Annotated in this window: 55 protein-coding genes, 1 tRNA gene, 1 pseudogene and 1 riboswitch (2 of these 58 cut by a window edge); of the genes and pseudogenes, 25 read left to right on the top strand and 32 right to left on the bottom strand. The window is 70.4% G+C overall.

Annotated features, from left to right (window positions below):
* The 5 genes from ACLQ2T_RS00555 to dnaK form a co-directional block, all read right to left on the bottom strand.
* On the bottom strand, positions 1-168 hold the 5' portion of the coding sequence (locus ACLQ2T_RS00555; protein WP_425764002.1) for a hypothetical protein. 102 nt of this gene lie to the left of the window's left edge; the window shows 168 of its 270 coding nt (coding positions 1-168); it begins with the start codon at positions 166-168; its stop codon lies off the left edge, out of view.
* A 169-nt stretch (positions 169-337) separates the two neighbouring features.
* Positions 338-775: a heat shock protein transcriptional repressor HspR gene (locus ACLQ2T_RS00550; RefSeq protein WP_425764001.1), complete on the bottom strand. Its 438-nt coding sequence runs from the start codon at positions 773-775 to the stop codon at positions 338-340.
* A 29-nt stretch (positions 776-804) separates the two neighbouring features.
* Positions 805-1,986, bottom strand: coding sequence for a molecular chaperone DnaJ (gene dnaJ, locus ACLQ2T_RS00545; protein WP_425764000.1), 1,182 nt, complete (start codon positions 1,984-1,986; stop codon positions 805-807).
* Between the two features lie 79 nt (positions 1,987-2,065).
* Positions 2,066-2,830 carry a nucleotide exchange factor GrpE gene (gene grpE / locus ACLQ2T_RS00540; protein ID WP_425763999.1) on the bottom strand — a complete coding sequence of 255 codons (765 nt, stop codon included), beginning with the start codon at positions 2,828-2,830 and terminating at the stop codon, positions 2,066-2,068.
* A gap of 46 nt (positions 2,831-2,876) precedes the next feature.
* A complete protein-coding gene (dnaK, locus tag ACLQ2T_RS00535) occupies positions 2,877-4,772 on the bottom strand; it encodes a molecular chaperone DnaK (RefSeq protein ID WP_425763998.1) in 1,896 nt (631 codons plus the stop codon).
* A 218-nt stretch (positions 4,773-4,990) separates the two neighbouring features.
* Here dnaK and ACLQ2T_RS00530 point away from each other — a divergent pair, with 218 nt between their 5' ends.
* The 3 genes from ACLQ2T_RS00530 to ACLQ2T_RS00520 are packed head-to-tail and all read left to right on the top strand — an operon-like array spanning position 4,991 to position 9,805.
* On the top strand, positions 4,991-6,817 hold the full coding sequence (locus ACLQ2T_RS00530) for an ABC transporter (RefSeq protein ID WP_425763997.1): 1,827 nt from the start codon (positions 4,991-4,993) through the stop codon (positions 6,815-6,817).
* 4 nt (positions 6,818-6,821) lie between these two features.
* Positions 6,822-8,525 carry a GTPase gene (locus ACLQ2T_RS00525; RefSeq protein ID WP_425763996.1) on the top strand — a complete coding sequence of 568 codons (1,704 nt, stop codon included), beginning with the start codon at positions 6,822-6,824 and terminating at the stop codon, positions 8,523-8,525.
* A gap of 59 nt (positions 8,526-8,584) precedes the next feature.
* Positions 8,585-9,805 (top strand): hypothetical protein, encoded by a 1,221-nt coding sequence (locus ACLQ2T_RS00520; protein ID WP_425763995.1) that lies wholly within the window; start codon positions 8,585-8,587, stop codon positions 9,803-9,805.
* 11 nt (positions 9,806-9,816) lie between these two features.
* Here the strand turns inward: ACLQ2T_RS00520 and ACLQ2T_RS00515 are convergent, their stop codons facing one another.
* Complete coding sequence (locus tag ACLQ2T_RS00515) at positions 9,817-10,446, bottom strand: phosphatase PAP2 family protein (RefSeq protein ID WP_425763994.1); 630 nt, start codon at positions 10,444-10,446, stop codon at positions 9,817-9,819.
* 81 nt (positions 10,447-10,527) lie between these two features.
* A complete protein-coding gene (locus ACLQ2T_RS00510; protein WP_425763993.1) occupies positions 10,528-11,301 on the bottom strand; it encodes a hypothetical protein in 774 nt (257 codons plus the stop codon).
* Positions 11,302-11,815: 514 nt separating this feature from the next.
* Here ACLQ2T_RS00510 and pdhA point away from each other — a divergent pair.
* The 5 genes from pdhA to ACLQ2T_RS00485 all read left to right on the top strand — a co-directional run bounded on the left by pdhA (position 11,816) and on the right by ACLQ2T_RS00485 (position 18,927).
* Positions 11,816-12,991 carry a pyruvate dehydrogenase (acetyl-transferring) E1 component subunit alpha gene (gene pdhA, locus ACLQ2T_RS00505; protein WP_425763992.1) on the top strand — a complete coding sequence of 392 codons (1,176 nt, stop codon included), beginning with the start codon at positions 11,816-11,818 and terminating at the stop codon, positions 12,989-12,991.
* Positions 12,991-13,980 carry an alpha-ketoacid dehydrogenase subunit beta gene (locus ACLQ2T_RS00500; protein WP_425763991.1) on the top strand — a complete coding sequence of 330 codons (990 nt, stop codon included), beginning with the start codon at positions 12,991-12,993 and terminating at the stop codon, positions 13,978-13,980. Before pdhA ends, ACLQ2T_RS00500 begins: the two co-directional genes overlap by 1 nt.
* A 5-nt stretch (positions 13,981-13,985) precedes the next feature.
* Positions 13,986-15,431, top strand: a complete 1,446-nt coding sequence (locus ACLQ2T_RS00495; protein ID WP_425764400.1) for a dihydrolipoamide acetyltransferase family protein — start codon at positions 13,986-13,988, stop codon at positions 15,429-15,431.
* 247 nt (positions 15,432-15,678) lie between these two features.
* Entirely contained in the window at positions 15,679-15,816 is a 138-nt protein-coding gene (locus ACLQ2T_RS00490; protein ID WP_425763990.1) for a hypothetical protein, read from the top strand.
* A 336-nt stretch (positions 15,817-16,152) separates the two neighbouring features.
* Complete coding sequence (locus ACLQ2T_RS00485; protein ID WP_425763989.1) at positions 16,153-18,927, top strand: LppU/SCO3897 family protein; 2,775 nt, start codon at positions 16,153-16,155, stop codon at positions 18,925-18,927.
* A gap of 207 nt (positions 18,928-19,134) precedes the next feature.
* Here ACLQ2T_RS00485 and ACLQ2T_RS00480 read toward each other — a convergent pair whose 3' ends face one another.
* Both ACLQ2T_RS00480 and ACLQ2T_RS00475 read right to left on the bottom strand, forming a co-directional pair.
* Positions 19,135-19,332, bottom strand: a complete 198-nt coding sequence (locus tag ACLQ2T_RS00480; protein WP_425763988.1) for a DUF397 domain-containing protein — start codon at positions 19,330-19,332, stop codon at positions 19,135-19,137.
* 8 nt (positions 19,333-19,340) lie between these two features.
* Complete coding sequence (locus ACLQ2T_RS00475) at positions 19,341-20,168, bottom strand: helix-turn-helix domain-containing protein (RefSeq protein ID WP_425763987.1); 828 nt, start codon at positions 20,166-20,168, stop codon at positions 19,341-19,343.
* Positions 20,169-20,809: 641 nt separating this feature from the next.
* Here ACLQ2T_RS00475 and ACLQ2T_RS00470 point away from each other — a divergent pair.
* Positions 20,810-21,166, top strand: coding sequence for a hypothetical protein (locus ACLQ2T_RS00470; RefSeq protein WP_425763986.1), 357 nt, complete (start codon positions 20,810-20,812; stop codon positions 21,164-21,166).
* Positions 21,163-23,007, top strand: a complete 1,845-nt coding sequence (locus ACLQ2T_RS00465; protein ID WP_425763985.1) for an NHL domain-containing thioredoxin family protein — start codon at positions 21,163-21,165, stop codon at positions 23,005-23,007. The genes ACLQ2T_RS00470 and ACLQ2T_RS00465 overlap by 4 nt, the downstream gene beginning before the upstream one ends.
* 52 nt (positions 23,008-23,059) lie before the next feature.
* On the opposite strand, the gene ACLQ2T_RS00460 is transcribed toward ACLQ2T_RS00465, so the two are convergent.
* Genes ACLQ2T_RS00460 through ACLQ2T_RS00450 form a run of 3 tightly spaced genes read right to left on the bottom strand, consistent with a single transcriptional unit; the run spans position 23,060 to position 25,294 of the window.
* Positions 23,060-23,809, bottom strand: a complete 750-nt coding sequence (locus ACLQ2T_RS00460; RefSeq protein ID WP_425763984.1) for a LamB/YcsF family protein — start codon at positions 23,807-23,809, stop codon at positions 23,060-23,062.
* Positions 23,793-24,647: a biotin-dependent carboxyltransferase family protein gene (locus ACLQ2T_RS00455; RefSeq protein ID WP_425763983.1), complete on the bottom strand. Its 855-nt coding sequence runs from the start codon at positions 24,645-24,647 to the stop codon at positions 23,793-23,795. The genes ACLQ2T_RS00460 and ACLQ2T_RS00455 overlap by 17 nt, the downstream gene beginning before the upstream one ends.
* Entirely contained in the window at positions 24,644-25,294 is a 651-nt protein-coding gene (locus ACLQ2T_RS00450) for a 5-oxoprolinase subunit B family protein (RefSeq protein ID WP_425763982.1), read from the bottom strand. The genes ACLQ2T_RS00455 and ACLQ2T_RS00450 overlap by 4 nt, the downstream gene beginning before the upstream one ends.
* A gap of 109 nt (positions 25,295-25,403) precedes the next feature.
* Here ACLQ2T_RS00450 and trhA point away from each other — a divergent pair, with 109 nt between their 5' ends.
* Complete coding sequence (trhA, locus tag ACLQ2T_RS00445) at positions 25,404-26,081, top strand: PAQR family membrane homeostasis protein TrhA (protein WP_425763981.1); 678 nt, start codon at positions 25,404-25,406, stop codon at positions 26,079-26,081.
* Between the two features lie 57 nt (positions 26,082-26,138).
* Here the strand turns inward: trhA and ACLQ2T_RS00440 are convergent, their stop codons facing one another.
* Positions 26,139-26,423, bottom strand: a complete 285-nt coding sequence (locus ACLQ2T_RS00440; RefSeq protein ID WP_013730797.1) for a DUF6458 family protein — start codon at positions 26,421-26,423, stop codon at positions 26,139-26,141.
* 115 nt (positions 26,424-26,538) lie between these two features.
* On the opposite strand from ACLQ2T_RS00440, the gene ACLQ2T_RS00435 reads away from it, so the two are divergent.
* The gene (locus tag ACLQ2T_RS00435) at positions 26,539-27,078 is read left to right on the top strand and encodes a SixA phosphatase family protein (RefSeq protein WP_425763980.1); all 540 of its coding nucleotides are present in this window, start codon (positions 26,539-26,541) and stop codon (positions 27,076-27,078) included.
* 63 nt (positions 27,079-27,141) lie between these two features.
* On the opposite strand, the gene ACLQ2T_RS00430 is transcribed toward ACLQ2T_RS00435, so the two are convergent.
* From ACLQ2T_RS00430 to ACLQ2T_RS00415, 4 genes are all read right to left on the bottom strand, one after another.
* The gene (locus ACLQ2T_RS00430) at positions 27,142-27,411 is read right to left on the bottom strand and encodes a DUF6458 family protein (RefSeq protein ID WP_013730795.1); all 270 of its coding nucleotides are present in this window, start codon (positions 27,409-27,411) and stop codon (positions 27,142-27,144) included.
* Positions 27,412-27,666: 255 nt separating this feature from the next.
* Entirely contained in the window at positions 27,667-29,523 is a 1,857-nt protein-coding gene (locus ACLQ2T_RS00425; RefSeq protein WP_425763979.1) for an acyl-CoA dehydrogenase, read from the bottom strand.
* Positions 29,524-29,638: 115 nt separating this feature from the next.
* Complete coding sequence (locus ACLQ2T_RS00420; protein WP_425763978.1) at positions 29,639-30,766, bottom strand: PP2C family protein-serine/threonine phosphatase; 1,128 nt, start codon at positions 30,764-30,766, stop codon at positions 29,639-29,641.
* Between the two features lie 100 nt (positions 30,767-30,866).
* Positions 30,867-31,493 carry a septal ring lytic transglycosylase RlpA family protein gene (locus ACLQ2T_RS00415; protein ID WP_425763977.1) on the bottom strand — a complete coding sequence of 209 codons (627 nt, stop codon included), beginning with the start codon at positions 31,491-31,493 and terminating at the stop codon, positions 30,867-30,869.
* Between the two features lie 180 nt (positions 31,494-31,673).
* Here ACLQ2T_RS00415 and ACLQ2T_RS00410 point away from each other — a divergent pair, with 180 nt between their 5' ends.
* Positions 31,674-32,216, top strand: coding sequence for a phosphoribosyltransferase (locus ACLQ2T_RS00410; RefSeq protein WP_425763976.1), 543 nt, complete (start codon positions 31,674-31,676; stop codon positions 32,214-32,216).
* An 11-nt stretch (positions 32,217-32,227) separates the two neighbouring features.
* On the opposite strand, the gene ACLQ2T_RS00405 is transcribed toward ACLQ2T_RS00410, so the two are convergent.
* Positions 32,228-32,743, bottom strand: a complete 516-nt coding sequence (locus ACLQ2T_RS00405; RefSeq protein WP_425763975.1) for an alpha/beta hydrolase — start codon at positions 32,741-32,743, stop codon at positions 32,228-32,230.
* A 109-nt stretch (positions 32,744-32,852) separates the two neighbouring features.
* Between ACLQ2T_RS00405 and ACLQ2T_RS00400 the strand changes: the two genes are divergently transcribed.
* The 3 genes from ACLQ2T_RS00400 (at position 32,853) to ACLQ2T_RS00390 (ending at position 35,254) form a co-directional block, all read left to right on the top strand.
* Positions 32,853-33,284 carry an ASCH domain-containing protein gene (locus ACLQ2T_RS00400; RefSeq protein WP_425763974.1) on the top strand — a complete coding sequence of 144 codons (432 nt, stop codon included), beginning with the start codon at positions 32,853-32,855 and terminating at the stop codon, positions 33,282-33,284.
* 93 nt (positions 33,285-33,377) lie between these two features.
* Positions 33,378-33,881 carry a SigE family RNA polymerase sigma factor gene (locus tag ACLQ2T_RS00395; protein ID WP_425763973.1) on the top strand — a complete coding sequence of 168 codons (504 nt, stop codon included), beginning with the start codon at positions 33,378-33,380 and terminating at the stop codon, positions 33,879-33,881.
* Entirely contained in the window at positions 33,878-35,254 is a 1,377-nt protein-coding gene (locus ACLQ2T_RS00390) for a TolB family protein (protein WP_425763972.1), read from the top strand. Before ACLQ2T_RS00395 ends, ACLQ2T_RS00390 begins: the two co-directional genes overlap by 4 nt.
* On the opposite strand, the gene ACLQ2T_RS00385 is transcribed toward ACLQ2T_RS00390, so the two are convergent.
* From ACLQ2T_RS00385 to ACLQ2T_RS00375, 3 genes and pseudogenes are all read right to left on the bottom strand, one after another.
* Positions 35,234-36,118 carry an LLM class flavin-dependent oxidoreductase gene (locus ACLQ2T_RS00385; RefSeq protein ID WP_425763971.1) on the bottom strand — a complete coding sequence of 295 codons (885 nt, stop codon included), beginning with the start codon at positions 36,116-36,118 and terminating at the stop codon, positions 35,234-35,236. The two genes, ACLQ2T_RS00390 and ACLQ2T_RS00385, sit on opposite strands and share 21 nt — an antisense overlap.
* Positions 36,119-36,570: 452 nt before the next feature.
* Positions 36,571-36,981, bottom strand: a pseudogene (locus tag ACLQ2T_RS00380) (hypothetical protein).
* Between the two features lie 107 nt (positions 36,982-37,088).
* A complete protein-coding gene (locus ACLQ2T_RS00375; protein WP_425763970.1) occupies positions 37,089-38,300 on the bottom strand; it encodes a helix-turn-helix domain-containing protein in 1,212 nt (403 codons plus the stop codon).
* 245 nt (positions 38,301-38,545) lie between these two features.
* On the opposite strand from ACLQ2T_RS00375, the gene ACLQ2T_RS00370 reads away from it, so the two are divergent.
* From ACLQ2T_RS00370 to ACLQ2T_RS00360, 3 genes are all read left to right on the top strand, one after another.
* A complete protein-coding gene (locus ACLQ2T_RS00370; RefSeq protein WP_425764399.1) occupies positions 38,546-39,304 on the top strand; it encodes a helix-turn-helix domain-containing protein in 759 nt (252 codons plus the stop codon).
* Positions 39,305-39,440: 136 nt separating this feature from the next.
* Positions 39,441-39,584, top strand: coding sequence for a hypothetical protein (locus ACLQ2T_RS00365; protein WP_425763969.1), 144 nt, complete (start codon positions 39,441-39,443; stop codon positions 39,582-39,584).
* 24 nt (positions 39,585-39,608) lie between these two features.
* Positions 39,609-39,896: a helix-turn-helix domain-containing protein gene (locus tag ACLQ2T_RS00360; protein WP_425763968.1), complete on the top strand. Its 288-nt coding sequence runs from the start codon at positions 39,609-39,611 to the stop codon at positions 39,894-39,896.
* Positions 39,897-40,257: 361 nt separating this feature from the next.
* Here ACLQ2T_RS00360 and ACLQ2T_RS00355 read toward each other — a convergent pair whose 3' ends face one another.
* Both ACLQ2T_RS00355 and ACLQ2T_RS00350 read right to left on the bottom strand, forming a co-directional pair.
* A complete protein-coding gene (locus tag ACLQ2T_RS00355; RefSeq protein WP_425764398.1) occupies positions 40,258-40,626 on the bottom strand; it encodes a hypothetical protein in 369 nt (122 codons plus the stop codon).
* A gap of 32 nt (positions 40,627-40,658) precedes the next feature.
* The gene (locus tag ACLQ2T_RS00350; RefSeq protein ID WP_425763967.1) at positions 40,659-40,973 is read right to left on the bottom strand and encodes a hypothetical protein; all 315 of its coding nucleotides are present in this window, start codon (positions 40,971-40,973) and stop codon (positions 40,659-40,661) included.
* A gap of 32 nt (positions 40,974-41,005) precedes the next feature.
* Between ACLQ2T_RS00350 and ACLQ2T_RS00345 the strand changes: the two genes are divergently transcribed.
* Together ACLQ2T_RS00345 and ACLQ2T_RS00340 are read left to right on the top strand one after the other, a co-directional pair.
* Positions 41,006-41,527, top strand: coding sequence for a hypothetical protein (locus tag ACLQ2T_RS00345; RefSeq protein WP_425763966.1), 522 nt, complete (start codon positions 41,006-41,008; stop codon positions 41,525-41,527).
* 216 nt (positions 41,528-41,743) lie between these two features.
* On the top strand, positions 41,744-42,115 hold the full coding sequence (locus ACLQ2T_RS00340; RefSeq protein WP_425763965.1) for a VOC family protein: 372 nt from the start codon (positions 41,744-41,746) through the stop codon (positions 42,113-42,115).
* Between the two features lie 75 nt (positions 42,116-42,190).
* Here ACLQ2T_RS00340 and ACLQ2T_RS00335 read toward each other — a convergent pair whose 3' ends face one another.
* Positions 42,191-42,778 carry a hypothetical protein gene (locus ACLQ2T_RS00335; RefSeq protein WP_425763964.1) on the bottom strand — a complete coding sequence of 196 codons (588 nt, stop codon included), beginning with the start codon at positions 42,776-42,778 and terminating at the stop codon, positions 42,191-42,193.
* A 272-nt stretch (positions 42,779-43,050) separates the two neighbouring features.
* On the opposite strand from ACLQ2T_RS00335, the gene ACLQ2T_RS00330 reads away from it, so the two are divergent.
* Complete coding sequence (locus tag ACLQ2T_RS00330; protein WP_425763963.1) at positions 43,051-45,120, top strand: multicopper oxidase family protein; 2,070 nt, start codon at positions 43,051-43,053, stop codon at positions 45,118-45,120.
* Between the two features lie 72 nt (positions 45,121-45,192).
* On the opposite strand, the gene ACLQ2T_RS00325 is transcribed toward ACLQ2T_RS00330, so the two are convergent.
* Together ACLQ2T_RS00325 and ACLQ2T_RS00320 are read right to left on the bottom strand one after the other, a co-directional pair.
* Positions 45,193-45,534, bottom strand: coding sequence for a winged helix-turn-helix domain-containing protein (locus ACLQ2T_RS00325; RefSeq protein ID WP_425763962.1), 342 nt, complete (start codon positions 45,532-45,534; stop codon positions 45,193-45,195).
* Positions 45,531-45,953, bottom strand: coding sequence for a hypothetical protein (locus ACLQ2T_RS00320; RefSeq protein ID WP_425763961.1), 423 nt, complete (start codon positions 45,951-45,953; stop codon positions 45,531-45,533). The genes ACLQ2T_RS00325 and ACLQ2T_RS00320 overlap by 4 nt, the downstream gene beginning before the upstream one ends.
* Here ACLQ2T_RS00320 and ACLQ2T_RS00315 point away from each other — a divergent pair.
* A complete protein-coding gene (locus ACLQ2T_RS00315; RefSeq protein WP_425763960.1) occupies positions 45,952-46,902 on the top strand; it encodes a hypothetical protein in 951 nt (316 codons plus the stop codon). The genes ACLQ2T_RS00320 and ACLQ2T_RS00315 overlap by 2 nt on opposite strands.
* A 190-nt stretch (positions 46,903-47,092) precedes the next feature.
* Here the strand turns inward: ACLQ2T_RS00315 and ACLQ2T_RS00310 are convergent.
* Positions 47,093-47,166 (bottom strand) — tRNA-Gly (locus ACLQ2T_RS00310).
* 215 nt (positions 47,167-47,381) lie between these two features.
* Here ACLQ2T_RS00310 and ACLQ2T_RS00305 point away from each other — a divergent pair.
* The gene (locus ACLQ2T_RS00305) at positions 47,382-48,398 is read left to right on the top strand and encodes a zinc metalloprotease (RefSeq protein WP_425763959.1); all 1,017 of its coding nucleotides are present in this window, start codon (positions 47,382-47,384) and stop codon (positions 48,396-48,398) included.
* Positions 48,399-48,465: 67 nt separating this feature from the next.
* Here the strand turns inward: ACLQ2T_RS00305 and ACLQ2T_RS00300 are convergent, their stop codons facing one another.
* The gene (locus ACLQ2T_RS00300; protein ID WP_425763958.1) at positions 48,466-49,011 is read right to left on the bottom strand and encodes a pyridoxamine 5'-phosphate oxidase family protein; all 546 of its coding nucleotides are present in this window, start codon (positions 49,009-49,011) and stop codon (positions 48,466-48,468) included.
* A 75-nt stretch (positions 49,012-49,086) separates the two neighbouring features.
* Here ACLQ2T_RS00300 and dcd point away from each other — a divergent pair, with 75 nt between their 5' ends.
* A complete protein-coding gene (dcd, locus tag ACLQ2T_RS00295) occupies positions 49,087-49,665 on the top strand; it encodes a dCTP deaminase (RefSeq protein WP_013730777.1) in 579 nt (192 codons plus the stop codon).
* Positions 49,666-49,667: 2 nt separating this feature from the next.
* Here the strand turns inward: dcd and ACLQ2T_RS00290 are convergent, their stop codons facing one another.
* From ACLQ2T_RS00290 to ACLQ2T_RS00275, 4 genes are all read right to left on the bottom strand, one after another.
* Positions 49,668-50,657 (bottom strand): NlpC/P60 family protein, encoded by a 990-nt coding sequence (locus ACLQ2T_RS00290; protein ID WP_425763957.1) that lies wholly within the window; start codon positions 50,655-50,657, stop codon positions 49,668-49,670.
* A gap of 67 nt (positions 50,658-50,724) precedes the next feature.
* A riboswitch (cyclic di-AMP (ydaO/yuaA leader) is annotated at positions 50,725-50,858 on the bottom strand.
* A gap of 174 nt (positions 50,859-51,032) precedes the next feature.
* The gene (locus ACLQ2T_RS00285) at positions 51,033-52,031 is read right to left on the bottom strand and encodes an NlpC/P60 family protein (protein ID WP_425763956.1); all 999 of its coding nucleotides are present in this window, start codon (positions 52,029-52,031) and stop codon (positions 51,033-51,035) included.
* Positions 52,032-52,300: 269 nt separating this feature from the next.
* Positions 52,301-54,496 carry a (Fe-S)-binding protein gene (locus tag ACLQ2T_RS00280; protein WP_425763955.1) on the bottom strand — a complete coding sequence of 732 codons (2,196 nt, stop codon included), beginning with the start codon at positions 54,494-54,496 and terminating at the stop codon, positions 52,301-52,303.
* Positions 54,497-54,777: 281 nt separating this feature from the next.
* Positions 54,778-54,940, bottom strand: the 3' portion of a protein-coding gene (locus ACLQ2T_RS00275) for a cell division protein CrgA (RefSeq protein ID WP_425763954.1). 101 nt of this gene lie beyond the right edge of the window; only the last 163 of its 264 coding nucleotides appear in the window; its start codon lies off the right edge, out of view — the gene reads right to left on this strand; its stop codon occupies positions 54,778-54,780.

The following is a 54,940-nucleotide window of genomic DNA, read 5'->3' as shown; positions in this document are numbered from 1 at the left end:
ACCGTCGCCGCGGTTGGCGGGCCGGGCAGGGCCACCGAAGCGGCCGGAGGTGACCTGATCGGAGAAGCGCCCCTTGAGGATCCGGTCGAATCGCTCCCGGACCCGCTCGGTCAGATCGTCGAACCGGTGCTCCGCCTCTTCGGCCACCTTTCTCGCCGCTTCCGTCATGGCTCCTCCCGCCAGCCAGGAGACCGGATCGAAATGGTCAGGCCCCTTGTCGTGGAGGCTAACGAAGGCAGCCCGTCCCCCGCTCGGATTCGGGGAAACGGGCTTCGCCTTCCGGCCATCGATCCGGTGTCCGCTGCGGCGGAGCTGAGCAGCCGCGCAGACCGCCTGGTCAGCGGTCGGGGCTGCGGCGCGGGCGCCAGACCACCAGGGCGGTGGAGGTCCGGTTGGTCGGCACCAGGTCACGGCCGGGGAAGCGGGCCAACGACTCCAGTTCGGCCATCCGCCGGTACACCGCCTCCAGCTCCGCCTCCAACTGGGCCACCCGCTGCTGGGCCTGCTCCAACAGCTGTTCCAGGCCGATGATCCGCTTGATCCCGGCCAGGTTGACCCCGTCGTCCTGACTGAGCCGCTGCACCTCGCGCAACAGCACCACGTCCCGGACGCTGTACCGGCGCCCGCCACCGGCCGCCCGGCCGGCCTGCACCAGGCCCAGCCGGTCGTACTGACGCAGGGTCTGGGGATGCATCCCCGCCATCCGCGCCGCAGCCGAGATCATCAGCACCTTGGCCTCGTAGGCGGGGTCATCCGAACCGCCGAACCCGTCCATCCCGCTCACCTCCGCACCGCTTCACCGAGTCAACTGAACCGACGCACCCGTGCGTCGAGATGTTCCCTGGCCGCCGGCGGGGTCTGCGCGGCGAAGGCCTCCAGGGCCGCCCGCGCCTCGTCGGACACCCGGGCCGGCACCACCACCTCCAGGGTGACGAGCAAGTCCCCGGCCTGCCCGTCGCGGCGAGTCACCCCCTTGCCCCGAGCCCGCAGGACCCGCCCGCTGGGGGTGCCCGGCGGCACCCGCAGGGTCACCGCACCGTCGAGGGTCGGCACCCGCAGATCAGTGCCGAGCACCGCCTCGGTGAAGGTGATCGGCACGGTCAGGGTGAGGTCGTCGCCGGTGCGCCCGAACAGATCGTCGGGCCGTACCTTGACCTGCACGAACAGGTCGCCTGCCGGGCCGCCACGGGCACCCGGTTCACCCCGGCCGGCCAGCCGGATCCGCTGGCCGTCGGCCACCCCCGCCGGGAAGCGGACGTTGAGGGTACGGGTCTTGGTCACCCCACCGGTGCCCTGGCACTCCGGGCACTTCTCGTCGACGACCGTGCCGACCCCCTGGCAGTTGCGGCAGGGCTCGGAGAAGCTGAAGGCGCCCTGGTTGCGGGTGGTCACCCCGGCCCCGTGACAGACCGGACAGGCCCGCGGCTGGGTGCCCGGCTTGGCACCGTTGCCGTGGCAGGTGTCGCAGACCCCGGGGGCCCGCAGGGTCAAGGGCAGGGTCACTCCCCGGACGGCGTCATTGAAGTCGAGGGCCACCTCGGTCTCGACGTCCCGTCCTCGTGCCGGACCGGGCGCACCGCCCCCGGCGCCACCCTGGCCGCCCGAGAAGATCGAACTGAACAGGTCGGAGATGTTGCCCCCGGCGAACCGACCGCCGCCGGGAGAGGCCCCGCCGAACAGGTCGGAGACGTCGAAGGGCGTCCCACCGGGCTGACCGCCCTGGCGGGCGCCCCGACGGAACGCACCCGACCCGAACAGCGAACGCATCTCGTCGTACTCGCGGCGCTTGGTGTCCTCGCCCAGCACGGCGTACGCCTCGGAGACCGCCTTGAAGCGTTCCTCGGCCTTGGGGTCGCCGGGGTTGTGATCCGGATGGGACTCACGGGCCAGCTTCCGGTACGCCTTCTTGATCTCGTCAGCGGAGGCGGTCTTCGCCACGCCCAGGACCGCGTAGTAGTCCTTCTCGATCCAGTCCTTGGAACTCAACGTCCACCTCCTCCCCACTGCCGGGCCGTCCCGCCCGCCCTGACTCGGCGGACGGGACGGCCCGATGCACCGTCGCGCACTATTCCGGATCGGCCACCGCGACCATCGCCGGCCGCAGCAGTCGTTCGCCCATCTGGTAGCCCCGCCGCATCACCTGCACGCAGGTCGGTTCGGTGACCTCGGGCGAGGTCTGGTGGGCCACCGCCTCGTGCCGGGTCGGGTCGAACGGATCGCCCTGCTCCCCGAAGGGGGTCAGACCGAACTTGCCCAACGCGGTGATCAGTTGCTCGGCCACCGACCCGAACGGGCCGACCAGGTCGCCATGCTCCCGGGCCCGGTCCAGGTCGTCCAGGATCGGCAGCAGGGCGGCGAGCACGGAGCCGGTCGCCTGCTCGGTGACCAGCCCACGGTCCCGTTCCACCCGCTTGCGGTAGTTGGCGTACTCGGCGGTGACCCGCTGAAGGTCCCGGGTGCGCTCCTCGAGGTCGGAGCGGAGCGCCGCAAGGTCACCGGCCGCCCCCTCCGCTGCCTCCTCGGCCGTGGGCTCCCCGACCGGACTGGCCGGGGAGTCCACCACCGGCGGGCCCTCGGTGGCGGGCTCGCTCAACGCGGAGGCCTCGACCTTCATGGTGTCGACCACCACCTCGGCGTCCTCGACCAGACCTTCCGCCGAGACGTCCGATTCGGCGTCGGCAGCCGCACCGGCCGCCTCGGCGGACTTGTTGATCTTGCGGTTGTTGCGGATGACGACCCGCGGCGCGTCACCGGTGGCCGGCTCCGACGCCGAGCCACCCGGCGCCGACCCGGTGTCACCCGGGTCAGCGGCTCGTGGCTTCTCCGTCATACGACTACCTCATCCCTCTGCCCGTGAGTCTGCGCAGTCCGGACCCTCACTTCTTGTCCTCGTCGACGATCTCCGCGTCGACCACGTCGTCCGCACCGGGCCGGGCACCGGCCTGGGCTCCACCGGTCGCACCGGCACCGGTCGCACCGGCACCGGCCGCACCGGCGGCACCAGCGGCACCGGGGTCACCCGGCTGGGCCTGCTCGCCCTGCTGGGCGTAGAGCAGCGAGCCCGCCTCCTGCGAGACCTGCGCCAGCCGCTCGTGGGCCGACTTGATCTTCTCGATGTCGCTGCCACCCAGGGCACCACGCAGCTCACCGAGGGCCTCGTTGAGCTTCTCGCGGTTCTCGGCGGGGAGCTTGTCGCCGTTCTCGGCGAGGAACTTCTCGGTCTGCCACTGGAGGGCCTCGGCCACGTTGCGGGCCTCCGCCTCGTCGCGGCGGCGCTTGTCCTCCTCGGCGTGCTCCTCGGCGTCCCGGCGCATCCGCTCGATGTCATCCTTCGGCAGCGAGGAGCCGCCGGTGATGGTCATCTTCTGCTCCTTGCCGGTGCCCAGGTCCTTCGCGTGGACGTTGACGATGCCGTTGGCGTCGATGTCGAAGGTGACCTCGATCTGCGGCACCCCACGCGGGGCCGGCGGAAGACCGGTCAGCTCGAAGGTGCCGAGCTTCTTGTTGTACGCCGCGATGTCGCGCTCACCCTGGAAGACCTGGATCAGCACGGAGGGCTGGTTGTCGTCGGCGGTGGTGAACACCTCGGACCGCTTGGTCGGGATGGTGGTGTTGCGCTCGATCAGCTTGGTGAAGATGCCGCCCTTGGTCTCGATGCCCAGGCTCAGCGGGGTCACGTCGAGCAGCAGGACGTCCTTGACCTCACCCTTGAGCACACCGGCCTGGAGGGCGGCGCCGACGGCGACGACCTCGTCCGGGTTGACGCCCTTGTTGGGGTCCCGACCGGTCATCTGCTTGACCAGGTCGGTCACGGCCGGCATCCGGGTCGAGCCGCCGACCAGGATCACGTGGTCGACGTCGGAGACCTTGATCCCGGCGTCCTTGACGGCCTGCTCGAACGGGCCCTTGCAGCGGTCCAGCAGGTCCTGCGTCATGCGCTGGAACTCGGCCCGGCTGAGGGTCACGTCCAGGTGCAGCGGGCCGGCCGCACCGGCGGTGATGTACGGCAGGTTGATGTTGGTGGTGGTGGCGGCGGACAGCTCGATCTTGGCCTTCTCGGCCGCCTCCTTGAGCCGCTGCATCGCCATCTTGTCCTGCGACAGGTCGATGCCGTGCTCACCACGGAAGGTCTTGACCAGGTGATCCATGATCCGCTGGTCCCAGTCGTCACCGCCGAGCAGGTTGTCACCGCTTGTCGACTTGACCTCGATGACCCCCTCGGCCAGCTCCAGCAGGGACACGTCGAAGGTGCCACCACCGAGGTCGAAGACCAGGACGGTCTGCTCCTTGGAGCCCTTGTCCAGCCCGTACGCCAGGGCCGCCGCGGTCGGCTCGTTGACGATCCGCAGCACGTTGAAGCCGGCGATCTCACCGGCCTCCTTGGTGGCCTGACGCTGGCCGTCGTTGAAGTACGCCGGGACGGTGATCACCGCGTCGGTGATCTGCTCGCCCAGGTAGGCCTCGGCGTCCCGCTTGAGCTTCATCAGGGTGCGGGCCGAGATCTCCTGCGGGGTGTACTTCTTGCCGTCGATGTCGACGGACCAGTTGGTGCCGATCTCCCGCTTGACCGAACGGAGGGTCCGGTCCGGGTTCGTCACCGCCTGACGCTTGGCTACCTCGCCGACGAGCACCTCGCCGTTGCGGGCGAACGCGACGATCGACGGGGTCGTCCGCGAGCCCTCAGCGTTGGCGATGACGGTGGGCTCACCGCCCTCCAGAACGCTGACGCAGGAGTTCGTCGTGCCGAGGTCGATACCGACCGCACGTGCCATCTTCGCTTCCTCGCTTCGTAACGTTGAGCAGGTGACGGGGTTCCCGTCACCCCGCCCGGCAGGCGCCGCCCGCTGCGACCCCACCTCAAGTTGAGTGAACTTGACTCAATAGTGCCACGCCCACTGTAATCGTCAAGTCAGGGTTGAGCCCACCAGGCGCAACCCGCCTGGTGGGCGATCGGTTGTCTTACCTTGTGTCGGTCGGGCACGCTTTAGCGGTGACGACGAACGGCGATCCCGGCTCACCTCCCGGCGCGCCCGCCGTCGCAGCCCGCACCGGCCCGACCGACGCCGGGGAGGACCGGCCCGCCGGGGACGACCGCCTGCCCGACGCCCTGTCCGGCCTGCGCGCCGCGATCGGGGCCGCCCGTTTTCCCCTGGTCCTGCCCTCGGCCGAGCCCGCCGAGCGGACCGGGGCCGCGCTGGCCGCCCAACTGGACGACTATCTGCTGCCCCGGCTGGCCCGCCTGGACGCGCCGCTGCTCGTGGTGGTCGGTGGATCCACCGGTGCCGGCAAGTCGACACTGGTCAACAGCCTGGTGCAGGCCCGGGTCAGCGCCGCCGGGGTGTTGCGTCCCACCACCCGCTCACCCGTGCTGGTCTGCAATCCGGCCGACTCGCCCTGGTTCCGCCGGGGGGAACTGCTGCCCGGGCTGACCCGTACCAACCAGCCCAGTGACGACCCGGGCACCCTGCACCTGGTCACCGCCCCGGCGCTCGCTCCCGGGCTGGCCTTCCTGGACGCCCCCGACATCGACTCCGTGGTCGACGCCAACCGGGCCCTGGCCGGTCAACTGCTGGCCGCCGCCGACCTCTGGCTCTTCGTGACCACGGCCGCCCGGTACGCCGACGCCGTGCCCTGGGAACTGCTGCGCGGCGCCCGGGCCCGGGGCGCGGTGATCGCCATGGTGCTCGACCGGGTACCGGCCGAGGCCACCGAGGAGGTGGCCGCCCACCTGGCCGAGATGCTCGCCGAACAGGGTCTGGGCTCGGCCCCGCTGTTCGTGCTGCCGGAGACCTGGGTCGACGGGCAGGGTCTGCTGCCCGCCCGGGCCACCGCACCCCTGTCCGACTGGTTCGCCCGGCTGGCCGCCGACGCCGACGCCCGTTCGGCGGTGATCCGGCAGACCCTGGGCGGCGCCCTGGCCGCCCTGCAACCGGCCGTGGAGGGCCTGGCGGTCGCCGCGGACGAGCAGGTGGCCGCCGCGGAGGCCCTGGATGATCGGGTACGCGCCGCGTACCGGGCCGCGAACCGGACGGTCGAGCAGGGGTTGCGCGACGGCCGACTGCTGCGCGGCGAGGTGCTGGCCCGCTGGCAGGAGTTCGTCGGCACCGGTGACTTCTTCCGCACCCTGGAGGCGCGCATCGGCCGGCTGCGGGACCGGCTGGTAGCCGCCTTCAGCCGACGTCCGGCCCCCGCCACCGAGTTGCGCGAGGCGATCGAGTCCCAACTGGTCACCCTGCTGCGGGCGGTGGCCGCCGAGGCGGCCGAGCAGGCGTACACCGGCTGGCGGGCCCATCCGGCCGGGGCCGCGCTGCTCACCCCGGACCTCGCCCACCCCGGCGCCGACCTGCCCGAACGCGCCGAGCGACTGGTCCGGGACTGGCAGCGGGGGGTGCTGGAGCTGGTCCGCGACGAGGGTGGTGACCGGCGGTTCGTGGCTCGTACGGCGGCCTACGCGGTGAACGCCACCGGGCTGGTTGTCATGATCGCCGTCTTCGCCTCGACCGCCTTCATCCCTACCGGGCTGGAGATCGCCACCGGAGCGGGTACCACGGTCGCCGGGCAGGCCGTACTACAAGCGATCTTCGGCGACCAGGCGGTGCGCACCCTGGCCGACAAGGCCCGGGAGGACCTGCTGAATCGGGTGCGGATCCTGCTGGAGGCGGAGGCCGCCCGCTACCTGACCCGGACCGAGCAGGTCCGGCCGCTGGCGCAGACCGCGACGGCGTTGCGCCAGGCCGCCGAGCAGGTGGAGGCGGCCCGGGTGAGCAGCGGATTCGCCGCCCGGAGTGAGCCGGCCGACCGGGGACGGTCGGCGTGAGGGCATGGACCAGCCGGGAGCGGCCGTGATGGGAATGGGCGGACGCCTGCGTGAGGCGTTGCGGGCGGACGGCCGGGTGGACGCCGACCAGTTGGTCGCCCGGCTGGAGGCGATCCGCCGGTTCCTCGGCATCGTCGACGGCCAACTGCCGGACACTCCGCTGGTGCCGGCACGCACCCTCGTCGAGCGGGCCGGTACCCGACTGTCCCTCTCCCGCGACCACACCGTCGTGGCCCTCGCCGGGGCGACCGGCAGCGGCAAGTCCAGCCTGTTCAACGCGATGGCCGGGATGGATCTCTCTACTGTCGGGGTGCGCCGACCGACCACCGGGGTGGCCCACGCCTGCGTGTGGGGTCCCCTGGACGGCGGCACCCGACTGCTGGACTGGCTCGGCGTACTGCCCCGGCACCGGTTCGTCCGGGAGAGCGCGCTGGACGGCGACGACGAGTCCACCCTGCACGGGCTGATCCTGCTCGACCTGCCGGACTTCGACTCCGTGCAGCACTCCCACCGGTTGGAGGTGGACCGGCTGCTCGGCCTGGTGGACCTGGTGGTCTGGGTGGTCGATCCGCAGAAGTACGCCGACCGGGTGGTGCACGACAGCTACCTGCGCGAGTTCCGCCGGCACCGCGAGGTGACCGTGGTCGTGCTCAACCAGGTCGACCGACTCCCCCCGGCCGAGGTACCCCGGGTGCTGGCCGACCTGCGCCGACTGCTCGACGCCGACGGGCTCGACGGGGTGCCGCTGCTGCCCACCACCATCACCGACCCGGCCGGGATCCAGGGGCTGCGCGAGGCGTTGGAACGCAGTGTCGCCCAGCGGCAGGCCGCCCTGCGCCGGCTCTCCGGTGACCTGGACGCCGTGGTCGCCGCCCTGGACGAGATGGTCGGTGCCCCGCAGACGGCGCTGAGCACGAACGATCCCTCGGTGGCCGCACTGGACCGGGCCCTGGTCGCCGCCGCGGGGGTACCGACCGTCGTGGCGGCGGTCGAGCAGGCGTACCGGCATCGGGCCGCCTCGACCACCGGCTGGCCGCTGGTACGGGCCTGGCGGCGGCTGCGCCCCGATCCGCTGCGTCGGCTGCACCTTCCCGACAGATCCGATTCGGCGCCCGAGGCGGCGAGTCTGGTAGCCGCGACCTCGGTGCCGGAGCCCAGCACCGCTGACCGGTCCGCGTTGGGGCTGGCGGTCCGCACGGTGGCCGAGCGGGCCGGTGCCGGCCTACCCAGTGGCTGGCCGAACGCGGTCACCGCGGCGGCCCGGTCCCGATTGGGCGACCTGCCGGACGCCCTGGACCGCGCGATCTCCGGCACCGACCTGGGGATGGACCGTCCCCGGCTCTGGTGGCGACTGGTCGGCGCGGTGCAGTGGCTGGTGACCCTGGCCGCCGTGGCCGGGCTCGGCTGGCTGGCCCTCGGCTACGCGCTGCGGGCCCTGGGGTTGCCGGAACTGCGTCATCCGATGGTCGGTGAGGTGCCCGTGCCGACCCTGCTGCTGCTCGGCGGGTTGCTGGCCGGGTTGCTGGTGGCGGCCCTGACCCGCCCGGTGACCCGGTGGGCCGCCGGACGGGCCCGTCGACGCGCCGAGGCCCGGTTGACCAGCGCGGTGGCCGAGGTGGGCGAGGAGTACGTGCTGGCACCGGTCCGGGAGGTGATCGCCGCGCACGCCGACGCCCGGACCGTCCTGGAGGTGGCCCGACACCGGTGACCGCTCCGAGAGGGTTGCGCTGACCCCTGGTCGGGCGCTCGGCGGCGTAGTGTCGGGACATGGCCACGCCACAGACCCCGTACGAAGCCGTGCTGCACGCCGCCCGCGACGTGACCAAGCTCGACACCGCCCTCGACGCGGAGATGCTCGGTGCGGCGCTGCTGGGCAGCGTGTACGAGGTCGCGGAGACCGACCGGGAGACGGCCGTACGCGAGTTCGTGGCCGGCTTCCTGGCGGCGACCTCCCGACGGCGGGCCCTGGCCGCGACGACCGTACGCGCGGTGTTCGCCGCCCTGGTGCCGGACGCCAGGGGCGCGGACCGGGTTCGCCCCGGTGCCGCCGCCCCAGCCTGGTCGGGGCACCTCGGTCGGGTGCACCTAACCGGCACCTGGGCGTATGGCGACGTCTACGGCGACCAGACCTCCTATCTGGCCACCTTCGCCTACGACGACACCCTGGGCGGGCCGGAGCACGCGCTGATCGCGCTGGTGGACCACAACATCGGCATCGCCAAGGACGTCTTCATCGGCGGGCCCGCGAGCCGGATCCTGGCTCAGGTGCGGCAGTTGTGTGCCGAGGACGAACTGACCTGGTTCCGGGATGAGGACCCGAGCCGGATGCGCGACGAGGTGACCCGGCATCTGGCCGTCACCGACCAACTGGGGCAGTTGCCCGGGACCAGTTCCCTGGCCACCGATCGCGCCCTGGTCGGGGCCCGGCTGGCCATCCTCCCGGCCGGGCAGGGCGCTGCGCCGGTGCCCTCCGCCGATCCACTGCCGGCCGCCGTACGCACCGATGAGATCCGGCGGTTCCTGGCCTCCCCGGAGGCCGTCCGGGCGGGGTTCGACGACCTGGACGGCGCCGAGTTGGCCTCCCTGCACTTCTGCCTGGGCCTGCTGCTGGACCATGCGGCCACCTTCGCCGACGCCGACCCCCTGCGCTGGAGCCCGACCGTGGCCGGGTTCTTCCTGCTCGACTGGGTACACCGCCGGGCGGTACTGGACATGGACGACGCCGCGATGCTGCCCCGGGTGCTGCGGGCCTGGGCCGGGTACGCGGCCCGCAAGCGTGGCCTGCCGGAGACGGCCGCCGTCGGTACGGACACCGCCATCGCGGAGATGGTGCCGGAGTTCGTCCGGCTCTACGCCACCGGTGAGCGGCGCAGCCCGGCGACCGCCGCGGTGGCGCAGTTGATGGCCGACGGGGTGGACCCGGACGACCCGGCGGCCCTGGACGCCTGGATCGACGCCAACCGGCACCGCCTGGCCGACGACGGCTGATCCGCCTCGGGTCAGCGCAGCAGGGCGTAGACCACCGCCGCTACCAGGGCACCGAGCAGGCCACCGGTGAGCACCTGGGCAGGGGTGTGGTCGCCCAACCGGACCCGGGACCAGCCGACCAGTCCGAGCAGCGGGGTGGCGAGCAGTAGCCAGGTACCGAAGGTGACCACCAGCACCACGAGGGTGCCGGCCGCCACCGCCGAGTGGATCGACATCTTCCACCAGTGGCTTACCGTCACCGCCACCAGCAGGCCCACCAGTCCGGCGGCGACCAGTGCCAGTACGGGTCTCGGTGCGCCGAGCACGGCTAGCAGGGCCAGCCCGGCGGCGACCGAACCGAGCCCGAACAGCAGCGGCACCCGCCGTTGTTCGCGTACCCGGATGTGATGATCGGTGAGCCGGCCCCGGCGCACCCCGCCCAGGATGTACGCCATCGGGATCAGGCTGACGAAGACCACGGCTACCAGGCCCCAGCCCAGACCGCGCGCCGTGCCCTGGGCGCTGTGCCAGCCGATCACCACGGTCAGCAGCGACACCAGGACGGCGGGCGCGGTCAACTCGGTGACGATCCGGGCCAGTCGCAGCCCTGGGCCGGGCCGGACCGCAGCGACCTCGTCGGTGGCCAGGTCACGGTCGACCAAGATCCGATCCCCCGCTTCGCTCCGGTCCGTCGAGGGCGATGTGCCGCCGTGCTCACCGTACCGTCGGCGAAGGGTGCTTCCTCAGTGTTCGGCGGTGGGGGCCGGCTCGGCCGAGGCGCCGGGTTCCGCCGGGCTACCGGGGTGCGCCGATATGGACGGATCCGTCGTGGCGGAGGGTGGGGTGCTGGCCTCCGGATCGGTCGTGTTCGGCGGATCCGCTGAGGCGGTGGGCTCGGCCGGCGGGTCGTTCGGGGAGGCACTGGGCTCGACCGGCGGATCGGGCGGCACGGAGGGGGTCGCGGGTTCGCTCGGGGAGGTGGGGGTCGGCTTCGGCGTGGGTGTGGGCGAGGTGCCCGGCAGTGGTCGGCTCGGGGTGGGCGCCGGGCTGGGGCGTGGGTACGGCGCGGGGGTGAGCAGCGGTGGCCGGGGAGAGTTCGCCGGTGGGGCCACCTGACGCTGCGGGGTCAGGTCCACCGGAGCGGGGCCCGGCCCGGGGTCGTGCCGGTCGATCGGGCCGACCGGCGGGGCGGCCGGGGCGGTCGAGGGTAAGGCCGTCGAGGTGGCGGTCGCGGCGACGGTGGGCGGTGGCGGAATGACCACCGGCCCCACGGAGGGCGTCGGGATGAAGGGGGTGCCGCTGTCCGGCAGAGCGGTGCTGCCCACGGTCGCCGAGCCGGTGCTGATCGCGGCCAGCACCGGCATCGAGGCCGTACCGGCCAGCAGGGCGACCGTCAGCAGGTAGCCCCGGGAGGGGCCGGCGGTGTGTACCGCCCGGTGGGCGCCGATCACTCGGCGGTAACCGTCCGGTGGCCGGTGCCGACCGGGTGTCTCCGCGCCCTCAGCTGGTTCCGACACACGCACTCCTCGCCGTCACCGGGGCCGGGACCGCCATGAGCAGCCCGGAGGGCCACCGAGGTCGGCACGGGGCCCACCCGAAAGCGTGGTCAGTGGCTGCGCCGCAGCCAACCCCCCACCGCGTGGCGAAACACCCCATCTGACCGAATGGCGACAAATCTCATCGGTTCGGCCGGGAGTCGCTGGACCAGACACCTCGGCATTTCAGGTAACGAACCGGACCCGGCCCGGGATGCGGAGCAGGCAGGGTGTGGGACGGCTCACCCATGATGCGAATATGGACCCACGACGGCAGTGCAGCCGCGACCTCCGCGCACCACGCGGTAGGCGCGACTGGGCGCCGACGCTCCCCGAACCGGGTTCGGCCATGAATCCGGCTCACGCCGCGCGGCAACCCCCACCGGGGCTAGGCGCGGTCGCCAGGAACCGATCCCGGCACCAGCCGGGGCGGGCTCACGAGTCGCGCGGCCGGGTGACCCCCCGGTGCCGACGCAGACACGACAGGGAGAGACGGATGGCAAAGGGCGACCCCGGGGCCAGCACCCGCGGCCGACGAGCCGCACCCCGATCCAGGAAGGCCCCGACCGGCGACCCGGAGCTGGTGCAGCTGCTCACCCCGACGGGTGAGCGCATCGACAGCGTCACCGGCCCGGACGGTGTCGAATACCGGGTCGACTTCACCGACGAGGAATACCGCGGCCTCTACCGCGACCTGGTACTCGTCCGGAAGTTGGACGCCGAGGCCACCGCCCTGCAACGGCAGGGCGAACTGGGCCTGTGGGCCAGCCTGCTGGGCCAGGAGGCCGCGCAGGTCGGTTCCGGTCGGGCGCTGCGCGCACAGGACATGGCCTTCCCGACCTACCGGGAGCACGGCGTCCTCTACTGCCGTGGCATCGACCCGATCATGCCCTTGGGCCTGTTCCGCGGCGTCGACCAGGGCGGCTGGGACCCGAACGAGTTCAAGTTCAACATGTACACGATCGTGATCGGGGCGCAGACCCTGCACGCGACCGGATACGCCATGGGCGTCATCATGGACGGCAAGACCGGCGGCGAGGACGGCGAGGCGGTCATCGCCTACTTCGGTGACGGCGCCACCAGCCAGGGCGACGTGAACGAGGCCTTCGTCTGGGCCAGCGTCTTCAACGCCCCGCTGGTGTTCTTCTGCCAGAACAACCAGTACGCCATCTCCGAGCCCCTGGAGCGCCAGACCCGGGTTCCGCTGTACCGGCGGGCCGCCGGCTTCGGCTTCCCCGGCATCCGGGTGGACGGCAACGACGTGCTGGCCACGTACGCGGTGGCCCGGCACGCCCTGGACAACGCCCGGCAGGGGCAGGGCCCCAGCCTGATCGAGGCGTACACCTACCGGATGGGGGCGCACACCACCTCCGACGACCCGACCCGCTACCGCATCGCCAGCGAGGTCGAGGCCTGGCAGGCCAAGGATCCGATCGCCCGGATGAAGGCCTTCCTGGAACGGGAGAAGATCGCCGACGGCGACTTCTTCACCGAGATCGACGAGCAGGCCCGCCGGGAGGCGATCGACCTGCGCGAACGGGTGCTGGCCATGCCGAACCCCGAGCCGGTCACCATGTTCGACCACGTCTACCCCAACGGGTCGCCGCTGCTCGACGAGCAGCGCGCACAGTTCAACAAGTACTTCGACTCGTTCGAGGGGAGCGCGCACTGATGGCCACGGAGACGCTCACCCTCGGCAAGGCCCTCAACATCGGCCTGCGCAAGGCCCTGGAGAACGACCCCAAGGTCGTCATCATGGGCGAGGACGTCGGCAAGCTGGGCGGGGTCTTCCGGATCACCGACGGCTTGCAGAAGGACTTCGGTGACCAGCGGGTGATCGACACCCCGCTGGCCGAGTCAGGCATCATCGGCACCGCGGTCGGCCTGGCCATCCGGGGCTACCGGCCGATCTGCGAGATCCAGTTCGACGGCTTCGTCTACCCCGCGTACGACCAGATCGTGTCGCAGGTGGCGAAGATGCACTACCGCTCGGGCGGCAAGCTGCGCATCCCGATGGTCATCCGGATTCCCTTCGGTGGCGGCATCGGAGCGGTGGAGCACCACTCGGAGTCGCCCGAGGCGTACTTCGCCCACACGGCCGGTCTCAAGGTCGTCTCCTGCGCCAACCCGCAGGACGCGTACGTGATGATCCAGCAGGCGATCGCCTCGGACGACCCGATCGTGTTCCTGGAGCCGAAGCGGCGCTACTGGGAGAAGGGGCAGGTCGACCTGGACGCCCCACTCGCCGAGGCGTACCCCCTGCACTCGGCCCGGGTGGTGCGGCCCGGCACGGACGTCACCCTGCTGGCGTACGGCCCGATGGTGCGCACCTGCCTGGACGCGGCGACCGCCGCGGCCGAGGACGGCCGCAACCTGGAGGTCATCGACCTGCGTACCCTCTCCCCGCTGGACCTGGGTGCGGTGTACGAGTCGGTGCGGCGCACCGGCCGCGCGGTGGTGGTGCACGAGGCACCCTCCAACGTCGGCCTGGGGGCGGAGATCGCGGCCCGGATCACCGAGGAGTGCTTCTACTCGCTTGAGTCGCCCGTGCTGCGGGTTACCGGCTTCGACACCCCCTACCCGGCCGCCCGGGTGGAGGAGGAGTACCTGCCCGACCTCGACCGGGTGCTCGACGCCGTCGACCGCACCTTCGGCTGGTGAGCGGCATGTCCCGGATCAAGGAGTTCAACCTTCCCGACCTCGGCGAGGGCCTGACCGAGGGCGAGATCCTCGCCTGGCTGGTCAAGGTGGGCGACACCATCGAGCTGAACCAGCCGATCGTCGAGGTGGAGACCGCCAAGGCGGCCGTGGAGATCCCGGCCAAGTGGGCCGGCCAGGTGCAGGCCATCTTCCACCCGGAGGGCACCACGGTCGAGGTCGGTACGCCGATCATCGCGATCGACACCGACCCGGGCGCCGGGCCGATCGAGTCCTCGACTGACGATCTGCCCACCCCCTCGGCGGCCTCGCTGGCCGCGGTGGACAACGCTGCGGCGGAGGGGGCGGTCGAGCCGGGCCTGATCGGTGGTCCCGCCCCGGGGGGTCGTACCGCCGTCCTGGTCGGCTACGGCCCCCGCACCACGGCCGCGAAGCGCCGACCCCGCAAGGGCGCGGCGCCGGCCCAGGCCGCCGCCCCGCCTCCCCCGGCTCCGGCTCCGGTGCCGGTCCAGGCCACCCCGGCGCCGGCCCCTGCGGTGGTGAACGGCAACGGTCACCTCGCCGGACCGGTGCTGGCCAAGCCGCCGGTCCGCAAGCTGGCCAAGGACCTCGGGGTCGACCTGCGCACTTTGACCGGCTCGGGGCCGCTGGGCTCGATCACCCGGGAGGACGTACAGCGGGCCGTGGCGGCACCGGCGGCGGCCGAGCCGCTGACGGTAGGTGCGGCGACCACCTCCGCCGCGAGCTTCGGCGCCGACCGGGAGCAGCGCATCCCGGTCAAGGGGGTACGCAAGCTCACCGCCGAGAACATGTCCCGCTCGGCGTTCACCGCCCCCCACGTCACCGAGTTCCTGACCGTTGACGTGACCCGGGCGATGAAGGCCCTGGACCGACTGCGTGGCCGACGGGAGTGGCGCGAGGTACGGGTCTCGCCACTGCTGCTGGTGGCGAAGGCGGTGCTGCTGGCGGTCAAGCGACACCCGATGGTCAACTCGACCTGGGCCGGCGACGAGATCGTCGTCAAGGAGTACGTCAACCTGGGTATCGCGGCGGCCACCGAGCGTGGCCTGATCGTGCCGAACATCAAGGATGCCGGGCGGCTGACCCTGCGTGAGTTGGCCGATGCGCTGACCGACCTGGTGCAGACCGCCAAGGCCGGTAAGACCTCACCGGCTGCCATGTCCGGCGGCACCCTGACCATCACCAACGTCGGCGTGTTCGGGGTGGACACCGGGACCCCGATCCTGCCGCCGGGGGAGTCGGCGATCCTGGCCTTGGGTGCCGTACGCGAGCAGCCCTGGGTGCACAAGGGCAAGGTCAAGCCCCGCATGGTCACCACCCTGGCCCTCTCCTTCGACCACCGGATCATCGACGGTGAGCTGGGTTCGAAGTTCCTGCGCGACATCGGTGACTTCCTCACCGACCCCGAGGCGGCCCTGCTCGCCTGGACCTGACCCGGTACGACGACGGCCGGTGTGCCACGGGTTGACGCCCGGCACACCGGCCGTTGCCGTTGCCGTTGCCGTTGCCGTTGCCGTTGCCGTTGGGCGAAGAATGCCGGTCCACACTCCACCCCGAACCTAAGATTCTTAGGTTCGTGTTGCAGCTCACCTAATAATCGATGGATGCCTGCGCGGTTCTGGGGTTAAATAGAGACCACAAGGGGCCGACAACCGAATAGCACAGCAGGAGAGACAGACCATGAGCATGATCGAGCGAATCCGTACCCGTCGTGACGCGAACCGGCGCGCCCGCGCCATCGAGCGAGCCCTGCGCTCCGCGAGTTCGCCGTCCGTCCGCAACGAGATCCTCGCCATCGCCCAGCGTCACACGCACTGACGCCACACGACTTCAACTCACCTCCCCAACCACGACCCGCCCGGAGCACCGGGCGGGTCGTTGGCGTTGGGCCCCGGGCGCTGACACCGGGATACCGCCTCGCCCCAGCGCCCGGTACGGTGGTTCACGGTCGTCACCCGCCCCGGGCAGGTCATGCGATAGATGCGGATCGACATCGCCCGGCAACAGACAGTGACGATCGGCGCTCCCCGGATGCGCCCCGGTGACTACCGGATACGGTGCGGGGAGCCGGCACGGCCGGCACGCCGGCACCGCCGGCTGCCCGGCCGAGACCATCGGCGACGGCGGCCGACATGTGATGGAGGAGGCGCACGCATGACGTCCGAGGGCCCGCACCACCCCGGCCACGAGCCGGACGAGGTGCCGCCGGGCGGCGGCGGATCGGCGCCGTACGGCGACCGCCCGGTTCAGCAGGACAACGGATACGGCGCACCCGCCCCGGATCTCGGCTGGGCTCCGCCACCACCAGCCCGGCCTGACCAGGCCGCCCCCGCGTGGGCGAGTCAGCCGGGTGCGGGTTGGGGTGGCCCACAAGCGACCCGGCAGGCGCAAAGCCCGAACTCCGGCACCTGGGCACCGCCCGCCGGCGGCCAGCCCTCCTGGACCCCATCGAACGAGCAACCCCCTGGCGGCCAGCCTGCCTGGGCGGCACAGGGTGACCAACCGGCCGGCGGCCAGCCGTCCTGGGCGGCCCAGGGTGAGCACCCCGCCGCCAACTGGCCGGCACCGTCCACCCCGGACCAGCCCGCCTGGGCCAACGGTGGGCAGAGCAACCCGGCCTGGGGTGGTGGTGGCACCACATCGGAGGCTTCCCCACCGGCTGAGTGGACGCCCCACCAGACCGCCCCCGACCAGTCGACCGGCGGCCAGCCCGGCTCCGCCCGGCCCGGTGGCTGGACTGCCGGCCAGCAGCCGGAGTGGAACACCACCGCCCACCCCAATGAGCAGCCGCCAGGCTGGGCCACCACCGCAGGCCCGCCCGAGTCGCCCCAGCAGCCCGACTGGGCGCAGGGCGGCTCGCCCGCTCAGCCGGACTGGGCGCAGCAGGCCGGTTCGCCCGCCCAGCCGGACTGGGCGCAGCAGGCCGGTTCGCCCGCCCAGCCGGACTGGGCGCAGCAGGCCGGTGCACCCGCCCAGCCCGATTGGGCGCAGCAGGCCGGTTCGCCCGCTCAGCCGGACTGGCAGGCCGGTCCGTCCGGGCAGCCGGGCTGGGCTCAGTCCGATCAGCCGGTGACCCGGGCCGAGCCGCCGACCCGCGCCGAGCCGGGGGCCCGGGCCGTGGCCCAGGTACCCCAGGCCGACCCGACGCCTCAGCAACTGACCGGTCACGACGACGCGGCCCGTGGCGGCACCTGGCCCGCCGAGCAGCAGGAACAACCCGGCTGGGCCACCAGCCAGGCCCGGCAGTCGGAGACCGGCGGCTGGGCCGGTGACCAACGGTCGACCGACGACCGGCAGCCCGGTAACGACCGACCCGCACAGCCCGACTGGGCCACCCCGCAGCAGGCCGAGCCGACCGGCTGGTCCGGCAGCGGCAGCCCGGCCGACGAGCGGCCCCAATGGTCGCCCCCGGGTCAGGACCGCCCGGCCGCCGCCTGGACCCCCACCGAGACCCCCGGTTCGGCTACCCCCCTGCCCTCGCGTACCGGCACCGACCGCGCGCCACTGGGCGGGGTCGAGCCATGGGCGCCCGGTGAGGCCTGGGGCAGCAGCGGAGCGCCCGAGGCCGGTGCGCCCCGGGCCGAGGCCGGTAGTTCCGACGAGAGCCCGGTCTATCAGCCCGCCCCGGCCCCGGGCATCTCGCCGGCCAACATGGTCCCGCTGCCCCGGCAGGAACAGCGGATCCCCGGTGCCAGCCTGGCCGCCACACCCCCGGCCGACTACCCCGCCCCGGGCCAGTACTCCGGCGAGCAGAACCCGCAGGGCCCGCGTACCGGCGGCGAGCAGCCGGGCTGGGGCCAGCCCGAGCCGCGACAGGACGAGGCGCAGCCCTCGGCCGACGCCGCGATCCCCAATCCCCGGACCTCGCCCGAGTCCGTCGGCCGGGCCACCCCGCCGGCCGCCGCCGGCGCCGTCTCGGCCAGCGCCGCCGTACCGACGACCAGCCGGGTCACCCCGCCGGCCGACCACGTGGTGCGGCCGACCGGCAACCCGGCACCCCGGGTGTACGGCCGACCGGCCCGCCCGGAGCCGGAGGAGCCGGTCCAGGAGCGCGAGGAGCAGCCCCCGGCGCCCCGGTTCGACCAGGGCCCGGACCCGCGCTTCGGGGAGCAGGAGCAGCCCGGTCCGCGCGGTTTCGCCGGTGCGGTCGCTCCGGCCTCACCCGCCTTCCCGCCGGGCCTGCCGAGCTTCGCCGACGCCCCGGCGACCGACCGCCCGGTCAACGGCGTCAAGCCGCACGCCGAACCGCCCCCGCCCGCCGACCGCTTCGGCGGGCCCTCGGGTGATCCCTTCGGCGCTCCGCCCGGTGGTGCCTCCCGTGACCCCTTCGGCGCCCCGTCTGGTGACCCCTTCGGCGCCCCGTCCGGTGATCCTTTCGGTGGCCCGTCCGGTGGTGCCTCTCGTGACCCCTTCGGCGGCCCGAACGACCGTCCCGGGGTCACCTACGGCTCCCCTGCCCGCCCGGATTCCGGCGGCAACCACACCACGGCCTTCCCCTCGGGGCCGCAGGCGAACGCCCCGTGGAGCCCGGACGCACCCGCCGCCGAGCCGGAGCAGGGCCGATTCGACGCGTTCAAGCCGGTAGCCGAGCCGGCCGCCGACGCGCCGCCGCCGAAGGTACGCAACGGTCGGGTGCTGGCCGCGGTGCTGGTGGCCGCCGTGCTCATCCTCGCCATCCCGCTGGGCCTGCTGCTGCTGCTCGGCAAGTTCGGTGGCTCGGACGACGCCGCCTTCGACCCGGCGGTCGGCTCCTGCGTCAAGCGCTCCGGTGAGACCGCCATCGAGGCGGTGTGCGGGGAGCCGGAGACGTTCAGCGTGGTGTCGAAGGTCGACTCGAAGGACAAGTGCCCCGACCCGGCCCTGCCGTACGTCGAGTTGCGCGGCAACGTGGACAACCCGGTGCTCTGCCTGAAGAACGCCGCCGGCTGATCACCCGCGCCGTCACGACCAACGCGAAGCGCCCGCCCTCACCAAGAGGGCGGGCGCTTTCGCATACTCCGGTGATCCAGAGGCGGCCCGATCGTGGCAGTGCAGCTGCTCCCGGCCCGGCGTGTCGAACAGCAGGACTGCCACATCGCCACAGTCACGAAGTCGGGGCAGCGGAGCTGGGCTGGATGCCGTGAGGTGCGATTCCTGTTACCGGTCGTTCTTGAGGGAGTCGATGAACGTGCGCCAGCCCTGGGCGTCGAAGGCCAGCACGGGACCGATCTTGTCCTTGCTGTCCCGAACGGCAACCCCGTTGTGGAGGTCCGCCACTTCGACGCACGCGCCACCGTTGGAGTCGCTGCGGGTGGACTTGCGCCACACCGCGCCGGTGAGGTCCGGGTTCGACATGTCAGCCTCTACTTCATCTCGTCGGCGATGCGCAAAATCAGCTTGCGGGACTCTGCTGGCCCCAGGGCCGCAGCCTGGAGACGACCCCAGAGCCGATTGTAGGCGCGAAGCGCCTCGGGGCTGTCGAGGTAATCCGCATCCGTGAACGTCTCCAGATAGACGACGTCCGAGGCGACCTCCTCCCCGAACCGGAGGATGATGAAGTTGTACGACGATGTCACGTACGTCTCGGCATCCAACGGAAAGGCCTGGATTGTGACGTTCGGACGCTTGGCGAGTGCGCCGAGATGGGATAGCTGCTCCCGCATTGTCGCCCTGTCGCCGAGGCTACGCCGTAGCGCGGACTCACTGAGGATGAAGTTCAGCTCCGGCCCGTCCGGGCGATCGATGACCTTTTGTCGTTCGAGGCGCACTGCGGTCTGCCGCTCCACGTCCTCCCCGTCGATGATCGCCCGGATGTAGGGCTCGGTCTGAAGGATGCCGGGGATGACCTCCGATTGATACCAGCGGATTTCTGCCGCATCCGCCTCCAGGTCGAGGTACTGCCGGAACCAGTCCGGCACCACGTTGCGGTAACCACTCCACCGCCCCCGCTGTCTACCGGCTCGGGCGAGGTCCCGTAGCGGCTCAGCGTCCTCCCCGGTCACGCCGTAGAGGTCGAGCAGCAGCTTGAGATCGGTGAGCCGGATCCCGGACTGGCCGAGCTCCAATCGACTGATCTTGCTCGGGGCTGAGTCGATTACCGCAGCGGCCTCATCCTGGGTCTTGCCTGCCGCCTCTCGCGCTCGTTTGAGGGCATTGCCGAGGCGACGCCTCTGAATCGTCGGGGTGACCATGCGGCGAGTATCTCGCCCTTCCCGTCGCCGGTCCGACGACACGCCATGGGTTCCCAAACCAGAACCGACGCTCTAGCATCCTATTTTGGACTTCCAATTTGAGTTACCACTCCAAGCACGGGAGACCCGATGGCTCGACACGTGAAGACATACCTCGGCCAACTGCGGAAGCTCTGGTCGTTCAGGCGCCGTCGCGCGAGTCCACTCGACCGCTTAGGACCGGCGACCATCTATCCAGAGCGGGCAGGCGCATATCGCGTCGTGGGCGTGGCACGGGTGACCTACCTGCCGGAGCGGCCGTTGCTGACCCTCGCGGGCGAGTACCGGGCCGGGTACTGGTCATGACGGTGCGGCGGACACCTCAGCTGATCAAGCACTCCTGGTACGTCCTCGAATACCACCGGCATCACCGCTGCCCAGACTGCACGGCCAGCGCCTGGTGTCCGGAGGTTCAAGTCGCGCGGACTCGGCTCGCAGCATGGCATCGGTACCGGCAGCGGTAGCCGGGCTCAGGCCCGGCGACCTGGTCCGCCCCTCCCCGCTCTACCAGCGTGTCGACCCACCCCCAGCAGCGCAGGTCAGCTACCGATGCGCGGCGGGCTCGCAACTCATCCCCACACCCTGACCGGAGGTAGATCATCATGCCGGAGCCACGCAGGCAGGCGAGCCCTGTCGACCGGGAGGCGACCCGACGACTTCCCGCGCCACTTCCCGGCGAAGCACCCCGGGCCTGGGTCGGCGACCTGGTGCGCGACGAGGATGCCGCCGAGTCCGGCATCGTCACCGATGTCCTCGACGAAACGATCTGGGTGCTGCGACCAGAGTTCGGCTACGGGCTGTGGACCTGCGCGGATCCCGGCCGGTTGACCGTCATCACTCCCCGCGCGGAGCGGGTCGGCAAGCCCATGCAGGCGACTTCGCCGCAACTGTGCGGATCACCCGGAGATCACGCCCAGCGGGCCGGCCCCGGCCGGCGGTACGGCACGATGGGGTCATGAGTGCACGCGTACGGGCGCCGGAGTTGCGGGGTCGGGGTTGGCTGAACACCGGTGGGCGGGAACTGACCCTTGCCGACCTCCGCGGCAAGATCACCATTGCCGACTTCTGGACCTTCTGCTGCATCAACTGCCTGCACGTACTGGACGAACTGCGCCCGCTTGAGGAGAAGTACGCGGACGTCCTCGTCGTGATCGGGGTGCACTCGCCGAAGTTCGAGCACGAGAAGGACCCGGACGCCCTGGCCGCCGCCGTCGAGCGGTACGGGGTGCACCATCCCGTACTCGATGATCCTGACCTGGACATGTGGCAGCAGTACGCGGCCCGCGCCTGGCCGACCCTGGCGGTGATCGATCCTGAGGGTTACGTGGTGGCCACGATGGCCGGCGAGGGCCACGCCGAAGGGTTGGCCCGGCTGATCGACGACCTGATCGCCACCCATGAGGCCAAGGGCACCCTGCACCGGGGCGACGGCCCGTACGTCCCCCCGGCGGAACCGCAGACCACCCTGCGTTTCCCCGGCAAGATGGTGGTCGGCCCGGACGGCAACCTGTTGGTGTCGGACTCGGCCCGGCACCGGGTGGTCGAGTTGGCCCCGGACGGGGAGACCCTGCTGCGCACGATCGGCACCGGCAGCCGAGGTCGGGTCGACGGTACGGCCGAGGTCGCCACCTTCTCCGAGCCCCAGGGGCTGTGCCTGCTCCCGGAACACGCGGCCGAGGTCGCCGGATACGACCTGGTGGTCGCCGACACGGTCAACCACCTGCTGCGTGGGGTGCGCCTGAGCAGCGGTGAGGTGATCACCGTGGCCGGCACCGGGCGCCAGTGGCGTTCCACGGTCGACGACCACGCCCACGACGCCCTCTCCATCGACCTCTCCTCCCCCTGGGACCTGGCCTGGTACGACGACAAGGTCATCATCGCCATGGCCGGCATTCACCAGCTGTGGTGGTTCGATCCGATCAAGCGAACCGCCGGGATGTACGCCGGCACGACCGTCGAGGCGCTGCGGGACGGCCCGCTGGAGCAGGCGTGGCTGGCTCAGCCCTCCGGGTTGGCCGTCTCCGCCGACGGCGCCCGGCTCTGGGTGGCCGACAGTGAGACCAGTGCCCTGCGGTACGTCGAGGACGGCGTCATGGGTACGGCGGTCGGCCAGGGCCTGTTCGACTTCGGTCATGTGGACGGGCCGGCCAAGCAGGCGCTGCTCCAGCATCCGCTGGGGGTCTGCGCGCTGCCGGACGGCTCGGTGCTGATCGCCGACACCTACAACGGGGCGGTACGACGCTACGACCCGGCGACGGACCAGGTGTCGACCGTGGCCACCGACCTGGCCGAGCCGAGTGACCTGGCGCTCACCCCGGAGGGTGCGGTGCTGGTGGTGGAGTCCGCCGGGCACCGGATCACCCGGCTGGCCCCGGGCGCCCTCTCCGCCGCCGGCGCGAACACCGTCGACGGTCCTCGACACCGCACCGAACGCAAGCCGACCGAACTGGCGGCCGGCGAGGTGCTGCTGGACGTGATCTTCACTCCGGCGCCGGGCCAGAAGCTGGACGAGACGTACGGCCCCTCCACCCGGCTGGTGGTTTCCGCCTCCCCGCCGGAGCTGCTGGTGGAGGGGGCCGGCACCGGCACCGAACTGTCCCGGCGGCTGGTGCTCGCCGACTCGGTGACCGAGGGGGTGTTGCAGGTGACCGCCCAGGCGGCCACCTGCGACGCCGATGTGGAGCACGCGGCCTGCCACCTGACCCGACAGGACTGGGGCATACCGGTACGGGTGGCCGCCGAGGCCGCGACCCGTCTCCCCCTGGTGCTCCGTGGCCTGGACCCTGCGACGAGTGGTTAGGAGGGGACCCCTTATCTACCGCAGGCGTTAATAAGGTGCCCTTCCTTTCCCCTCAGGTGAAGGGGGTCGGGGTGGTCTTGGCGTCGACGAGGGCGGCGCGGACGAGTTCCGCGGCGGCCACCGCGCCGGGGCTGTCGCCGTGCAGGCAGATCGAGTCGACGACGCAGGGGACCACGCTGCCGTCGGTGGCGACCACGGTGCCTTCGGTGGCCATCCGGACGGCCCGTCGGGCCACCTCGTGCGGGTCGGTGACCAGGGCCTCGGGCGAGGTACGCGGCACCAGTTGACCGGTGGGCAGGTAGTTGCGGTCGGCGAACCCCTCGGCCACCACCCGCAGTCCCGCCCCCTGGGCCAGTTGGGCCAGCACCGAACCCGGCAGGCAGAGCACAGGCAGTTCGGGGTCGTAGTCGTTGACCGCGGCGACCACGGCCGCCGCCTGGGTCTCGTCCCGGGCCGCCGCGTGGTAGAGCGCGCCGTGCGGCTTGAGGTAGCGGACCCGGGTGCGGTACGGGCGGCAGAAGGCGTCCAGGGCCCCTAGTTGGTAGAGGATCTCGTCACGCAGCTCCGCGAACTCGTAGGCGATGTGCCGACGGCCGAATCCGGCCAGGTCGCGGTAGCCGACCTGGGCACCGATGGCGACCTGGCGCTGGGCTGCGGCGGCGCAGACCCGACGCATCGTCATCGGGTCACCGGCGTGGAAGCCGCAGGCGACATTCGCCGAGGTGACCAGGTCCAGCAGTGCCTCGTCGTCGCCGAGCTGCCAGACACCGAAGCCTTCACCGAGATCAGCGTTGAGGTCCATGGAATCTGACCGTAGTCCCTGGTCGGGCCTGGGCGAGGGGGGTCACCTCGTCCACCACGGCGATGACGGGATATCCACCCGTGGTGGGATGGTCGGCGAGGAAGATCAACGGTTGGCCGTCCGCCGGCACCTGGACCGCACCGAGCACGATTCCCTCGCTGGGCAGTTCCCCGGCCACCGCCCGGGTCAGCGGTGCGCCGGTCAGTCGGACCCCTACCCGGTTGCTCACCGGACTCACCGTGTACGCCGAGCCGTACAGCCGGTCCAGGGCCACCGGGTCGAACCAGTCGTGTCGTGGGCCGGGTCGGGCGGTGAGGTGCAGTTCCGTCGGAAGTGGCACCGGCAGGGTCAGGTCTACCGGGGCGGGTGGGCCGATCGGGACACCCAACGGCAGCCGGTCTCCGTCGCGCAGCGGCGCCGGTCCGAGTCCGGCCAGGGTGTCGGTGGCCCGGCTGCCCAGCACCGGGTCCACGGCGATGCCCCCGGCCACCGCCAGCCAGCAGCGCAGACCCCGTCGGGCCGGGCCGATCCGCAGCACCGCCCCGGCGGGTACGGCCAGGGGGCGACCGGTGTCGCCGGGCCGCTCGCCCACCCGCACCTCTACCTCGGCCCCCACGACGGCGACCGTGGTGGCCCGGGTGGGGCGCAGCGCGCAGCCGGTCATGGTGATCTCCAGCCCGGCCGCCGTCTCCGGGTTGCCGACCAGCCGGTTGGCCAGCCGCAACGCCTGGGGGTCCAGGGCGCCGGACCGGGGGACCCCCAGGTGCGCCCAGCCGGGCCGACCCAGGTCCTGCACGGTGGTCAGCGCGCCAGCGGTCAGCACCTCCAGTTCGCTCATGTCGGCACCAGGTGCACCCGGGCCCCGGGGGTCAGCCGGGCGGGCGGGTCGGCGCGCACATCGAACAGGGAGACCGTGGTACGCCCCACCAGCAGCCATCCGCCGGGCGAGGCGGTGGGATAGATCCCGGCGTACGGGCCGGCCAGGGCCACCGACCCGGCCGGTACCCGGGGTCGCGGCGTGGCCAGCCTGGGCACCGCCAGTTCTGGGGGAAGCCCGGTCAGGTAGCCGAATCCGGGTGCGAAGCCGCAGAACGCCACCCGGAACTCGGTCCGGCTCAGGCGGCGCACCACGGACGGCACCTCGGTGTGCCAGTGTGCGGCGACCCGGGGCAGGTCCGGCCCGTCGTAGGTCACCGGTATCTCGACCAGCTCCGCCTCGGCTGCCGTGGCTATCTCCGGTGCCGGGGTCCAGGTGCTGATGTCAGCGGCCGTGGCCGCCGGGTCCGGTACCCCGTCGAGCAGCACGGTGCTGGCCGCCGGGACGATCTCGGTGGCCAGCAGGTCACCGCGTTCCCGGCGGCGCCACAGTTCGGCTCGCCACCGCTGCACCAGGGCGGGATCCACCGGCCCGGTGGGGTCACTCCCGGCGGGGGGTGCGGTGAAGTCGAGGAGCAGGGCGTGCCTGCCCACCGGTCTGATCCGCATCCCGCCATCTTCGCCGACCGCAGGCCCGCCGGCCGTCTCGACCTGTCACCGGGGGGCGTGACCGGTGGCACTACCCGAAGGTAACCTACGGTGCCGTAACCTGAATGTCGTGACCACCTCAGCACCGTCCCGGCTCCGGCCGGTCGACATCGGGAAACCCCGGATGCGCGGCTGGCTGCACACGTACGCGTTCTTCGTCGCCGTGGTCTGCGGCATCGTGCTCTGCTCGATCGCCGCGACCCGACCCGGCTGGACACCCCTGGTCAGCTGCCTCGTCTACAGCCTCACCGTCTGCGGCCTCTTCGGCACCAGCGCGCTCTACCACCGTCGGGTGTGGTCCAAGCGCGGCTATGCGGTGATGCGGCGGATGGACCACTCGATGATCTTCCTGTTCATCGCCGGCACCTACACACCGTTCTGTCTGCTGCTGCTCGACAACCGCGCCACCGTGACCATGCTGGCGGTGGTCTGGAGCGGCGCGCTGGCCGGAGTGGCCCTGAAGATGGTCTGGCCGCACGTCTCGCGGTGGGTCTCCGCCCCGCTCTACCTGGCCCTGGGCTGGGCGGCGGTGGCGATCCTGCCGGACATCCTGCACCAGGGCGGGGTCACCGCGCTGGTGCTGCTCAGCGTCGGTGGGGCGATCTACAGCGTCGGGGCCGTCTTCTACGCCATGCGCAAGCCGAACCCGTGGCCCACGGTCTTCGGGCATCACGAGTTCTTCCACGCCTGCACCCTGGTGGCGGCGATCTGCCACCACATCGCCATCTACTTCGCCCTCTTCGCCTGACCGGGTACGCCGAGGGGGTTGGCGGGCGAGCCCACCAACCCCCGTCGGGTACCTGGATCAGACCGTGGGACCGGGTCGACGCACCTCGCGGTACTCCTGCACCACCCGGTCGTCCTGGACCGGGACGGCCCGGTCGGCGACCACCCGCTCCTGACGGACCGGGGTGACCACGGTCCGGCGGCGCGAGTTCCAGAAGTAGAGCGTCACGAGCAGGCCGGCAACCCCGGTGAGCATCAGCACCCAGCCGACGACGCTGAGGTTGAGCCAGCCGAGATCCGCCTCCACGGCGAACGCGAAGATCGCGCCGAGCGCGATCAGGAAGATACTGCCACCGATGCCCATCTGTCGTCTCCTCGGCTATCGAAGCTGGCATTCCACTTCGCCGCGGCCATCGATGAGGTTGCGGCACGCCTGACTTACCCCGGCACGGAGATCGCCAATCGGGCAAGCTGGGGCCATGAGGGACGTCCCGGCGCAGGAACGCACTCTGGTGCTGCTGCGACACGCCCAGGCGGAACCACCCACCACGGATGATCTGGACGTGCAGCGCCCGCTGTCCGCCCGGGGACGTGCCGACGCCAGAGCGGCCGGTGTCTGGCTGGCCCGGCACGGGCTGCTGCCGGAGGTGGTGCTCTGCTCGGCGGCGCTGCGGACCCGGCAGACCTGGCACGGGGTGCAGACGGGCCTGACCGGGTCGCCCCCGGAGGGTGGCCCGACCGGTCCGGTGCCGGCGGTCCGTTACGAACCGGAGGCGTACGAGGCGCACCCGCTGGACCTGTTGAGACTGGTACGCGGAGTCGAGCCGAGGGCTGGCACGGTGCTGCTGATCGCCCACAACCCGGGCATCTCCCTGCTGTCGGGGTTGCTCGACCCGCAGGGCGCCGATCCGGACGGGCTGCGCACCAGCGACCTGGTGGTGCACCGGACCACCCTGCCCTGGGCGGACCTGGCGCCGGGTACGGCCGCGATCAGCGCCCGACACACCGCCCGAGGCTGAACACGAAGGCGCCGAGTCAGCGGGCCGGATGGTCGGCTCCGCTGACTCAGCGCCTCGGTCACCTCAGCTCGGTGGCGCGGTGGGCGGCGGCGGATCGGGAGGGGGCGGCATCATCGCGGTCGGATGAGACAGCCGGTTCTCCTCCACGATCAGCGTCCTGGCCCGCTTGCGGCGGTCCTGCCAGAACCAGAGTGTGGTGAGCAGGACGCCCAGGCCGGCCAGGATGAACACCCAACCGACCGCGCGCAGGTCGACCCACCAGACGTTTGCCCGGATGGCGAAGGTCAGGATCGCACCGATGGCGATCAGGAAGATCCCACTACCAATGCCCATGTGCGCGGCACTCCCCCGTGCGGTTGCTCTGGGCGTACTTGACTGGCCCGCGATGGTTACCCGTCCGAGCCGGGGTTACCCGCGCCGCGCCGGGCGAACACCCCAGCCCACCGGGGGGATGAATCAGACGAACAGGTCGCATCTTCGCTGCCGGCCATCGACGGGCATGGGGTGGCCGGGCGATCGAACCGGTACCGGAACGCCGACGGCCGGCGGGCAGTACGCCCACCGGCCGTCCGAGCCGTTACCCGCAGATCAGAAGATCTCCTCCGGGAGGTCCATGATGTCCAGGTCGGTGCCCTCGATGATCCGCCGGTCGGCACCGATACGCGGCAGCACCTCCCGGGAGAAGAACCGGGCGGCGGCCACCTTGCCGGTGTAGAACGCCTTGTCCGCCGCCGAGACCTCCCCGGCCAGCGCCTTCAACGCCACGTCCGCCTGCTTCTGGAGCAGCCAGCCGACCACCAGGTCGCCGATCGCCAGCAGGAACCGCCGGCTGGCGAGCCCGACCTTGTAGAGGGCGCGGGTGTCGCCACCCTGCGCCTCACCCAGCCAGCCGGTCAGCACGCCGAGGATGTTCTGGATCTCGGCGAGTGCCTTGCCGAGCGCCTGGCGCTCCTGCTTGAGCTGGCCGTTGCCGCCCTCGGTGGTGATGAACTCCTGGATCTCGGCGGCCACCGCCATCAGGGCCTTGCCGTTGTCCCGGACGATCTTCCGGAAGATCAGGTCGAGGCTCTGGATCGCCGTGGTGCCCTCGTACAGGGTGTCGATCTTGGCGTCCCGGACGTACTGCTCCAGGGGGTAGTCCTGGAGGAAGCCGGAGCCACCGAAGGTCTGCAGGGACTCGTGCCCGAGCAGCTCGTACGCCCGCTCCGAGCCGACCCCCTTGACCAGGGGCAGCAGCAGGTCGTTGACCCGCTTGGCCAGCTTGGTGGCCTTCTCGTCACCGGCCGCCTCGGCGATGGCGACCTTGTCCTGCCAGGAGGCGGTGTAGCAGACCAGGGCCCGCAGACCCTCGGCGTACGACTTCTGGAGCAGCAGCGAGCGGCGTACGTCGGGGTGGTGGGTGATGGTCACCCGGGGGGCGGTCTTGTCCGTCGACTGGAGCAGGTCGGCGCCCTGCACCCGGTTCTTGGCGTACTCCAGGGCGTTCAGGTAGCCGGTGGAGAGGGTGGCGATCGCCTTGGTACCGACCAGCATCCGGGCGTACTCGATGATCATGAACATCTGCCGGATGCCGTCGTGCTTGTCGCCCATCAGCCAGCCCTTGGCGGGCACGCCGTGCTCGCCGAAGGTCAGCTCGCAGGTGTTGGAGACCTTCAGGCCCATCTTGTGCTCGACGTTGGTGGCGTAGACGCCGTTGCGCTCGCCCAGCTCGCCGGTCTCCTCGTCGAAGTGGTACTTCGGCACGACGAACAGCGACAGGCCCTTGGTGCCGGGGCCGCCCACGCCCTCCACGCCGACCGGGCGGGCCAGCACGTAGTGGACGATGTTGTCGCTCAGGTCGTGCTCACCGGAGGTGATGAAGCGCTTCACGCCCTCGATGTGCCAGGTGCCGTCCGGCTGCGGGATGGCCCGGGCCCGGCCGGCGCCCACGTCCGAGCCGGCGTCCGGCTCGGTGAGCACCATCGTCGAGCCCCACTGCTTGTCGACGAAGAGCTTGGCCCACTTCTTCTGCCGCTCGGTGCCCTCGACCCGTAGCACGTGCGCGAAGGACGGGCCGGAGGCGTACATCCAGATCGGGGCGTTCGAGCCGAGCACCAGCTCGGCGAGGGCCCACCAGAGCATCCGGGGGGCGTTGCTGCCGTCCAGTTCCGCGGGGAGGTCCAGCCGCCAGAACTCGGAGTCCATGAACGCCTGGTACGACTTCTTGAACGACTCCGGCAGCGGCACGGTGTGGGTGGCCGGGTCGAAGACCGGTGGGTTGCGGTCGCTGTCGGTGTAGCTGGCGGCCAGATCCTCGCGGGCCAGGCGGTCCATCTCGGCGAGGAAGGTACGCGCCGTGTCGACGTCGAGTTCGGTGTACGGCTCCTGGCCGAACGCCCGGTCCGCCCCGAACACCTCGAACAGGTTGAACTCGAGGTCCCGAAGGTTGCTCTTGTAGTGGGTCATGCCGCTGGCCCCGCTTCCGGACAGGTGTTACCGATCAGTAACCCCGACTGTATTACTCGCGGGTAGACAGCGACAAGTCGCTCGCCGAAGTGACGGCAATTACACACCCGTCCGGTCAGCTCTCGGCCGCACCGACCTCCCAGCTCGGTACGACCGCGGTCACCCCGCTGGAAGTGCCCGTGTACTCCATCAACACCAGCGCGATGTCGTCGTCCAGTCGACCGTGCACCCACTCCTTGAGGGCGGTCTCCAGGGACGCCAGGCCGTCGGCGACCGTCCCGTGCCCCAGCAGCCGCCAGGCCCGGTCCGCAGTCGGGAAGAACTCGCCGTCCCGGCGGGCCTCACCCAGGCCGTCGGTGAACAACAGCAGCCGGTCGCCCGGCTCCAGCCGCTCCACCCGGGGACGGACCACCGGCATGAACCCCAACGGCGGGGCGGGGGCGGGGGGTTCCAGCGGGATCACCGCACCACCGCGCAACAGCAGCGGAGCGGGATGCCCGCAGTTGACGATGGTCAGGGTGCCGCCACGCTCCTCCACCAGGGCCGCGGTGACGAAGTCCTCGTCGCCGACATTGCGGGCCACCGCGCGATCCAGGTCCGCCACCACGGCCCGCAGATCGGCCCGCTCGTAGGCCACATGACGGTACGAGCCCAGCACGATGCTGGCCAGCCGGACCGCCTCCAGCCCCTTACCGCGTACGTCGCCGATGATCATGCGTACGCCGTACGGGGTGTCGATCGCCTCGTACAGGTCACCGCCGATCTCCGCCCGGGCGGTGGAGGAGATGTAGCGCCCGGCCACCGACAGGGTGCCCACCCGGGGGCCCAGGGGACGCAGCACCGCCTGCTGGGCGACCATCGCCAGCTTGGACAACTCCGCGATCTGCTTGTCCTGTCGCTCCCGCACGGAGGCCACCGCGGCGGCGATGCCGGTGCCCACCACGATGCCGGCCACCCCCACCGCAGCCGGCAGCGACATCATCCGCTCGGCCAGCGCGAAGCCGGCCCCGAGCAGGGCGGCCACCGCACCCACCCCGAGCACCACCCGCCAGGAGGCCAACGCGGCGGCCAGGAAGGGTGCGGCCACCATCAGGGCGACATAGTTCGCCGCGTGGCCGTCGGCCAACTCCAAGGTGGAGACGATCGCGAGCAGAACGAGGGCCGCGCCGAGGCCGGCGCGGGATCCGGGGCTCAGCGGGCTATGGCCCGGCTGGAGGAGTCGCGTGCGTACGTCCGACAGCATGCCTGATTGATATGACCGAAAGCACGAACCTGGCCCCTCGTACGAGCAGGATCTGTCCACCAGGATCGCGGCTCAGAGCCGATCGCCGTCCGGCACCGGCTCAGCCGAGCACCTCGTACCGGACTTCGATGTGTCCCAGGTCGAGCGATGCTATCTGGGCGAAGGCCGCCCGGGACAGGTCCAGGCATCGACCGGCGATGAAGGGACCACGGTCGTTGATCCGGACGGTGACCGACTTGCCGTTGGCCGGATTGGTCACCCTGACCTTGGAGTTGAACGGCAGGGTCTTGTGCGCGGCGGTCAGTTCCGCCGGGTTGAAGGTCTCGCCGTTGGCCGTCATCTGGCCCTGCCAGTAGAACGACGCGCCGCACGATCCCGTCTCCACCACCGGCCGGGCGGTGGTCTTCTTGGCGGTGGGGGTCGGCTTCGTGCTGGGAGTCGCCTTGGGGGTACGCGGCTTGCTCCGCGAGGGTGCCTGCGCGGTACGGCTCGGTGTCGGGCTGGCGGTCACCGTCGGCGAGGCGCTGGCGCTGGGACTCGGCGAGCCGCTCGCCGCCGCCGAGGCGGCCGGGGTCGGCGGGAGGTCGATCGCCACCGGCTCGGAGCCGGCGGTCAACCGGACGGCGCCGACGGTGCCGCCGACAGCGAGGGCGACGGCCACCACCGCGCTGGCCGCGATGCCGGCCGGCGAGGTGATCCTGCGGGTACGGGGGTGCTTGGCTGTCACCGGCCCGGTCCTTTCCTCAGCGGAGCAAATCGGGTCGGACCATAACGAGAGAAGCACTTCGGAAGTCAACGTGATCATGGTGGTATAGCCGGAATTGCGGCGATACCTGAAGCCGATCATCCGACCCGCGATCGGCCGGGCGGCCCGCCGCCCCAGGCGACCACGGCGCAGGATAGAAGGATGTCCGCCGAGCTCAGCCAGCGTCTCGTCGAGTTGTTCCGCTGGGTCGATCCGGGCCCGCAGGCAAGTCACCTGGTCAGCGACGTCTCCGGCTGGTGGCGGGACCCCCAGGTCCTCGCCGAACTGGGCCCCGCCCTGGTCGCACCCTTCCGGGCCGCCCGCCCCACCGTGGTCCTCGCCCCGGCGGTCACCGGGTTCCTGCTCGGCCCACTGGCCGCCACCGCCCTGGGTGTCGGTTTCGTACCGGCCCACAAGCCGGGCGACGGACGGCTACCGGCCGGGCCGCTGACCTGGGCGCAGAGCCCACCCGACTTCCGTGGCCGACGGGTCGACCTGGGGGTGTCGAGCCGGCACCTGGGCGCGGGTGATCGGGTGCTGGTGGTGGACGACTGGGTGGCCACCGGGGCCCAGGTGCGGGCCCTCTACGACATCTGCACCACCCTGGGCGCGGAACCCCTGGGCACCTCCGCCGTGGTCGCCGACTGCCCACCCGCCGTCGCCACCGCCCTGCGCATCCACACCCTCACCACCCTGCCGGGGTGAAGCGGCTCTGCTCAGCGGACGAAGCCCTCGACGACCGTGCAGACCCGGCCGAGAGCCTCGGCGGAGTGGGCCAGCGGCCCCGGCACCATCAACGCGTGATCGGCCGCCGGGATCTCCAACACGTGCGGGGTCAGCCGCCGGGCGGTCGCGCCGTCCCAGGAGGAGTCGGCCGTACCCCCGACCAGGATGAACGGGGCGGTGGCCCGGCGCAGCGCGTCGATCAACTCGCCACGGTGCAGCAGCGGGGTGAGCCAGATGGCGGGCAACCCCCGCGCCGCCGCCAACGGCGCGGCCAGGGTGCCGAGCGACTTCCCGACCAGCAGGTCCGTGCGTTCGGTCAGGGCCGGGGACACCTGGTCACAGACCCACCGGCCGATGGTGTCCACATCGAAGTCCTCCGGCACCTGCCAGGAGATCCCGTCCAGTCCGAAACCGGCCCGCCGCAGCGCCTCACCCAGGTAGAGAAAGAGTGGGTACCGGGTGTCGTAGCCACGGCCCGGAATGAGCACCGCACGTCGGTCCGCCATGGCCATCTCCTTCGTATCGGGTGTCGACCGTACCGTCGAAGCAGCCGCATCGGCACGGCCGAAGCGACACCGCCGCCCGACCGCCCGGTCGGGCGGTAACCTCGGCAGGATGTGGCCACGGATCGGCGGACTGCGCACCCTAGCTCTCGGCACCCCCGGTGAGCTGCGAACCAGCCTCAACACCCTGGTGTTGAACGGGGTGAAGACCGCGACCGCCGGCCTGCTCGACGAGTACGCCACAGAGGGCGAGGAACTCGAACACGTCGGCGAGCGGCTGGTCCTCGTCGACGACCACGACGCGCTGGTGGGCGTCGTCCAGGTGACCGATGTGCAGATGTACCGCTTCGCCGAGGTGCCCTGGGACTTCGCCCGCGCCGAGGGCGAGGGCGACCGCTCGATCGAGGAGTGGCGGGCCGGTCACGCCGCCTACTGGGCCCGCGTCGGCACCCCGGTCACCGACGACACCCAGATCGTCTGCATCCGCTTCCGTCTGGTCAGCGCCGGAGAGGGCGGCATCGCCACCGGCGACCTGAGCACCTGAGCCCCGCCACCGGAGACCACGTCGGCAAGCCAATCGCCGTCGACCTCAACCCTCACCGCCCCAACTGGCGTCTAACCAGGCGAGGGGGTGGGCATGACCGACACGTTCCACGAATTCGTGGTGCAACGCTCACCGGCGCTGTCCCGAACGGCCTACCTGCTCACCGGGGACCACCAACTCGCCGAGGATCTGTTGCAGACCGCCCTGGCCAGCTCGTATCGGCACTGGCGGCGGATCCACGACGGCGACCCCGAGGCGTACGTGCGGCGGGTCATGTACCACCAGCAGGTCTCCTGGTGGCGTCGACGGCGGCCCTCCGAACGGCTGGAGTCACAGCCTCCCGAGGTGGCTAAAGACGATCACTCCGAGGCGACCGCGCTGCGGCTGAGTGTGGTCGCCGCGCTGCGCCAGCTCACCCCGCGCCAGCGGGCCGTGGTCGTGCTGCGGTTCTACGAGGATCTGACCGAGGCGCAGGTCGCAGCGGCACTCGGCTGTTCGGTCGGCACCGTGAAACGGCACAGCCACGACGCGGTTCGGCGACTGCGTGCCATCGCCCCCGAACTGGTCGAGGCGACGGTGGAGAGGAGCCCACGATGACCGCCCGTCTTCGCGAGGTGCTGCACGACGCCGCCGTCGACGTACCTGCGTACCCGGTCTACGAGCAGGCGCTCGCCACCGTCCGCCGCCGTCGGCGTCGCACCCGGCTCACCGCCGCAGCAGCCCTGGTGGTGGTCGCCCTGATCACAGCGGTGCTGCCGTCGGCGCGTACGCCTTCGGTCGGCCCGGCGGCCGGCGTGGACGCCGCGCTACCCGACCGCGTCGGCCTGCCACCCATCGGCACCCTGCACGCCACCGACCGGCCGCGACTCGGGCCTGCCTCGGTGATCTTCACCGGTCAGGCCCCCAGGTTGATCCGGGCCAGCGAGGGCAGCAACATCGCGGTCGTCAGCGCGAATTCCGACCGCTACCGGACCATCAAAGGCGAGAGCGGGGCGCAGGCCGGCGAGGACACCCTGTTGTCGCCCGACGGCCACCAGGTCGCCTTCCGCACCTCCGGCGTGCGGGTCGTCGACCTGACCACCACCCGCAGTCGTACGGTGACCAGCGGCGTGCCCGACAGCCTCCAGACCGAACCGGCGGCCTGGTCGCCAGACGGACGGGCGCTGGTGGTACGGGACACCGTGCCGGCCAACCCACAGCGCAGTGCCTACCGGACGGTCCTGAGCCTCGTCTGGTTGGACGGCAACCGACGGATCCGACTCGCCGACGAGTACGAGGCATCGATCTCTCCGGTCGCGTTCACTCCGGACGGCACCCGACTCGCGTTCCAGACCGACCGGACGGTGACCATCACCGACCTGGCTGGGCGGCAGCTTGCCGCATTCCCCCTCGCACCCGACACGGAACTGGCCGGCAAGGGTGCGTGGAGCACCGACGGCCGGTCGTTGACGGTGACCCGACGCGACGCCGACAGGTGGGCTCTCCGACAGGTCGACGCGACCACCGGCCGCGACCTCGGCGCGCTGGAACTGCCCACTGTCTCGGGAGTCACCGCCATCCGGCTGCTGGGCTGGGCGGCCGACGGATCAGCGCGGGTCGTCGCCTATCTACCCGCACCCACCGCGCCCGGCGCGTTCGACCGGCCGCTCGACATGGAGCAACGACTGGCGTACGGCAATGTCGACACCGTCCAGGTTCTGGCCCTCGACCGCGGCGCCGAGTCCGCGACCATCCTGCTCACCGCACCGGCGGACGTCGTCGCGATCGACGTCGCCGAGCGGGTGATCCAGGGTGGTCTCACCCGCGCCGCGAACCCACCGCTCGGTGTCGGTCCACGACTCTGGTACTGGGCCGTCGTCGGCACGATCGCGATCGCCGTCGTCGTCGCATACCTCAACCGGGCCGCGCTGATGCTGTGGTGGGGCAACCGGAAGGCCCGCCGGGCGTCCTCAGCCCCGCAGTTGCGGTAGGAGGCGGGTGGCAACATCAGCCAGGATCGCCTCGTCACCGGCGTACCAGCTGCTCTCCCGGGGCCAGTGGGTGATCACGTCGGTGAAGCCCAACTCGGCCGCCCGCCCGACCTGGTCGGCGAAGAACTGGGCGCTGCTCAGCGAGAAGACCGGAGCCGCGTCCAACGAGAGGTAGCGGTCCAGATCGGCCGGGTCACGTCCCTGCTCCGCCAGCACCGAGTCGAACCGGGCCACCGTCTCGGCCACCCCCGCCCACCAGGCATCAAGGTCGTCATCATCGGTGCCGATGGTCACCCAACCCTGGCCGTACCGAGCGGCCAGTCGCATCGAACGGGTCCCGTTGGCGGCGACCACGAACGGCACCCGGGGCTGCTGTACGCAACCCGGGTTGTTACGGGCGTCGACCGCCGCGAACCAGTCGCCGCGCCAGGTCGTACCGTCGTTGCGAAGGATCCCGTCGAGCAGCTCGGTGAACTCGCCGAACCGGTCCACCCGCTGCCGTGGCGGCAGGGTCTCGCCGCCGAGCACCGCCGAGTCGAAGCCGATGCCGCCCGCGCCGATCCCGAGCAGCACCCGCCCCTCGGAGACGTCGTCGAGCGCCGTCACCTGCCGGGCGAAGGCGGCCGGATGTCGGAAGTTGGGCGAGGCCACCAGGGTCCCGAGCCGGATCCGGGAGGTCACCGTCGCGGCGGCGGTCAGCGTGGCCATCGAGTCGAACCAGGGCCCGTCCACCAGATCCCGCCAGCCCAGATGGTCGTACGTCCAGGCGTGGTCGAACCCCCACTCGTCGGCCTGCTGCCAGCGGTGCCGGGCCACCGACCAGCGCTGGTCGGGCAGAATCACGATGCCAATCCGCATGATCACCAGAGTACGGCGAGGGGCGGCCCTACTTGCGGTCCCGTCGCGAAACCCAGAAGCCGGCGACCGCCGCCGCGGCGAGCGGCACCAGGCAGCACAGGCTGAGAATGAACAGTTGCCACGGTTTGATCGCTCCCACGGCCGCAGCGTATCGACCGTCGGCCACCTACGGGGTCCGGTGGTCGACCGAGCCAACGCTCATCTCGTTCCGGCGTGTCGGCCCGGTTGCTGTCCTTCTGGTAGTTGCCTGGCCCAGCCGATGAAGCGTCCGTGCAGTGCACCAGCCGGCGCCCAGGGCATGTCCTCGGCGGCCTGGACAAGACAGACACCGAGGTAGAGGGCCAGCGACACCGGCGCACCGGCATACTCCGCCCGTAGCTCCCGCCGCCGCGTCGGACACGGCCACGGCAGGTCACAGCCACCACAGCTCCAGATCGGCAACACCGGACCGTGCGTGCTCACCGCACGCCCTCCAGGAACCGGGCCACGCTCGCGCGCGCCTGCCGGCTGGTCGCCCACTCCACCTGCCAGCACGGGTACGGCACCAGCCGCGCCCACCACACCCGGCAACCCGCACACATGCCATCGAGCCCACGAACGTGTACGGCGAGAATCTGGCGCTCCGGCCCGCCGGTCACTGCTCACCCTCCTGCGGCCAGTGACCACGGTTGATCGGAATCCGGTGCCGGGCACTGCATGGCAGGTCGGCACCGCAGCGGCAAATGCGCCGCCAGTGCTGCCAGGACCACACCGGCCGATGCCGCCGCGCGAACGTCAACGCGGTAGCGGAGAGATACTCGTCGTACGAGACGCGCCGCACATAACCTCCCTCGCCGATCACGAGGGCGCTGTTGCCGCCACCCTCTGATTGCGGGGGACGCGGCGGCCAGGCGTTGATCGCACCGCCCGCCGCATCCCGTGAGCGGAAAGCTACGGCCGGTGGCGAGGCGGAATGGGTAAGGTTCCTACCCCTGGGTCACGGCACGAGCCCGACCTTGACCGCGAGGTCACGGGCGTCGTCTCGGATGGAACGCGGCCCGTCGAGCAGGTCCAGGGTGATCTGGCGGGCGTACCCGTTGAAGCGGATCGTCTCCGGAGCCGACTCGTACGCCTTCCGCAGCGTCGCCACGGTCGCTTCCTTGTCGTCCTTGCCGTAGTACGCCCGCGCGACCTCGATGAGATGACGTGCCCGACGCGGCCTCGACGGGATCGCCGCCGCGTCATGTCGATCAGCCTGCCGCACCGCCTCGCCGGATTTCTGCAGCTCCACCGCCACGGTCACCGCATGCGCGCCCATGATGACCTGGGAGAACGACGTCTGCGGCTGGTAGAAGCCTTTCGGTAGGCGCTGGGCCACCTGGTCCGCACGGTCCCAGTACCGCCAGGCCCGCCCTTCCTCACCGGCACGAGCAGCGGTGTACGCGGCTTCGAAGTTCAACGCACCCCACAAGGCCAGCAGATTCGTGCTTCCATCGGCCGCCCGCGACTCCAGCGCCGACAGCACGTCCAGGGTCACCGCCATCGCGGTATCCCAGTCTCCGGCGTCCCGATGCACCTGACACAGGAACCACCCCGCACACGCGATCGCCTCCGGATCACCGGACTCCTGCGCCGCCACCATCGCCCGATCCGCCACCCGCCAGAGCAGCTCGGCAGCGGGCTGGTACGCGATGAACATCTGTGCCAGCCCGAGCGTCTCCGCCAACAGGGCCTGTGCCTGCCGCCGCTGGTCACCCTCGTACGCCAACACGGCCCGCTGCCCGTCGCGCAGCAACCCCGGCAACAACCCGCCCAGCACCGTACGGTGATCCGACGCCTGATGCCGCGCCCGCCACGCCACCGCAAGCCTCTCCCTCAGACCAGCCAACGACTCCGCCGAAGTGTCACCGGTAAGCGGGATGCGGTTCACGGCGTCCCGAACCGACGCCAGCGCCGGATGCTCCGGCCCGTTGACCGTCGCAGACCGGTCACCCAGTTCCACGGCCAACACCGACACGTCGATCTTCAGGGCACGCGCGATCCGATCCAGCATGTGAATGCGCGGCGGCAGAATCCGATCGGTCTCCACCGCCTTGACCCACTCGGCGCTACGCCCCACCAGGCCACCGAGCACCGCACGAGTCTTCCCGGACCGCTCCCGGTAGACCTTCAACCGCTGCCCGAACGTCAACTCCGGCAAGGAATCCACCCGGAACCTCCTCGCGTAGCGCGGCGAAGACCACCGACCCATCGGCCGCAATCACCACGCTACCGACAGGCAAGCCACCCCATAACCCCTCACACGCCGGGGTTCCCAGCGTCAGCAAAAGCGCAGTGACAATCTCGGCCGCCAAACGCCGTCACCGAACGACGCCAGAATGTCGCCTATGATCAGGCCATATAACGGTAATCTGGCTGTTTGTCCGGCGACATTTAGGCGACATGCCGCTATGGTTGGCGCTCATGACCGTCCCGAACACCGCCCTGCGCGCCGTCCGCACCGGAATGCGCATGAGCCAGGACGACTTCGCCCGCGCCCTTCAGGCCGCCGGCCACCGCGTCGGCGAGCCCAACGACGCCAACAAGAGACTCGTCCAGCGATGGGAGTCCGGCGCGATCACCGCGCCACGACCGGTCTACGCCCGCGCGCTGGAGGTCGTCACCGGCCTACCCATCTCGCTACTCGGCTTCGCCGCCGTACCCAACGAGCACGTAGCCGACGATCAACACGGTGGCCACGACCTGACCTCTCCCATGTCCGACCTGGCCACGCCGACGCCAAGCGCCAGAGCATCCACGGTCCACAGGTCCTACGAAGGTGTCTGGCTCAGTCGCTACCAGTACTACTCCAGCGGCCGGGGAGACTCCTTCGCCGGGCAACACTTCCTGGTCATGCTCCAGCACGGCGACCGGCTGACCGCGCGCAGCCTGCCCGGCTCGGCGTCATCGTCTCTGTCACTCGACCTGACCGTGGACGGTGCCGTGCTCACCGGCACCTGGGTCGAGCAGACCGACCCAGCCGGCTACTACCGGGGCGCCCGATATCACGGAGCGATCCAACTACTCGCCGAGCCCACCGGTCGACGGATGGCCGGAAAGTGGGTCGGATTCGGCAAGGACATGGACGTCAACACCGGCCCATGGGAGCTCATCTTCCGCGACGCCTCCACCTCGAAGGCAACCCTCGACCGGTACAACACGTCAGCTGAATAGGGGGTGGCCGCCGAAGTCGGCACCGACCTTGACCGCGAGGTCACGGGCGTCATCTCAGCGGCAAACACGCGAACTGCGGTTTCACCTGGACAGGTCAGCCGTCCGGATCAGCTACTGGCTCGCGCCCCAGACCCGGGTGGTACTGCTGACCGTGTTCCGCAAGTCCCGCCAGGTCGAACGCGCCGAGGTCATGCGGGCCATCGCCGCCCAGCAGACATGCGAGCTGGGGCATGAGGAACATGCGCCGGCAACCGAAATCTTCGAGCGGAAATGGCAATAAAGCACAACCGAAAGGCGGAAGGGCATGATGAAACGTCACTCTCGCTGGGAACGCACCGGTGCCGAGCAGCACAACTCCGCCTACGAGGAGGCACGGGCAGCGCTCCTGCTCGGACAGATGGTCCACGACCGTCGCACCGAACTGGGGCTTACACAGGGCGAACTCGCCGAGCGCGCCGGGGTGACGCAGCCCCAGCTGTCACGCCTGGAATCAGGCGGTGCCACACCCACCGTGCCGCTGCTGGCCAGACTCGCGGCAGCACTCGACGCAGAACTCGACATCGCCTTTCGGCCCCACCGCGACGCCGCCTGAAGCGCTCGGCGCCGATTTCACGTCGCGGTGCAGTCCGGGTCAGCCGGCCAGCAAGGGAGTGAGGTGCTTCGCGTTGCCGGAGAGAGCTTCGGCCGGACCTGCAGGCTGCGACGGAAGCCGAGGTAGTGATCGGAACGATTGGGGCTCAGGTCAGGAACGTTGTCCTGACCTGAGCCTTGATCGTGGAGCGGGTGACGGGAGTCGAACCCGCACTGTCAGCCCTCGCACAAGCTCCCGGCATCGCCATTACCCGCGATTCCGCTAATCTGCGAATCTCTGTCAGCCCTCCCCAAGGCGGCGCTACCTGCGCCGCCATCAGGGCGGCGGCGCAGAAGTCGATGGAGAGCCGGGACTGGTTCGATCACAGATTCGGCATGTTGTTGATCGGCAGGCCCTCGCCGTAGCGATGACCCTCCCCGGTCAGAATCTGCGCCCCGTGCTCCAGCGACGCCAGCACCGTCGTGGCCAAGTCGACCCGACTGGTCATTCCCAGCCAGTACGACAGCTCCAACCAGTCCTCGCCCCACGTGGGCAGCACCGCGCAGGCATCCATCGTCAGCAGTGCGTGGAGGTCCTTCCGGTCCTTCGAATCGGCCACCAGCTTCAAGGCTTCAGCCACGGTGACGGCGGTGACGCCGAAGCGCTGCCGGTCGGTGACGACCTCGCCTACTGGTTCCACGGCGTGGATCGACCCCGCTACGTACCCCAGCAGCGCCGAGCGGTCCAGCATGAGGGTGACCGGGGGCAGTTCGTCCTCGGGGGTCACGCGGCCGACGCCGACTGGTCCCCGTCGGCCTGCTCCTGCTCCATGTGCTGGCGGACCCGCTCGCGGACCGCCGCGAATCGCTCCGCAGGCCACTCGGCCTGCACCGCGTACCGGCGGGCGCGGGCGGCGGCCATGCCCTCCGAGGTCACCGTCACCCCGCGGCGAGTCTGCTCGTCATGGAACTGCTCCCACGCCCTCTGGGCGCGCACGGCGCCGGTCACGTAGGCGCTCGCCTTGCCCGGGCCCTGCTGCTCCAACGTCTCAGCCACATCCTGAGGGACGGAGATCGACAGCTTCTTCACCCTGGTCATACCGGTCAGCGTACTCCGGTAGCACCTTCCTGGTGCCCAGCAACACCCGGCCACACGGCGGCCGTGCGGCAGACTTGGGCCTCGTGCCAACTCCGCCGTTGATTCGCAAGGTTCGATTCGAGGTCGGTCCGTGGGGCCAGGGTCCCGACCCGGCACGCGAGTTATTGCCGTATGTCGACAATGTGAGCCTGGTGGACTTGGTCTCGGGCTTCGAGCACGCGGCCGGTCACGATGTGCCCGGAGCGTATGCCGGGATCGTTCTCGATCACTTCAACTTCGGCGACCTGAGTGCCTACCTCACCGGACGATCGGACTCGGCCTACCGCGGGAAAGGCGTGATCGCCCTACTCGGTTGCGACTGCGGCGAGGTCGGCTGCTGGCCTCTGGAAGCTCAGGTGATTACCACTGAGGAATCGGTGATCTGGCGTGGCTTCTCCCAGCCCTACCGGCCCCAGCGCGACTATGGGGATTTCGGTCCATTCGTGTTCCGTCGGAACCAGTACGAACAAGCAGTTCGCGGGGCGGTGGCCGCCAGCCTTCGCCCATCCCCCTAATGGGTGCCGCGATGGGGGTGTCTCGGCTGGATCCGCTGCGGCGTCGGGTAACCGCCCCATCGCCCGCCAGCCGCCGGCAGCCGGCTTGTCCTCCGTCTGCTGATGCGCGACACGGGTCCGCCAACTGATGTGCGACGCCCTACCCGCACTGATCGCGGGCTAGATCCCGATGTCCGAGAACCGGCATATGCGTGACGGAGGCCGTAGGGTGCCACTGTGACCGAGTTCCACCCGGTGAGGCTGGTGGCCATCTCGCTGGACTGTCCCGACCCTCAGCGGCTTGCCGACTTCTACCGGGCACTGCTTGGAGGCCGCCAGTTGTGGGCGAAGGAGTCCAGCGTCGGAATCGAGGTTCACGGCGCTGTGCTGGTAGCACAACAGGTCGCCTGTTACGTCCCCCCGGTCTGGCCGGGAACGGCGATCGTGCACCTCGACTTCACCGCCGACGATCTCCGGATGGCTGAGGAACGGGCGGTAGCGCTCGGAGCCACGCTGCCGGAGCAGCCCGACCCACGGTGGCGGGTACTGCTCGATCCAGCCGGCCATCCGTTCTGCCTGACACCGTTCACACCGGAATCGGTGGCCTGACCGCTGCTCCACAACCTTGCTTGAGTGTTCATCGGAAGAGTCACACTCGGTAGGCGATCATCGGCAGATCTGCGGTCAGGCGGACTCGGGGCGGACGATGAGTGTCACGTCGCTGCTGGTCGCGATCACCACGGTACGGCCGGACGGGGAGAAGCCGGCGGCGCGCAGTTCGGAGTAGTCGGAATGGAAGACGTGCCACCAGGTGGTGCCCGGTGGGCCGTTACAGGCACCACCGTCGCCGGACAGCAGGACGCGATGGTTCGGCCACTCGGGCGCCACCACGTCGATGGTCCAGCCATCGTCGGTCGTGGCGTGCAGGCCGCCGCCGAACAACCCGGCGATGCGTACTCGGGTGCCCGCAAGCACGCCGATGCCCGGACAGGCCAGGTCTGGCCCGGACGGTGACGCGTCATCGGGGTCAGGGTGACGGTCCCGCGCGACCTTCGCACCCGTTGTAGCGTCGATCAGGCCGAGGCCCTCCATCGAGACAACCATCAACAGGTCGACGTCGGTCTCCGGGTGAACACCGAAACCCACCCCTTGCAGTCCGCCCACCGGTATACAGCGCCGCGTCTGGTCGAGGTACCGCCATGGCTCGGGCGGCGCGACGACCGGGGCGGACAGGAACTTCGCCCGCAGCTGCTGTTGGTAGTCCGAAAGCATCCCGTTGTCCTACCACGCAGACGGCCGGACAGCAGGGGTCGGGCACGTAGCAGTCACGGTCAGCTTGGCTGGCTGTCGGTCGTTCCGCGAGGCATGTAGCCAAGGCCGCCGCCCTGTGCGACGGGTCAGCGTTGGTCAAAGGTACAAGGATCCCAAACTCACCTGCGGGTGATGAGCCGGAGCGGTTGTCCGCTTCCTCGCCTGAAGCCCCGCCCCTGGTACTAAATTCGCTTTCATGCCCATCCCGGACACAACGGCATGAAGGAGACATAGTGATCTCGCGAAGGCAGTTGCTGATCGCAGGTGCCGGCAGCGCAGTCCTGCTGGTCGCTCCGCGTGGGGCATGGGCGGCGCCCATTCGGCTGGCGCAGCCGATACTCGATCCCACGACCATCCAGAAGTACGTGACGGAGTTGCTGATCCCGCCAGCCATGCCACCGGCGCGCAAGCACGGCAAGCACAAGATCGAGGAGTATCTGATCGGGGTGCGGCAGTTCTCGCAACAGGTCCTGCCACCGGGTCTGCCAAGCACGACGGTCTGGGGCTACGGCTCGGCCGTGCACAAGGGGACTTTCAGCTTCCCGTCGTTCACGATCAACGCTCGGGTGGATCACCCGGTGCGGGTGACTTGGATCAACCAGCTGGTCGACAAGCGGGGGAAGTTCCTGCCGCACCTGCTGCCGGTCGACCCAACCCTGCACTGGGCCAACCCCCCGGGCGGGATCGCCGGACGGGACTCCATGCCCACGTTCACCGAGACGCCCGGCCCGTACATCGGTCCCGTGCCGATGGTCGTCCACCTGCACGGCGGGCACAGCCGGGAAGAGAGCGATGGGTACCCGGAGGCGTGGTATCTGCCGAGAGCGAAGAATATCCCCGCCGGCTTCGCGACGGTGGGCAGCTTCTATGACGAGTTCCGGCGGAAGTTCGAGCGGCGACACGGGATCGAGTGGAAGCCGGGGACCGCCACCTTCCACTACGACAACGACCAGCGAGCGACCACCGAGTGGTTCCACGATCACACCCTGGGCATGACCCGGCAGAACGTGTACGCAGGCCCGGCCGGCTTCTACCTTCTCCGGGGCGGCAAGTCGGACCTGCCCCCCGGCGTCCTGCCCGGTCCCGCCCCCGCGATCGGTGACAAGCCCGGCACCCGCTACTACGAGATCCCGCTGGCCATCCAGGACCGGTCGTTCGACCCGGACGGGTCGCTCTTCTACCCGGGCACGCGGGCGTTCTCTGGCGACTGCACCAATCCGGCCGACTACATCCCGAATGGCGACGTGCCGCCGATCTGGAACCCCGAGTTCTTCGCGAACACGATGGTGGTCAACGGGCGGACGTGGCCGAAGCTCAAGGTCGAGAAGCGACGGTACCGGCTGCGCCTGCTCAACGGCTGCAACTCGCGCTTCCTCGTCCTGAAGATCGCGGCGAACCCGACAGCCCCGCGACCTGCCGCCGTGGCCCTGCCGATGTGGCTGATTGGCACCGACGGCGGCTTCCTGCCCAAGCCGGTGCGGCTCGATCAGATCCTGCTCGGCAATGCCCAGCGGGCGGATGTGATCGTGGACTTCACCGACGTGCCGGCAGGCACTGAGCTGTTCCTCATCAACGAGGGGCCGGACGGGCCGTTCACCGGAGTGCCTGCCGACGACGGGTTCGCGGACGTCAACACGACCGGACAGGTGATGAAGTTCGTCGTCGGGCCCCGGATCGGTGCGGACAAGAGCGTCCCGCCGGATCAGCTCCGCCTGCCCAAGTTCACGCCCCTGGGCACGGCGACCAACACCCGCCGGCTCTCGCTCAACGAGCAGGTTTCCTCAACCGATTGCGGCCCGATCGCGGCCCTGCTCGGCACCGTCACGGCCGTACCGCTGCGGTGGGACGATCCGATCACCGAGAACCCGGTACTCAATTCCACCGAGATCTGGGAGCTCGACAACCGGACGATGGACGCGCACCCTATCCACGTCCACGAGATCCAGTTCCAAGTGGTCGGTCGCGGAGCCGACGGCAACCAGCCGCCGAGCGCGCAGGAGAGCGGCTTCCTCGACACCGTGATCGCCCTGCCGGGTGAGATCACCCGGATCAAGGCTTTCTTCGATCTGCCCGGCCGTTACGTGTGGCACTGCCACATCCTGGAGCACGAGGACAACGAGATGATGCGGCCGTACTTCGTCGGGCGGCCGAAGGGTGGACCGGCAACTGGTGACGGTGGTCGCGCCAGTGGCCCCAACGTGGCGGCCGCCATCGCCGGAGCGGCGGGGCTGTCCGCCGCCGCCATCGGCGCTGCCGCGCTGGCGGCCACCTCACGGAAACCGGACACAGCCACCCCGATTTAGAGCGGATCGACCAGCCGATGTTCAGCAGGAACGCATTCGCGCACCGGTCGCGGCAATGTAGTTGGTCTGGCGTCAGTCGGCGAGCCCGGCGATGGTTCGCAGCGCCGCGACATGCTTCTCGTACGCCGCTGCCCCTTCGCCGGTCAGTGCCAGCCAGGTACGCGGTCGCCGGCCGACGCGCCCCTTCTCGACGTGGACGTAGCTCGCTTTCTCCAGCAGTGCCACCTGCTTGGAGAGCATCGCGTCGCTGATCTCCACGCTGTCGCGTACCGCGGCGAACTCAGCGCGCTGAACGCCAGCGAGCGCGGCGACGATCGAGAACCGGACCGCGTGGGTCAACAGCTCGTCCAGATCGCGGCGCGGATGGGTGAGGCCTCCCGTACGCGCCGCATCACTGTCGCGTCCGTGGCTCATGCGCGCTGCTCCCGCAAGGCTCCGATGAGCATGGGCAGTGCGACCATTGCGCTGGCAGGCAGCCAGTATGTCAAGTCTCCCGATGTCTTGTCGGTGCCCACTGCCAGCGCTACGCCGTAGAAGGCAAAGCTGCCAGCCCAGTACGGGCTGATGCGCTGGCGTGTGCCGGCAAGGTGGGCGAGGCGGCGGCGTTCCCACATTGTCATGGCTACGGCCAGGGCCCCCCACGCCACGAAGACGGCACTCTTCAACAGCTTCGACTCGGTGAGACCGACGGCAGCCGTGACCAGACCGATGCCAACCCCGAAGACGGTGAGTTTTGTGCTGGCCCAGCGCGCTCGTGCCCGCAGCCGTTGAGACGCGCCGGCGGCGGAGCGTATCGCGTCACGGGCCGCTTCGGGTGTCATCTCGCCATCCATGCATACCACCCTGGCACATACTTGCCAGATCGGCAAGTTAATGCCGAATAGGAAACTGCGCCAGAGCGGCCGGAACCTCTGGCGCAGCGCGAGCCTGCGCGACATCATGGCGCGGATGGGGCACGACAGCCCGCGTGCGGCCCTGATCTACCAGCACGCCAACCGGGAGGCCGACCAGGGCATCGCCGACGCGATCGAAAGGCGGTCAAGGCTGCCCAGCGCAAGCCGAGCAAGCGCAAGGTCAAGCGGGTTGCCCCGTGAATACCGACCATGGCGCGCCCGGCGGGTGCCGAGGAGTGGAGCAGGCATGTCGACCGAACCGGAACCGGGCCTCGCGCCCGAGGACGCGAGACCCCGCAAGACCAAGGTCGAACCCATCATGATGGGTTCCATGGATGTCACCAAGGACGGGCGGATCTGGCGGATCGGTACGGCCCGCGACATCGGCTGGATCGCTGGCAAAACCACGGAAGGCTTGTCGATCACTACAGCGATACCGCCGGTGTTCGACGCCTACGCCACCTTCTACCCGCCCGACGGCGTGAGTGTCGAAGCCCATGAACGCGCTGTGATCGACGTACTCACCCAGCACACCCCTGACCAGCCCTGGTGGCTGGGCTATCTGGACACGGGTGCCCACAACGTCGTCTTCCCCCTCGCGCAGAAGGTGTCCCTCTACTGGAACTGGCCCTATGTGCTGGTCGAAGCCGGACCCGAACAAGCCCTCACCTGGCGGACCGGCCACATGCGCGCCGGCAATGGCTCGTTACCCGATCTGTTCTTCCCTGCAGATCACTCCTGGCTCGTCTCCGCCCTCTGGGACGACATATGGACCGACATCGGCGGGACCACCACACTGATCACCGCCCTGCACGACAATCCGCTGGTCAACGCCCGCCGGGTCGGGACCGACGAAGACGCCCTTCCGCCAGGACTCACGCGCGACTAGTCACACGCACAACTAACAGTGCTGGCGGATCCCCTCGCCGGGCAAGCCCGGCGGCAAGAAGGACAAGAAGCGGCCGACCGACCCGGGCAGGGCCAGCAGGAAGCAGGGCTAATGGCACGCTGCGTGATCCTTGACCTTGGAACATTGAAGGCCCTGACCGGGACTCGCGTCCTGATCAGGGCCTTCACGGTGGAGCGGGTGACGGGAATCGAACCCGCACTGTCAGCTTGGGAAGCTGATGTTCTGCCATTGAACTACACCCGCAAGCGGGACCACTGTACCTGAGTCGACTGCCCTGGTGCACCCAGGCACCCCGATCCGCCCTCCGACCGCCGGGCCGACCCTCCGGGCGGCAAGATGTTTCAGGCCAGCAACATATGCCCATTCTCAAATCTATCGATGGGTTGTAACGTCTGCCTCACGTTTTCCGCACGGCGCGACACAACCCCCCGGTCGCGTCGACAGAAAGAGGTGGGCTTATGGGACTCCGTCCCGTCCTGCTGCACCGGCGTCTCGCCGGTATCGCATCGACGTCGCTGGCCGTGACGCTCGGCCTGGTAACGGTCGGCGCGCTGCCGGCCGCCACCATCTCCGCCAGCCCGGCGATGGCCGCCGGGCACGCGCACGCGCACGCCGACGAGGAGTGCGCCGACCAGACGGGCAGTGCGGCCCGGGTCCGTGATGGCGGTGTCCTCGCGCACGACCCGAACGAGTTGACCAAGAGCCAGGTCCTCCAGCGGGAGGCCGAGTTCGCCGACCTGCTCCAGGAGCGGGCCAAGCGGGTCGGTCAGCGTAACCTCGGCACCCAGGCCGCCGCCGCGTCGGTCACCATCCCGGTCGTGGTGCACGTGATCCGGCGCGACACCACCCGGGCCGGCGGAAACATCCCCGACTCGATGATCCAGTCTCAGATCAACGTGCTCAACCAGGCGTTCAGCGGGGCGTCCGGTGGGGCGGCGACCGCCTTCGCCTTCCAGTTGCAGAGCATCAACCGGGTCACCAACACCTCCTGGTACCCGATCCGGCAGGGCACCACCGCCGAGCGGCAGATGAAGACCCAGTTGCGGGTCGGCGGCAAGAACACCCTCAACATCTACCTGGGGGCGCTGAGCAACAACCTGCTCGGTTGGGCGACCTTCCCGCAGCGCACGCTGAACAGCATGGACGGGGTGGTGGTGCTGAGCGAGTCGCTGCCCGGCGGCACGGCCACCAACTACAACCAGGGCGACACCGGCACCCACGAGGTCGGTCACTGGCTGAACCTGTACCACACCTTCCAGGGTGGCTGCTCCGGCTCGGGTGACCAGGTCTCGGACACCCCGGCGGAGGCTTCCCCGGCCAGCGGCTGCCCGACCGGTCGGGACACCTGCTCCGCCCCGGGCCTCGACCCGATCACCAACTTCATGGACTACTCGTACGACTCCTGCATGTACCAGTTCACGCCGGGCCAGGCCAGCCGCATGATCAGCGCCTGGAACACCTACCGAGCCTCCTGACGCCAGCCCTTCAGCACGTACCGCCTCCGGTGCCGGTCCCGTTCGACGGGGCCGGCACCGGATGGTGTCAGGCCGCGCAGCGGGCGCGGCGGGCGGAGTGGGCCGCCAGGGAGGCGGGCCGCTGGGCCTGGGGGGCGGTGGTCGCCGGGTCCAGCCAGACCTGGACGGCCGGCACCCCGCCGTGCGCGCCGGGCACCTCCGGGTTGGCGTGGCCGCGGCGGCTGAGCATCGCCACCTCGATGGTGAACTCGAACAGCCGCCAGTCGACCTGCGGCGCGGCGCGGGCGGCAAGCGCCAGGCGGGCCACGGTGGCGTCGTCCGTCACCGGCCAGGCCCGACCGGCGACGTAGGCCTCGTCGTCGCTCTCCTCCGGCGGGAAGGAGTGCAGGGCATAGCGCCCGTCGCGTTCCAGGTCACGCCGCTTCGGCGAGTCGATCACGAAGCAGTAGAGACCGTCATCGGTGATCACCGGGGAGACCGGGTGCACCCGGGGCCCGCCGTCGGGGCGGACCGTGGCCAGGTAGCCGAAGCCCGGGCCGTACTGCTGCATAAGAAGGCGGATCGCGTCGGCGAGTCGGGGCTCGTCGGCGGCGAATTCGGACCAGGAAGCCATGCCGACATCTTATCGAACATACGTTCTAGACAGGTAGCGCGACACGCAGGTCAGCCATATCGGTATGGTGTGGCGATGCTGCTCTCCGACCGCGACCTGGTCTCCGAGATCAAGGCGGGCACCCTCGCCCTGGAGCCCTTCGAGCCCACCTTGGTGCAGCCCTCCAGCATCGACGTACGCCTGGACAAGCTGTTCCGGGTCTTCAACAACCACCTCTACACCCACATCGACCCGGCGACCCGGCAGGACGACCTGACCTCCCCGGTTGAGGTGCCCGACGGCGAGCCCTTCGTGCTGCACCCGGGCGAGTTCGTGCTCGCCTCCACCCTGGAGGTCATCTCCCTGGGTGACCAGCTCGCCGGGCGGCTGGAGGGCAAGTCCAGCCTGGGTCGGCTGGGTCTGCTGACCCACTCCACCGCGGGCTTCATCGACCCCGGCTTCTCCGGGCACGTCACGCTGGAGCTGTCCAACGTGGCGAACCTGCCGATCACCCTCTGGCCCGGCATGAAGATCGGTCAGCTCTGCATCTTCCGGCTCTCCTCGCCGGCCGAGCACCCGTACGGGTCGGCCGTCTACGGCTCCCGTTACCAGGGCCAGCGCGGCCCGACGCCGAGCCGGGCCTGGCAGAACTGGCGCACCTGGCCGACCCGCTGACCTCAGCCGGGCCGACCGAAGCTGTGGACGGGGCTGCTCTCCATCCGTTTCATCTTCACCGGCTGACCGGCGCGGGAGGCGTGCACCACCCAGCCGTCGCCGACGTACATGCCGACGTGGTGCAGATCCCGGTAGTAGAAGACCAGGTCACCCGGGCGTAGGGCGCTGCGGGCGACCGACCGGGTCACCTGACGCTGCCGGGCCGCGTTGTGCGGCAGGGCCACCCCGGCCCGCGCCCACGCGGCCAGCATCAGACCGGAGCAGTCGTACGCGTCAGGTCCCTCGGCTCCCCAGGAGTACGGCTTGCCGATCTGGGCGCAGGCGAACTTCACCGCCACCCCGGCCGCCTCGCCCGGATAGTCGGCCGGACAGGGCGCGGGTCGCAGCGGGCCGCCACCACCCCGGCCGTACGCCCGCAGGCGCAGCCGCTGCAACCGGTCGATCTCGGCGTCGATCTGGCGTCGCTTCCCCGCGAGGGCGACCTCCGTACGGATCAACTCGCCGATGGCCACGTCCAGCCGGGCCTTGGCGGCGGCGAGTTCGTCGCGTAGCGCGCTAGCCTGCCGTACGGCCTGCTGCTGGTGGTGGGCGTACCGGTCGAGCAGGCCGATCTGCTCCACGAGCTCGCCGGGCGACCGCCTGCTGCCCAACAGCGCGTTGACGGCACCGACCGTGTCACCCATGTACGCCCGTGCCGCCAGGGCACCGACCTGGGCCATCGCCTCGTCGACCTGGCGCTGGAGGGGAGCTATGCGGGCGGCCAGGGAGTCCGCCTCCCGGCGCTTGCCGGCCAGGTCCTGCCGGGTGGCGTTGTGCCGTTCGATGAGTGGTTCCAGCCGGTTCCAGTCCGCGTCGATCTGGCGCTCGATGGCGTCGACCGACGGGTCGGCGTGGGCCGCCGTGGCGCCGCCGGTGAGGATGACGGCGGTCGCGGACAGGGCGGCGAGTGCGGTGGTGCAGCGGTACCAGTGGGATCGCGGCGCAGCCGTCACCGGGCCGGGCGTCGTCGCCCGGGGTGACGGTGGCCGCGGGGCATGGTGTGCCACCGGGCTCCCAACTCCTTCTTCCCCATACCGCCTACCGGGTTAGCTGACGGGTTCGGGCGGGAAGGGGGCGCCCTACCGCGCGGATCGCGGATTCACCCCGGGTACCTGGGTCCCCGGCTCGCACAGGCGACTCGGCGGTGTCGGACCGTCACCACCCCGGATGGGCGGAACTGCCATCGGGCCGACAATTGCCCAGCTTAGGGACGACCTCCGTCGATACACAACAGATCCACGCCGTGACGCAGGGTGTCCAGATCCGACAAAAGAGCAGGGCCCCCGATCTCTTGACCGAGAGCCCTGCTGATGTTCCTGTGCGATCCCTCAGCCGGGTCGACGGAAGCCGGCGACCGGCATGGTGGTGATCGGAGAGACGTTCACCGGTTTACCCGCTCTGGGCGCGTGCACCATTTGATTGTTGCCCAGATAGAGGCCGACGTGACTGAGGTCACTGCGGAAGAAGACCAGATCGCCGGGGCGGGCTTCGGCCCTGGAGATGGCCTTGCCCTCGTTCCACTGGGCGCCGGTGAAGTGCGTCAGGTAGATGCCGGCGGCCTTGTACGCGTACTGGGTCAGGCCGGAGCAGTCGAACGAGTTCGGGCCGGTGGCCCCCCAGACGTACGGCTTGCCGACCTGGGCGCAGGCAACCTTGATCGCGGTCCGGGCCGCCTCGCTGACCACCCCGTTGATGGTCGGGCAGTTGGTGGTCCTGACCGTGGTCACCGGCAGGGACCGCTCAAGCTGCTTGATCTTGGCGTCGATCTGCTTCTTCTTCGCCGCCAGCTGCTTTTCCTTGGTCTCCTGGTCGGCGATCAGCGCGTCGAGCTTGGCCTTCTGGTCGTCGTACTTCTTGCGGACCTTCATCACGCCCTCAAGCTGCTGCCGCTCGTACGCGGCCAGCCGCTCCAGCAGCGCCATCTGCTCGCCCAGCATGTCCGGCTTGGCGTTCAGCAGCACCGCGCCGAGTTCCTGGGAGGGCCCGTTGACGTAGTACCGGGAGGCCAGGTCGGCCACCCGGTTCATGGCCAGCTCGGCCTCCAGGGCCAGGGGCTGGATCTTCTTCTGCAGGTCACCGGCCTTCTTGCGGTTGACCCTCAGCTGCGACCGCACCTTGTTGTACTGCTCGATGGTGGGCTCAAGCTGCTGCCACTGCTTGTCGATCTGGCGCTCGATCTCCTCCACCGAGGGTTCCGCGTACGCGGGGGCGGCGATCAGGCCGGCGCCGACCGCGGCGGCGGCCACCAGCACGACCAGGCGGTGCGCAGCTCTCCGTAGGCCACCTGGACGGCGCGGCCATCCCGGTGCAGGACGATGGAGGGGCATGGTTGCCACCGGCAGCGACTCCTTTGCAACCGACCGCCGGGCGTCCCGCGAGCGGTTGAGGGGCGAGACAGACGACCCGCGGCGGTCGGTGCCCAACATTAGGGAAGGCGCGGTGCGGAATCAAGGCGACCAACGGTCGATTCACGTTTGCGCGACCAACCGCACACAAAGGGTGTCGATCATTTCGTTATAGTCACGCACGTCAATTTAAATAATGAGGTACGGCGGGCCACATCGGGCCCGCCGTACCTCGTACGGTCAAGTGCTGGTCAGCCGGCGACCGGCTCGCTCTCCTCGACGCCCCGACCCTGCTCGGGCCGGACCGACCGCAGTAGGACACTCGCCACATCGACCACCTCGACCTGCTCGCCGGCGCCCTTGCCGTTCACCCCGTCGGTGAGCATCGTCGAGCAGAACGGGCAGCCGACCGCGATGGTCCGCGCCCCGGTCGACATGGCCTCCTCGACCCGGTCCACGTTGATCCGCTTGCCGATCCGCTCCTCCATCCACATCCGGGCGCCACCGGCACCGCAGCAGAAGGAACGCTCGCTGTTCCGCGGCATCTCGGTGATCTCGGCGCCGACCGCGCTGCCCAGCACCTCGCGCGGCGGGGTGAAGATCCGATTGTGCCGGCCCAGGTAGCACGGGTCGTGGTAGGTGACCCCGCCGTCCACCGGCTGCACCGGGGTGAGCTTGCCGGTGGCGACCAGGTGGGCCAGCAGCTGGGTGTGGTGCACCACCTCGAACTCCCCGCCGAGCTGGCCGTACTCGTTGCCCAGGGTGTTGAAGCAGTGCGGGCAGGTTGCGACGATCTTGCGCTTGGCCTTCTCCCGGCCCTCGAAGGCCTCGTTGAGGGTCTCCACGTTCTGCTGGGCGAGCATCTGGAAGACGAACTCGTTACCGATCCGGCGAGCCGGGTCACCCGAGCAGGTCTCGCCCTCGCCGAGGATGGCGAAGGAGACCCCCGCCTCGTTCAGCAGGGTGGCCACCGCCCGGGTGGTCTTCTTGGCCCGGTCCTCGAACGCACCGGCACAACCCACCCAGAACAGGTACTCGAAGTCCTCCACCTCGCCGACCCGGGGAACCTCGAAGTCCAGACCCTTGGTCCAGTCCTCGCGGGTGTTCTGCGGGGCACCCCAGGGGTTGCCCTTGTTCTCCAGGTTGCGCAGCATCACCCCGGCCTCGGAGGGGAAGCTGGACTCGATGAGCACCTGGTAACGCCGCATGTCGACGATGTGGTCGATGTGCTCGATGTCCACCGGGCACTGTTCGACGCAGGCGCCACAGGTGGTGCACGACCAGAGCACGTCCGGGTCGATCACGCCGCCGGCCTCGGCGTCGCCGATCAGGGGCTTGTCCGCCTCGGCCAGGGCCAGCACGTCGAGGTGGGCCAACTGGGCCGCGGTGGCCTTCTCCTCACCGGTGAGGTCCTTGCCGCCACCGGCCAGCAGGTAGGGCGCCTTCGCGTACGCGTGGTCGCGCAGGCTCAGCACCAGCAGCTTCGGCGACAGCGGCTTGCCGGTGTTCCAGGCCGGGCACTGCGACTGGCACCGGCCGCACTCCGTGCAGGTGCTGAAGTCCAGCAGGCCCTTCCAGGTGAACTGCTCGACGTGGGCCACCCCGAACTGGTCGGACTCGGGGTCGGCCTCCTCGAAGTCCAGCGGCTTGCCGTCGCTCATCATCGGCCGCAGGGCACCGAGACCGGAGCCGGCCGACCCGGGCTTGCGCTTGAAGAAGATGTTGGGGAAGGCCAGGAAGCGGTGCCAGGCCACGCCCATGGTGACGTTCAGCGAGATCACGATGAGCCAGGTCATCGAGATGGCGATCTTGATCAGGGCTGCCACACTGACCCCGGACTCCCAGTCCGGCAGCACCGAGCCGACCGCGTGGCTGAGCGGGGTGGCCCAGGTCGGGTACTCGAAGTGGTCCGTGGCCACCTTGAAGCCCCGGATCAGGAAACCCATGATCAGCACGGCGAGGACGATCGCCTCGACGAAGTAGCCCTGCCACATCGTCGACCCGGTGAATCGCGACCGGCGGCCGGCCCGGTTCGGCCGGTTGGCCACCCGGATGGCGATCAGCACCAGGATCCCGACGATGCCGAGGATGCCGATCCACTCGGTGACCAGACCGTAGAGCGCCCACCCGCCGACCAGGGGCAGCCCACCGGTCGGGGACACCACCTCGAAGTAGGCCTCAAGCACCAGCAGCGACAGCACGATGAAGCCGACCATCACCACCCAGTGCGCGGCACCCACCACACTCCAGCGCAGCATCCGGGTGTGCCCGGCGGTCTCCGCGAGCATGGTCCTGGTGCGGCTGGCCTTGTCACCGAACCGGGACGGGTCGGGCTGACCCAGCCGGATCACGGCCGTCATCTGCATGACCGCGCGTACCGCAAGCCACACCGCGACAGCGGTGATGGCGGCCGCGAGGATCGTGGTGACGATCTGGACGCTGCCCATCGAGTTGGCCTCCCGGTCTGCTGCCTGGCGAGCGGCTGGGCGACCGGAGTCCGAGTCAAGGGTGCGTACGCGATCTCACCGCTGCCGCACCTGGAACCGGACCCGTCGATGACCTTCCCGCTCGGTCATGCAGTGCAGCCTACGCGCAAGGTTACCCAGCAGTAACGTGAGTCTTCTCGCACCGTGGGCCGCGCCGCCCTGCGCACACCTTAGGAGGCGATCGCAGCGACCGCACGGCCGGGCCTCGACACGTCACCGACCGTGATCGGATGACCCGGGGGTCAGCGCCAGCGGGACAGCAGGATCAGGGAGCCGACCATGGCACCGAAACCCACCGCCAGGTTCCAGTACCCCAGCTCCGCGACGGGGTACTCCTGCTCGGAGAGGTAGTAGACCACCAACCAGCCGATGCCGAAGACGATCAGCGACACGGCGGTGACCGGC

The organism is Micromonospora sp. DT229, from assembly GCF_049844505.1.
Classification (GTDB): domain Bacteria; phylum Actinomycetota; class Actinomycetes; order Mycobacteriales; family Micromonosporaceae; genus Micromonospora.
This window is presented reverse-complemented; position numbering and strand designations above follow the sequence as displayed.

What these genes read in the sequence shown, in the direction of transcription:
- ACLQ2T_RS00550 (WP_425764001.1), bottom strand. Translation starts at nt 775, where the DNA reads ATGGACGGGTTCGGCGGTTCGGATGACCCCGCCTACGAGGCCAAGGTG.
- grpE (WP_425763999.1), bottom strand. Translation starts at nt 2,830, where the DNA reads ATGACGGAGAAGCCACGAGCCGCTGACCCGGGTGACACCGGGTCGGCG.
- dnaK (WP_425763998.1), bottom strand. Translation starts at nt 4,772, where the DNA reads ATGGCACGTGCGGTCGGTATCGACCTCGGCACGACGAACTCCTGCGTC.
- ACLQ2T_RS00525 (WP_425763996.1), top strand. Translation starts at nt 6,822, where the DNA reads ATGGACCAGCCGGGAGCGGCCGTGATGGGAATGGGCGGACGCCTGCGT.
- ACLQ2T_RS00520 (WP_425763995.1), top strand. Translation starts at nt 8,585, where the DNA reads ATGGCCACGCCACAGACCCCGTACGAAGCCGTGCTGCACGCCGCCCGC.
- pdhA (WP_425763992.1), top strand. Translation starts at nt 11,816, where the DNA reads ATGGCAAAGGGCGACCCCGGGGCCAGCACCCGCGGCCGACGAGCCGCA.
- ACLQ2T_RS00500 (WP_425763991.1), top strand. Translation starts at nt 12,991, where the DNA reads ATGGCCACGGAGACGCTCACCCTCGGCAAGGCCCTCAACATCGGCCTG.
- ACLQ2T_RS00495 (WP_425764400.1), top strand. Translation starts at nt 13,986, where the DNA reads ATGTCCCGGATCAAGGAGTTCAACCTTCCCGACCTCGGCGAGGGCCTG.
- ACLQ2T_RS00490 (WP_425763990.1), top strand. Translation starts at nt 15,679, where the DNA reads ATGAGCATGATCGAGCGAATCCGTACCCGTCGTGACGCGAACCGGCGC.
- ACLQ2T_RS00485 (WP_425763989.1), top strand. Translation starts at nt 16,153, where the DNA reads ATGACGTCCGAGGGCCCGCACCACCCCGGCCACGAGCCGGACGAGGTG.
- ACLQ2T_RS00480 (WP_425763988.1), bottom strand. Translation starts at nt 19,332, where the DNA reads ATGTCGAACCCGGACCTCACCGGCGCGGTGTGGCGCAAGTCCACCCGC.
- ACLQ2T_RS00475 (WP_425763987.1), bottom strand. Translation starts at nt 20,168, where the DNA reads ATGGTCACCCCGACGATTCAGAGGCGTCGCCTCGGCAATGCCCTCAAA.
- ACLQ2T_RS00470 (WP_425763986.1), top strand. Translation starts at nt 20,810, where the DNA reads ATGCCGGAGCCACGCAGGCAGGCGAGCCCTGTCGACCGGGAGGCGACC.
- ACLQ2T_RS00465 (WP_425763985.1), top strand. Translation starts at nt 21,163, where the DNA reads ATGAGTGCACGCGTACGGGCGCCGGAGTTGCGGGGTCGGGGTTGGCTG.
- ACLQ2T_RS00460 (WP_425763984.1), bottom strand. Translation starts at nt 23,809, where the DNA reads ATGGACCTCAACGCTGATCTCGGTGAAGGCTTCGGTGTCTGGCAGCTC.
- ACLQ2T_RS00455 (WP_425763983.1), bottom strand. Translation starts at nt 24,647, where the DNA reads ATGAGCGAACTGGAGGTGCTGACCGCTGGCGCGCTGACCACCGTGCAG.
- ACLQ2T_RS00450 (WP_425763982.1), bottom strand. Translation starts at nt 25,294, where the DNA reads ATGCGGATCAGACCGGTGGGCAGGCACGCCCTGCTCCTCGACTTCACC.
- ACLQ2T_RS00440 (WP_013730797.1), bottom strand. Translation starts at nt 26,423, where the DNA reads ATGGGCATCGGTGGCAGTATCTTCCTGATCGCGCTCGGCGCGATCTTC.
- ACLQ2T_RS00435 (WP_425763980.1), top strand. Translation starts at nt 26,539, where the DNA reads ATGAGGGACGTCCCGGCGCAGGAACGCACTCTGGTGCTGCTGCGACAC.
- ACLQ2T_RS00430 (WP_013730795.1), bottom strand. Translation starts at nt 27,411, where the DNA reads ATGGGCATTGGTAGTGGGATCTTCCTGATCGCCATCGGTGCGATCCTG.
- ACLQ2T_RS00425 (WP_425763979.1), bottom strand. Translation starts at nt 29,523, where the DNA reads ATGACCCACTACAAGAGCAACCTTCGGGACCTCGAGTTCAACCTGTTC.
- ACLQ2T_RS00420 (WP_425763978.1), bottom strand. Translation starts at nt 30,766, where the DNA reads ATGCTGTCGGACGTACGCACGCGACTCCTCCAGCCGGGCCATAGCCCG.
- ACLQ2T_RS00410 (WP_425763976.1), top strand. Translation starts at nt 31,674, where the DNA reads ATGTCCGCCGAGCTCAGCCAGCGTCTCGTCGAGTTGTTCCGCTGGGTC.
- ACLQ2T_RS00405 (WP_425763975.1), bottom strand. Translation starts at nt 32,743, where the DNA reads ATGGCGGACCGACGTGCGGTGCTCATTCCGGGCCGTGGCTACGACACC.
- ACLQ2T_RS00400 (WP_425763974.1), top strand. Translation starts at nt 32,853, where the DNA reads ATGTGGCCACGGATCGGCGGACTGCGCACCCTAGCTCTCGGCACCCCC.
- ACLQ2T_RS00395 (WP_425763973.1), top strand. Translation starts at nt 33,378, where the DNA reads ATGACCGACACGTTCCACGAATTCGTGGTGCAACGCTCACCGGCGCTG.
- ACLQ2T_RS00390 (WP_425763972.1), top strand. Translation starts at nt 33,878, where the DNA reads ATGACCGCCCGTCTTCGCGAGGTGCTGCACGACGCCGCCGTCGACGTA.
- ACLQ2T_RS00360 (WP_425763968.1), top strand. Translation starts at nt 39,609, where the DNA reads ATGATGAAACGTCACTCTCGCTGGGAACGCACCGGTGCCGAGCAGCAC.
- ACLQ2T_RS00355 (WP_425764398.1), bottom strand. Translation starts at nt 40,626, where the DNA reads ATGCTGGACCGCTCGGCGCTGCTGGGGTACGTAGCGGGGTCGATCCAC.
- ACLQ2T_RS00350 (WP_425763967.1), bottom strand. Translation starts at nt 40,973, where the DNA reads ATGACCAGGGTGAAGAAGCTGTCGATCTCCGTCCCTCAGGATGTGGCT.
- ACLQ2T_RS00335 (WP_425763964.1), bottom strand. Translation starts at nt 42,778, where the DNA reads ATGCTTTCGGACTACCAACAGCAGCTGCGGGCGAAGTTCCTGTCCGCC.
- ACLQ2T_RS00325 (WP_425763962.1), bottom strand. Translation starts at nt 45,534, where the DNA reads ATGAGCCACGGACGCGACAGTGATGCGGCGCGTACGGGAGGCCTCACC.
- ACLQ2T_RS00315 (WP_425763960.1), top strand. Translation starts at nt 45,952, where the DNA reads ATGCATACCACCCTGGCACATACTTGCCAGATCGGCAAGTTAATGCCG.
- ACLQ2T_RS00320 (WP_425763961.1), bottom strand. Translation starts at nt 45,953, where the DNA reads ATGGATGGCGAGATGACACCCGAAGCGGCCCGTGACGCGATACGCTCC.
- ACLQ2T_RS00305 (WP_425763959.1), top strand. Translation starts at nt 47,382, where the DNA reads ATGGGACTCCGTCCCGTCCTGCTGCACCGGCGTCTCGCCGGTATCGCA.
- ACLQ2T_RS00300 (WP_425763958.1), bottom strand. Translation starts at nt 49,011, where the DNA reads ATGGCTTCCTGGTCCGAATTCGCCGCCGACGAGCCCCGACTCGCCGAC.
- dcd (WP_013730777.1), top strand. Translation starts at nt 49,087, where the DNA reads ATGCTGCTCTCCGACCGCGACCTGGTCTCCGAGATCAAGGCGGGCACC.
- ACLQ2T_RS00285 (WP_425763956.1), bottom strand. Translation starts at nt 52,031, where the DNA reads ATGCCCCTCCATCGTCCTGCACCGGGATGGCCGCGCCGTCCAGGTGGC.
- ACLQ2T_RS00280 (WP_425763955.1), bottom strand. Translation starts at nt 54,496, where the DNA reads ATGGGCAGCGTCCAGATCGTCACCACGATCCTCGCGGCCGCCATCACC.